Raw genomic sequence first — 55,011 nt, 5'->3', positions numbered from 1 at the left:
TCTTCCTGCGGGAAGACAGATTCGAGTTCTATTAGGCAGATCAACCGACCTTCGATCGCGAGCACGCCACGGGCGAAGCTCCTTTCGAATTCGGACGAGATGACATCCGGCGTCGGCTGGATCTTGTCGTCGGTGATCGTCAGGATGTCGGAGACCGCGTCAACGAGCAGACCGACGACCTGGCTCTTCACCTGGGCGACAATGATGACGTGGCGGACGGTCGGCTCGGCCGGCTTCATGCCGAGGCGTGCCGACAGATCGACGATCGGCAACACCGCACCGCGCAGATTGATGATGCCGAGCATGTAGGACGGTGCATGTGGCATCGCAGTCGCCGGTGTCCACCCGCGAATTTCGCGCACGGACATCACGTTCACGCAGAACTCCTGATCGCCGACGCGGAAAGCGATCAGCTCTCGTCCGTCCGTGGTCAGATTCTTTGCGGCATAGGTCATCACATTCATCCAGCAGCAGCGAGAGACATTTCAGGCTTGAGCGACTGGCCACGCGAAGCAGCCACGATCGTGTCGACGTCGAGGATGAGTGCCACCCGACCGTCGCCGAGAATGGTCGCGGCTGCGATGCCCGGCACATGGGTGTAGTTGGCCTCGAGGCTCTTGATGACGACCTGGCGCTGGCCCTGGATGGCGTCGACCATCAGCGCGCGCTGGCCACCACCTTCCGATTCCACCAGCAGGGCGACCCCTTCGACCGGGTTTGCCTGGCTGGCGCGGAAGTTGAGGATGCGACCGACATCGACCAGCGGGCAGAAGGAGTTGCGGATCGAGATCAGTCGCTGGTTGGAGCCGAACGAATGGATCGCAGCGGCTTCCGGCTGCAGGGTTTCGACGATCGCCGTCAGCGGCACCACCAGCGTCTGGTTGGCGACCGTGACCACCATGCCGTCGAGCACGGCCAGCGTCAGCGGCAGGCTCATGGTGAAGACCGAGCCATGGCCGGGCTTCGACGAGATGTTGATGCGGCCGCCGAGCGCCTGGATCGAACGCTTGACCACGTCCATGCCGACGCCACGGCCGGAAATGTCGGAGATCTTGTCGGCCGTCGAGAAGCCGGCGTGGAAGATCAGGTTGTCGATCTCCTCATCGGATAGATTGGCGTCGGCGGCGATCAGGTCATTGTCGATCGCCTTCTGGCGCACCTTCTCGCGGTTGATGCCGGCGCCGTCGTCGGCAAGCTCGATGACGATGCGGCCAGAACGATGCTTTGCGGTCAGGCGCACGGTGCCTTCGGCGCTCTTGCCGGCGGCAAGTCGCTTCTCGGGCGTTTCAAGGCCGTGGTCGACGGCATTGCGGATCATGTGCGTCAGCGGTTCGGCCAGCTTGTCGATGACCGTCTTGTCGACTTCGGTGTTTTCACCCTCGGTGATGAGACGGACAGACTTGCCGGTCATGTCGGCGATTTCGCGAACGATGCGCGACATGCGCTGGAACACCGGCTTTACCGGCTGCGCGCGGATCGCCATCACCGAGTCCTGGATCTCGCGGGTGAGCTGTTGCAGCTCTTCGAGGCCCATGTTGATCGACGAGGTGCCGTTGGCGTCGTTTTCGACCACGCTCTGCGACAGCATTGCCTGGTTGATCACGAGTTCGCCGACGAGGTTGATCAGGCGGTCGACGCGATCGAGATCGACGCGGATGGTCGGAGTGGCGGCAGATGCTGCTGCCTGTTGCGCGGCTGCGGATTGCGCAGCGGCGCTGGCGGCGGCGCCGGCCGATTTTTCAGCGGGCGCGCGGGCGGCGGACTGGGCCATCTGCAACACATTGCTGGCGGTACCGGCAGCAGCGACGGCCGCGTTGCGGATCTCCTGCTGTGCGGCCAGTTGCTCTTCTTCCTCGATCACGCCGATCGGGCCTACCGGCTCGTCGTCGAGGATCGACAAATCGAACGGTACCGGCTGCATCGGCAGCTCCTCGCCGACAGGCGCGGTCTCGCCCGAGACCAGCGAAACATCGAGGTCGCAATCCCACTCGGCGAATTCGAACACGGTGCGGATCGCGTCTTCACCCTTGTCCGTCTTCAGCGACACCTTCCAGGAGAAGTAGGCCGTTTCCGGGCTCAGGCGATCAAGCGACGGAAGCGTGTCCATGTCGCAATGGATGCTCATCTCGCCAAGGCGCGAGAGGTCGCGCAGAAGCAAAGTGGCGTCGTTGCCCTTGGCGTAGAGATCGGACTTCGGCTTGAAAACGATCTCGTAGGTCGGCATCTCCATCGAGGCCGGCTCGTCCGTCTCGAAATCGTCGAAGGAGAAGGCGACAGGCTGGAAGCCTTCGTCGTTGACGACCGGTGCTACGGCAACCGGCGCTGCCTTGGAAACCGGGGCAACCGGCTCGGCAACGGCCGATGCCTGGGGCACTTCGCCATTGGCGAGCGCCTCGAGCTCCTTGATCAGCTGGCGGCTGCGCGCCTCGTCGACACTGCCGCCGTCGCGGGCAGCGTTCGTCAGGTCGGCCAGCACGTCGGCCGACTTCAGCATCACCTTCAGAACCTCGGGGCCGGGATCGAGCCTGTTGGAACGAACGCAATCAAGTGTCGTCTCGAACACGTGAGCGAAGGAGACGAGGTCGTCGAGCCCGAAAGCACCGGCGCCACCCTTGATCGAGTGCACCGCGCGAAACACGGCATTGACCGTTTCCGGATCGCGGTCGCCATCATTGAGCTTCAGCAGACCCGATTCCAGTTCGGCGAGTTGTTCCTCGCATTCCTGGAAGAAGATCTCTTTGATTTCGTTCATATCCATTGGAGGCTATCCTCGGACTTCAGGCCGTTACGCGCTCGATTGCATCAATCAGTTTGGTCGGGTCGAACGGCTTGACGATCCAGCCGGTGGCACCGGCCTGACGGGCACGGTTCTTCTTTTCAGCATCGCTTTCCGTGGTCAGGACCAGGATCGGCACAGCGCGATAGCGGTCGTTCTTGCGCACGCCTTCGATGAAGCCGAAGCCGTCGAGACGCGGCATGTTGATATCGGTGACGATGACATCGGGATTGGCTTCCTCAAGAACCTCGAGGCCCTCGACACCGTCTTCTGCCTGGATCGTTTCGAAACCGGCATTGTTCAGCGTGACCAGAAGCATGTTCCGGATCGTTCGGGAGTCGTCGACTGTCAGAACTCGCTTTTTCATTCTTCAAATCTCCTTTGCCATCAGGTGGTCGATGTCGACCCCGATGAGCTGTGTCGTTTTCTCGAAAGCGTCCGACACCTTGCTGAAGGTGAAAGACAAATGTTCTTCTTCCCAAGTCTTGGCACCAGCCATCAGGACCTGGACACAAAGCGTTCCCACGCGCTCGACCGCGGAGGCGTCAATCGTCAGATCGCTGCCCTTCAGGCCCAAAAGCTTCTCGTGCAGCGTCGTCGCTTCGTTCAGGTCCAACACCGGAGCGAGGCTGAGCGTTTTCCGGGCGGTCTTCTTGCTGGCCATTCCTGTTTTCCTCGACTGCTAACTCTTGAGTGTCCCTGGGATCAGCGTTGCCAACCGGCGAACTGACGTTGCGGAGCGTCATCGAACAATGGCGCCACGATTTCGTCATCGACCACATCAAGACGAGCCGTGAGGCTGCGTCCCTGGCTGGCAGCCGGTGTTGGTGAAGCCGCGTGGCGGCGTTCGACACGGAACCTGCGGATCGTCTCGCCAAGCTCGACGATGACATTGTGCAGATCGTCGGAGGAGCGAACCGTTTCGCCCGCCATCGCCGCACTTGCCGTGACGGCGCGCGAGATCGCCCCGATGTCGGATGTCACGCCCTTGAGGTCGCCGACCTGTTGCTCGGCCTCGCGGGCGATGCCGGAGACCGCTGCATTGATCGATGTGACCTGCTGGACGATGCTGCTGATCGCATCCTGCGTGCGGCCAACGATCTCGACGCCGGTCTCGACCTGCGACTTAGTGCCGGACACCAGTTGCTTGATTTCACGCGCGGCCTCGCCGGAACGCTGCGCAAGTGCACGCACTTCCTGGGCCACGACGGCAAAGCCACGGCCGCTGTCGCCCGCCCTTGCAGCCTCGATGCCGGCATTCAACGCCAAGAGATTGGTCTGGAATGCGATCTCGTCGATGACGCCAATGATCTGGCCGATCTTTTCGGCCGATGCCTCGATGTCGGCCATGGCGGAAATAGCCTGGCCGGCGATCTCGCCGCTGCGCTCAACGGCAACCCGGGTCTCGTTGGCCTTCGTCTCGGTGGCGCTGATGCGGCTCGAACCGGTGGCCATGCGCTCGGTCATGTCGGAAAGTGCCGCAATATGGCCCGTGAGGGCATCGGCTTCCGCGGCTGCCTTATCGGAGAAACCGGCAGCACCTTCGCGCAGGCGTCCGACAAAAGCCTCGGCCGCCTGGCCGCGCTGATCGGCGGACTGCAGGCTCTGCTGGATCGTGTCGAGCGCCGCATTCAGGCTGGCAACGATCGGCTGATAGGCGTCGGGCGCCGTCTGCGAAAGGCGTACGCCGAGGTCTCCCTCGTTTAAACCCTTGGCGAAATCGCCGAAAAGCGTCGTTACAGCCTGCTCGTCGGCGCTGTGCTGTTCGGCGAGCTGGCGCTGGTGCTGCTGGCGCAGACCGTTGAAGCGGAGCGAGACGCCGATCTCTGTATCGACGAAGACGGTGCGGACGAGGGCCGCGACCAGGTCGCACAATTCCTTGCGACGTCCCCGGCCCATCGGCAGGAAGGACTTCGGCCAGGCCTCTTCGATGAGGCCGACCAGCAAGTGTTCCAACACAACGGCATGGCTTGCCATCTGCCAGCGCGGGTCGAGGCCCATGCGGTTCGATGTGTCGGCCAGCACCTTGACGCGCTCGGCATAGAGGCCGTCGAAACGCGCATCGGTCAGCACGTTCCAATGGGAGGACTGGATGTCCTGCAGGCGATCGAGCTGCCGGTCGTTGTCGAAATGGCGGGCTGCGTCGGGATAGCTCTGCAGGCGCTGGAAGAGATCGCGAAGCGCTGCGTCGATACGGGGGGAAAGCTTCTGCCGGGTGTCACGGATGCGGGAACAGCTCTCGTCGTCGAGCCCGGCAAAACGCAAGCGCTCCAGCAGACTGCCTGCCTGGCCCTTCCTTGCCTGTTCTGACGATGGTTCCTGCCTCAACGCTCAATCCCCGGTTTTTCATGCTTGGAATTCACCTGGGGAGGAACAGGACAGTCCACGGTCCACCGGACGTGCACGCCACATCGATGCGATCAGCCTCCGCCATCTGGCGTCTGCTATCGTCCATCCCGCAAGTAAATTCGGTGAAGAATCGATACCGGACCGGAACCGGTACGGCGGGGCGGCATCATGCCTTGAGGAGACTGTGAATTTTCCCATTCCGACGTGTGGGACAATGTTTATGGTTAATTCCTTGCCTGAAGGTTAACGGTTGATAGCCTGTAACCGGAATCACTAAAATTCGCCGGACGTTTTTGGGCAGTGTTTTTGCAACGCAGCAATGCCGCACTATTAGCGGCGAATTTCAACAGGTTTTCACTCACAAGAGTTTAGAATTGTACTTCTACTTGCGCTCGCGTATCGAAGCGAAAGTGAAGTGGGCGCGTGTCGCGCGAAAGAAACCTTTGCAGCAAGCAAAGCGACATCATGACGATGCGCTGACGGGAAACGAACAATGATTGTTCTTGGAATTGGCGCCGCTCTCACAGCAATCCTGACAATGATGGCCGTATCCATCGTGCTCAATCTCGAGCATAACCGTTCGGCAAACCGCAGCTCGGTTTTCTGAGCGGAAGAACGCGCTTCGTCTTGTCGCGAGCGTCTCTCATAGGACGCCGTTACTCTTCCAATATTTCAGGATAGCTGATCGCCTGTGCCATTTTGCAATGGTCTTTCGTGAGCGATCGCCAATCTTCTGCATAGCGCGCAAAGCTCTGAGGCACCGCGCCGTCAAAAGCTTGCACCCCGGTCCGCACGTGGCTGCCGTCGACAAGGCTTGCGGCGCCAAGGCTGGTGCCGGTAACGTTCTGGCTGTCGGCAAGGACCGGACGTCCGGTTGCCGCCTGCAGCATGCGCAGATAGGCGGCGTTTGCGGCAAACGGTCCCTCGACGACAATATCGCCGCGCGCACCGATGAGATCGAGGCAGGTCGCCGTCATCAGAGCCAGATGGAATGAGACGGCGGCGACTTTGCCGGCTGGCGTCAACGTCTCTTCATCCACGCTCCAGCGGGCCTTGGCTGACGGGAAAGGCCCAGAGCCTTCGGGAAGCGAAGGCAAGAGCATGTGCCCGGCCGCAACGATGGCCTGCTCGTCTTTGAACGAGGTGGGCGTCGGATTGTCGCCGAGCAGCAGCGAGAAAGCGCGACCGCCCATGAAGCGCGCCGAGGGAACCGGGTCGCCAAGGGCGTTGACGTTGATTAGCGTGTCGCGATGTTCATCGAGTGTTACCTTGGCGGCGCCCACCGCCAGCATCACGACCCAAGTGCCGGTCGATACGACCGAGAACGGCGCCTTTCGGGTCAAGAGGTGCGGCAACAGCGATGCGTTGGAATCGTGGATGCCGCAATAGACGGGTATGCCCTCGGGAATGCCCGTGGCGGCGCAAAGTTCGGGCAGCAGCGCACCGACGATCTCGTCTGCCCTGCGAACCGGCGCGAACAGTTGGCCCCAACCCTGGCTGTCCACCAGGGTCGAGAAGGTGCCGGCCCTCGGGTTCCAGAGATCGGTGTGGCAACCGAGCGAGGTCAGTTCGTTGACGCGCACACACGTCAGCCGGAAGGTCCAGTATTGCGCATAGGTCAGGATTGTCGCGACCCGGGCAAAGGCATCGGGAAAGGTCTGCTGCTGCCAGAACAATTGCGCGCCGACGTTCAGCCCCATCGGCAGCCGGGCGGACCCGGTTTCAGTAAAGGGCGGGCGAACGCGCTCATAGGCTTCCGACAGGATATCCGGCCCACCAAATTCGTAGTCGAGCACGGGCAAGGCAAGTCCGCCGGCTTGGTCGAGAACGACTGCCGTCGCCCCGTGGGTGGTGATCGAGATCGCCTGCAAGGGGTACTCGGCGTTGAGCGCCTTCAAGCTATCGAGCACGAAGGCCCAGAGATGGTCGACATCGAAATGCGGATAGGGATCGCTCCGGACGACACCGTTTGCAGTCTTGCGCACGGCAATCTCTTCGAAACGATCGAGATCAACCGCTGCGACCTTGGCATTGGTTTTGCCGATGTCGATGACGCCCACGATCCGCATCGGCTCAGCTCATGTGAAAGACGGTTTTGAGCGGCACCGCGACCGGCTCGTTATCGCCATGGGTTTCCATGATGTCGGCCATATGGGCCCACCACTTCTGCATGACCGGATGGGACGGCAGATCGGCCATGCCATGATCGTCCGTGCGCCAGAGAACGCCGAAGAGCAGATCGTTCTCCTCGTCGAGATGGATGGAGTAATCCGTGACGCCCGCATCTTTCAGCAGCGTCACCAGTTCCGGCCAGATGGCGTCGTGGCGCGCGGTATATTCGGCGGCCATTCCCGGATTGAGCCGCATGCGAAAGGCGTATTTTTCCATGGAAACCTCAGTGGGCGAGACGGCGGCGGGCGCGGCGCCACAGGATGGGCAGGGCGATCACCGAGATCAACAGCAAACCGATGAAGATCGACATGACGATGCCCGGTACGTTCAAAAGGCCGAACCCGAAGGTGACCATGCCCATGATCAGGGCGGCGAGCACCACCCCCGGAATGGTGCCGGAACCGCCGAGAATGCTGACGCCGCCAAGCACCACCATGGTCACGACCTCCAGTTCCCAGCCAAGCGCGATCGACGGACGGGTGGAGCCGAGGCGCGAGGTCAGGCAGATCGAGGCGAGCCCGGCCATCAGGCCTGTCAGCAGGAACAGCGTGAACTTCACCCTGTTGACGCGGATGCCGGAGAACAGCGCTGCGGTCTGATTGTTGCCGATCGCGTACACGGCGCGGCCGAAATTGGTCTTGTGCAGCACCACGCCGTAGATGACGGCGAGCACGACGAACAGCGTGAACTCGAACGAGAACACCCACCAGACATAACCCTGCCCGAACCAGGCAAAGCTGTCGGGATAGCCTGTGAACGCCTGGTCGCCGAGGATGATGAAGGACAGGCCGCGAAACAGGCTCATGGTGCCGATGGTGACGACGATCGACGGCAGGCCGAGGCCGGTGATCAGCAGCCCGTTGACGACACCACAGATCAGCCCGACAGACAGGCCGACAATCACCAACGCCGGCGTGTCGAAACCGAGCTGGACAGCATAGCCCATCGCCGTCGAGGCAAGCGCGATGATCGAGGCGACCGACAGATCGATCTCGCCGGAAATGATCACCAATGCCATGGCGAAGGCGATCATCGCCTTTTCGGTAAAGTTGAAGGTGGCGTCGGACAGGTTCCACGGATCGAGGAAATAGGGCGAAGCCAGCGAATTGCCGAGGAAGATGAGACACGCGACGACGAGCAGCAGGCTTTCCCAGCTCTTCAGCAGGCGCGCGCCGCGCCCTTCCAGGCGATCGGGAATGTTGCGGGGGGAGAGATGCGTTTCGGCCATCAGACAGCCTCCGCCTTTTTGAGGATGACGCGACCCTTGCGCCGTTCGGCCCGCGCGTTGACGGCAACGGCAATGATGATGACCATGCCGGAGATCGCCATCTGGGCGAAGGGCGAGATGTTGATCACCGGCAGGGCGTTCTTGATGACGCCGAGGAACAGCGCGCCGAGCACTGCGCCCGGCACCGAACCGATGCCGCCGGCAATCGAGATGCCGCCGATGACGCAGGCGGCGATGATGTCGAGCTCAAAGCCGGCAGCGATATCGACATAGGCGACCGCATAACGCGACACCCAGAGGTAGCCGGAAAGGCCGGCCAGCGTGCCGGAGAGGCAATATGCGAAGAAGCGGGTGCGTCCGACATCGATACCGGTATAGACCGCGGCATGCGGATTGCCGCCGACGGCAAAGAAGGCACGCCCGAGCGGGGTGCGGGTCATCACCAGGAACATCGCCGCGACCATCACGACCGACAGCCAGGAGAGCACCGGAATGCCGGCAAGATCAGCGCGTGGAAAGCTCTTGAAGGCATCGCTCATCTGATGGGCATTGATCCACTTGCCGTTGGTCAAGAGGAAGATCAGGCCGCGATAGATGGTGAGCGTGCCGAGCGTGACGACGATCGGCGGAATGTCGAGCTTCCAGACCAGCGCGCCGTTGACCATCCCGAGGACCGCGCCAAGCGCCATCGCCGACAGGATGATGACCGGGATCGGCAGGCCGGGAAAGGCCGCGTTCAGCATCGCCGCGACCATACCGGAAAGGGCCAGGTTTGCCGCCATCGAAAGGTCGATGCAGCGCGTCAGAATGACGGCCATCTGGCCGAGCGCCAGGATGATCAGGATCGAGGTGTCGTTATAGACACGCGCCAGATTGGCGGGCGCGACGAAAGGTGGGAAGCGCCAGGCGATCAGGGCGATCAACACCAGGATCGCGCCGACGAGGAGCAGTTCACGGTTTTTCAGAAGCTTGGACATCATGCGGTCTCCGTGATGCCGGCGGCCGCGCGCACCAGCTTTTCCGCCGACAGCTCGCTGCGCTCGAAGCGGCCGGCGATGCGACCCTCGCGCATGACGATGACGCGATCCGACATGCCCATGATCTCGGGAATTTCCGATGAGACCATGATGACGCTGAGGCCTTGGGCCGCAAGTTCGCTCATGAAGGCGTGCACGGCGGCCTTCGAGCCGATGTCGATGCCCTTGGTCGGCTCGTCCAAGATGATCACCTTCGGCTTCGTTGCCAGCCATTTGGCGATGACCACCTTCTGCTGGTTGCCTCCCGAAAGCGTGCCGACATCCTGGTCAAGCGACGCTGCGCGCAGATCGAGCCTCGAGGTATATTCCCGTGCAAGCGCGAACTCGTTGGCAAGCTTCAGGAAGCCGGAGCGTGAGGTGCGAGACAAGGACGGCAGCGTCACATTCTGGAAGATAGGAAGGCCGATGATCGCGCCCTGTCGGCCGCGCTCCTCCGGCACATAGACGATGCCGCTCCTGATCGCCTCCGACGGGCTGCGGATCACCAGGATCTCGCCGTCGAGCCTGATGGCGCCCGCCGACGGGCGGGTGATGCCGATCAGCGACTGCATGAATTCGGAACGGCCGGCACCGACCAGCCCGTAGAAACCGAGGATCTCGCCGCGCCGCAGTTCAAAGTTGATGTCCTCGAATTCGGTCGGGTGGCGGTAGCCGGAGACCGTCAGCACCGGTTCGCCGATAGCGACATCCTCCTTCGGATAGACCGAGCCGACGGCGCGGCCGACCATCATGCGCACGAGGTCGTCCTGGGCGACGTCGGCGATCAGCCCCTCGCCCACCATCGTTCCGTCGCGAAACACGGTGTAGCGATCGGCGATGCGGAAGATCTCGTCGAACTTGTGGCTGATGAACAGGATCGCCTTGCCGTCCGCCTTCAGCCGTTCGACCAGCGCATAGAGCTCGTGAATTTCCTTGTGCGACAGCGCCGCCGTCGGCTCGTCCATGATCACGACGCGGGCGTCGACCGAGAGCGCCCGGGCGATGGCCACCAGATGTTTCTTGGCGATGCCGAGATCGCGCAGGCGGATGGTCGGATCGAAATCGGCACCGGCGCGATGCAGCAGCGCGCGCGCATCCGCATTCAGCTTCTTCCAGTCGATCAGGCCGAAACGGTTGCGCGGGGCGTGGCCGAGGAAGATGTTTTCGGCAACAGACAACTCGTCGAACAGCACCGTTTCCTGGTGAATGGCGGTGACGCCGGCGCGTGCGGCCGAAAGCGCTGTCGGGAACGTCGTTTCCGTATCGGCGACACGGATGCTGCCGCCATCAGGCTGGTAGATCCCTGTCAGGATCTTGACGAGGGTCGACTTGCCAGCGCCGTTCTCGCCGACGAGCGCCGTGACCGAGCCCGGGTAAAGCGACAGCGAAACATCGGACAATGCCTTGACGCCGGGAAAGGACTTGGAAATCCCCTCGAGCGCGATGGCGGGTTTCATCCGCGATGTGGTCGTATCCTGCAGCAAGTTCAGTTCCGCCTGATTTGTGTGCCTCACACCGAGCGCACCGCAGTCTGAAAATGGCCCCTCACCCCAACCCTCTCCCCGCTCGCGGGGAGAGGGTGTCCGTTGGGAACCAGCCACTCACTGGTGGCAGGGGGACGGGCGAGTATGCCGCTTGTCCCTTCTCCCCGTAAGCGGGGAGAAGGTGCCGGCAGGCGGATGAGGGGCGGATGCGATCAAACGCCCCTCGCCGATCAGAAGATCTTGGCGAACTCTTCGACGTTCGAGGCGTCGTAGACGAACGGGTCGGCCATGGCGCCTTCATTGTTGTCGTCGAGCTTGACGGCGCCCATTCGGCCCATTTTCAGTTCCGCACCCGGCTTGGCTTCCGCACCGTTGATGAGATCATTGGCGATCATCGTTGCGGAGTAGCCGAGATCGATCGGGTTCCAGATCGCGAAGGACTTGGATGCGCCCGACTTCACGTGGCCGGCCATTTCCGAGGGAAGGCCAAGGCCGGTGACGTTGATCTGGCCAACCTTGCCAGCGTCGGTGACAGCTTGCGCCGCGGCGACGATACCGACAGAGGTCGGCGCGATAATCGCCTTCAGGTTCGGATAGGACTGAATGAGCCCTTGCGTTTCACGATAGGACTTGTCGGCCAGATCATCACCGTAGACGGTCGCAACGACATTGATGCCCTTGTAGTTGCCCTGAACCTTCTTCATTTCCTCGATCCAGACGTTCTGGTTGGTCGAGGTCGCGGTTGCCGAGAGCACGGCGACATCGCCACCTTCCGGCAGATTGTCGGCGGCGAGCTTGATGATCATGTTGCCGATCAGCGGGCTCGAAGACGGGTTAAGGTGCATCAGGCGGCCGTCCTTGGCAACGCCCGAATCCCAGGAGATGACCTTGATGCCGCGGTCCATCGCCTTCTTCAGCGCCGGAACCAGCGCGTCGGTGTCGTTGGCGGAAACGGCGATGGCATCGACCTTCTGGGCGATCAGCGAGTTGATCACTTCGATCTGGCCTTCGGCGGTCGTCGTCGTCGGGCCGGTGTAAATCACCTCGACATTGCCCAGTTCCTTGGCGGCTTCCTGCGCGCCCTTGTTGGCGGCCTCGAAGAAGCCGATGCCGAGCGCCTTGACGACGAGCGCGATCTTCTTGTTTTCCGCATGCGCGGCATTGGCCATCAACGCCAGCGAAACGGCGGCCGTGACCATCAATGATTTCAGGATCTTCATTTCGACTCCTCCCATGGACCGGAACGCGATCGGGATGACCGCATCGTCCGGTACTGACCTTCTCCAATTCAAAACCGGCCCGGCCTTTTGCAACCGATACCGATCTTCCCCTCCCCTCGGCCGTCTCAAGCGGTCGAGGACGCAGTCTCCGCATCCGTGCCGGCCCTGGCACTGGCGATCACCAGGCGCACGCCGGCATTTTCGAGCATCGCGGCATGCCTGTCCTCGATGCCCGAATCCGTGATCACAGTGGCGATCCGCTTCAACCCGCACAGGATGAGGCTGGAGCGCTTGTGGAATTTCGAGGAGTCGACCAGCACGACGAGTTCGTCGGCCTGATCGATCAATTTCTGTTCGGCCTGGATCAGCAGCGGATCCGCCTCCATCAGGCCGAGCGGACCGAGCCCCTGGGCGCCCATGAACATTCGGCGCGCATAGAAATTGCGCGTCACGTCATTGTCGAAGGGGCTCAAGATGATGTTCTGCTCGCGGTAGATCGTGCCGCCCGACAGCATCACCGTGTTCTTCGAATGCTTGAGCAGATGCTCGGCGATCGGAAACGAGTTGGTGAAGACCTGCATCCGGCGATTGGTCAGAAAGTGCACCATCTGAAAGGTGGTCGTGCCGCCATTGATGATGATCGGCTCGCCGTCTTCACAGAGCGCCACAGCTTCCTTGGCGATCGCCTGCTTCTCCCGCGCATGCAGGCTCTCATTGACCTTGAAGGGGCGGCCAGCCAGCCCGACGAATTGCGGCGGATTGATCGCTTCGGCCCCGCCGCGCACGCGTCGCAGTCGCTTCTGGACATGGAGTGCTGCGATATCGCGCCGGATCGTCGCCTCGGAACTGTCGGTCAAGTCGACCAGTTCCGGCACCGTGACGACGGGCTTTTCCTGAACCGCCGACAGAATGATCCGATGTCTTTCTTTCTCGTGCATCCGCTCCTCCGATAATGTGCATGCTTCCATCACGACCAAACATTGTCAATCACAATCAATCATATTTTTTCATTGTGCAGTGCGATATGCGCGAATTTGATCGTTTTTGATTGACAACGACTTTCGACCCATGTGATCTGATGCCAACCACATCTCCACGCGGCCGCCAAGCTGCGAGGCAACGGACCGGGAGGAATTCGAGATGCTCGACAAGCAGCAGGGCGCGGGACTTGCAAACCTTTGGGATGATGCGACGGCTGCGGGCATGAGCGAGCCAGAGCGTCTGCTCTATCGCTCGAACCTGCTCGGCTCCGACAAGCGCATCACCAATTACGGCGGCGGCAACACCTCGGCCAAGGTGATGGAAAAGGATCCGCTGAGCGGAGAAATGGTCGAGGTTCTCTGGGTCAAGGGCTCCGGCGGCGACGTCGGCACGATCAAGCTGGACGGCTTCGCCACGCTCTACATGGACAAGCTCAATGCACTGAAGGGCATCTATCGCGGCGTCGCGTTCGAAGACGAGATGGTAAGCTATCTCCCCCACTGCACCTTCGATCTCAACCCGCGTGCGGCCTCGATCGACACGCCACTGCACGCCTATGTGCCGAAAAAACATGTCGACCACATGCATCCCGATGCCATCATCGCGATTGCGGCGAGCAAGGACAGTCAAAACCTGACCGACAACCTGTTCGGCGGCGAGATCGGCTGGTTGCCCTGGAAGCGGCCCGGTTTCGAGCTCGGTCTGTGGCTTAGCGATTTCTGCGCCAAGAACCCGCAGGCGCGCGGCGTCATCCTTGAAAGCCACGGCCTGTTCACCTGGGGCGACACGGCAAAAGAGGCCTATGAGACGACGATCGAGATCATCAATGTCGCGATCGGTTGGTTCGAGGAATACAATGTCGGCGCAGCCTTTGGCGGCGCCATCAAGCCGACGCTAGAGGCGGCCGAGCGAGCGGCAATCGCCAAACGCCTGATGCCGGTAATCCGCGGCCTTATCAGCACCGACGAGAAGAAAGTCGGCCATTTTGACGATAGCCAGGCCGTGCTCGATTTTGTTGCCGCGCGCGACCTGAAGCCGCTGGCAGCGCTCGGCACCAGTTGCCCGGACCATTTCCTGCGCACCAAGATCCGGCCGTTGGTCGTCGATTTCGATCCGGCAAACCCGGATGTCGACACGACGCTGGCCGGGCTGCCTGATGCGATCAACGCCTATCGCGCCGACTACGCCGCGTATTACGAACGCTGCAAGCACGCAGACAGCCCTGCCATGCGCGATCCGAACGCGGTCGTCTATCTCGTGCCCGGTGTCGGCATGATCACCTTTGCCAAGGACAAGGCGACGGCCCGCATCTCCGGCGAGTTCTACGTCAACGCCATCAATGTCATGCGCGGCGCCTCCGGGGTTTCGACCTATGTCGGCCTGCCGGAGCAGGAAGCCTTCGACATCGAGTACTGGCTGCTCGAGGAGGCCAAGCTCCAGCGCATGCCGAAGCCGAAGAGCCTGGCCGGCCGCATCGCGCTGGTCACCGGCGGCGCCGGCGGCATCGGCAAGGCGACGGCCCATCGGCTGATGCAGGAAGGCGCTTGCGTCGTCATCGCGGACATCGACGAGACGGCGCTGGCTGCTGCCGAAAGCGAGCTTGCGGGCAGCCATGGCAAGGATTTCGTGCGTTCAATCAGCATGAACGTGACCAGCGAAGCGGCCGTCGAAGCCGGCTTCGGCGACACGTTGCTTGCCTTCGGCGGCCTCGACATCCTGGTCTCCAACGCCGGCCTTGCCTCCTCCGCCACCGTCGAGGACACGACGCTGGCGCTCTGGACCAAGAACATGGACATTCTCGCGACGGGCTATTTCCTTGTCTCGCGTGAAGCCTTCCGCGTCTTCCGCAACCAGAAGGCTGGCGGCAACGTCGTCTTCGTCGCCTCGAAGAACGGCCTTGCCGCCTCGCCCGGCGCATCGGCCTATTGCACGGCCAAGGCGGCCGAAATCCATCTCGCTCGCTGCCTGGCGCTCGAAGGCGCGTCTGCCCAGATCCGCGTCAACGTCGTCAACCCGGACGCCGTGTTGCGCGGCTCTAAAATCTGGACCGGCGAGTGGAAAGAACAGCGCGCCGCCGCCTACAAGATGGATGTCGACGATCTCGAAGCGCACTACCGCGAACGCTCGATGCTGAAGCTCAGCGTGTTCCCGGAGGATATCGCCGAGGCGATCTACTTCCTCGCCTCCGACATGTCGGCGAAATCGACCGGCAACATCGTCAACGTCGACGCGGGCAACGCCCAGTCGTTCACCCGCTGAGCCGGAGATTTTGATGAATACCATGATCGGCAAGACCGTCGTCGAAGCGGAAAACCAACGGCGCGAGGCGGCTCTTCGCGAGGATTATGCCAGCCTTGGCGAAAGACTGGCCCGCCGCCGCGTCGACATAGACGCCATCAAGCGCAAGGTCGCAGCCTATGGCGTCGCCGTGCCTTCCTGGGGCGTGGGCACCGGCGGCACGCGTTTCGCCCGCTTTCCCGGCAAGGGCGAGCCGCGCAACATTTTCGACAAGCTCGAAGATTGCGCCGTCATCCAGCAGTTGACCCGGGCAACGCCCAACGTCTCGCTGCACATCCCTTGGGACAAGGTCAGCGACATCTCCGAACTGAAGCAGAAGGGCGCCGCCCTCGGCCTCGGCTTCGACGCGATGAACTCCAACACCTTTTCGGACGCACCCGGACAGGCGCATTCCTACAAGTACGGTTCGCTGTCGCACAGCGACGCGGCGACGCGCGCCCAGGCAGTCGAGCACAATCTCGAATGCATCGACATCGGCCGGCAGCTCGGCTCGAAGGCACTGACCGTCTGGGTCGGCGACGGCTCCAACTTTCCCGGCCAGAGCAACTTCACCAAGTCGTTCGAGCGTTACCTCGATGCGATGAAATCGGTGTACGCCGCACTTCCCGAGGACTGGCGCGTCTTCACCGAACACAAGATGTTCGAGCCGGCCTTCTATTCGACCGTCGTCCAGGACTGGGGCACCAACTATCTGATCGCCCAGGAACTCGGCCCCAAGGCATTCTGCCTTGTCGACCTCGGCCACCACGCACCCAACGTCAATATCGAGATGATCGTCGCCCGGCTGATCCAGTTCAAGAAACTCGGCGGCTTCCACTTCAACGATTCGAAATATGGTGACGACGACCTCGATACCGGCTCGATCGATCCTTACCGCCTGTTTCTCGTCTTCAACGAACTCGTCGATGCGGAGGCGCGTGGCGCGGAAGGGTTTGAGCCGGCTCACATGCTCGACCAGAGCCACAATGTCACCGATCCGATCGAAAGCCTGATGACCAGCGCGATGGAGGTCTGCCGCGCCTATGCGCAGGCGCTCCTCGTCGACCGCGCGGCACTCGACGGTTTCCAGCAGGACAACGACGCGCTGATGGCAACGGAAACGCTGAAGGGTGCGTTTCGCACCGACGTCGAACCAATCCTCGCGATGGCACGCCTCGAAGGCGGTGGGGCGATAGCACCGGTTGCGACCTATCGGGCGAGCGGCTACCGCGCCAGGGTGGCCGGTGAGCGACCGGCCGTCGCCGGCGGTGGCGGCGGCATCGTCTGATACGCTCTCGGCCGTACCTCAAAAGCAACATGCAGAGCAACGACCGTTGCTCTGCATGTTTTCATTATATCCGCGCTTCCATGGATCGGCATCGACCACAGACAAGGGTCATGCGGCGCGTGTGACGGCATTCTTTGAGCGCCCATTTCGACGCGTGGCATTGGATTGCCTGGAACAAATCTCCGTATTCATCCAAAAAATCGCCGCGCGATGAAATTGCCCCCTATCTGATTTGAAATCCTGGTCTATCTTTCCCTCTACAGCACCGCGCGTCCTGCGGCCGCACAAAGGTCGCTGTAGCACTTTGAATGCTGCATGTTTTATCCGCAAACCGGCTAGACGAAACATGCAGGAGGTCCAACGCAAAGGGAACCATTCATGGGTATCGAAAGCATTCTCGTATTCCTGATTGTCGGTGCGATCGCCGGCTGGCTTGCCGGCCTGATCGTCAAGGGATTCGGCTTCGGCCTGATCGGCAACATGGTCGTAGGCATCATCGGCGCCTTCATCGCCGGCTTCCTCTTTCCCGCCATCGGCATCAGCCTCGGAACGGGCGTGCTTTCCGCGATCCTGCACGCGACGATCGGCGCGGTCATCCTCCTGGTGCTGATCCGCATCGTCAAACAGGCGTGACGACATAGCGCCACGCATCCAAGTCGGACGGCTCGCCACCCGGCGGGCCGTGCCGAGACCAACGGAAGGAAGACATCATGAGCGAGCTCCACACCGACAACATCGAGACGGCGCTGAAGGCGTTCATGGCCGATCATCCCGGCAAGCTGACGCGCGAGCAGGCAATCGCGGCGATCCTCGAAAACTGGTTCACCACCCATGGCTACCTGCCGACACAGCAGGAAGGCACGCGCCCCGAAAACCTTGACGCCTCCAACGACGATTGAGACAGCCTCGCCGTCGGCAGCGCTGCCGCGGCCTAAAGGCGTTCGTCCGCTCTTTTGCCATCCCCAGACCATTGCCAGAGCCTGAAGTCCCATCATGAGCCTTACCTCCGTCAAACAGTTCTTCTCCGAGCGCGCGCCGGATATCGACGTCATCGAACTCGAACAGAGCACGGCCACCGTGGCGCTGGCCGCCGAAGGACACGGCGTCGAACCAGCCCAGATCGCCAAGACGCTCGCACTTCGCGTCGGCGACGACGTGATCCTGATCGTGACCCGCGGCGATGCGCGGCTCGACAACAAGAAATACAAGGCCCGCTTCGGCACCAAGGCCCGCATGCTCGGCTTCGACGAGGTCGAGGCGGAAACCGGGCATCCGGTCGGCGGCGTCTGCCCGTTCGGCCTTGCCAAGCCCCACAGCATCTATTGCGACCTGTCGCTCAAGGCCTACGACATTGTCGTTCCCGCCGCCGGCGCCACCAATGCGGCCGTTCATATCAATCCGCAGCGCATCGTCGAATTGACCGGCGCCGAATGGATCGATGTTTCCGAAACGTGATCCACCTTTCGGAAACGTGGTCCGTGCCTTGGTATGGCCACAAAGCTTACCTGAAACCGACGTTGCGCCACGGCGGTGATTTGCCGCGGCCGCCCCTTGCACAATCAGGAAACCGTCCAGCATGAAGACAGTCGCGTACCCGCTCATCTTCGCCGCCACATTTTCCCCGGCGCTGGCGATGGATCAGTCCCTGGTGCGCCAGTTCGAAAAGCTCGATCCGCAGACCCGGCTGGAGCAGCGCTGCGACACCGAGGCGATGGAGCGCATCAACGCCGACAAGTCGACCTTCAAGCCGGACAAGGTGATCGCCTACACCTTCGCCGAACCGGTCATGAAAGAAGACAAGATGAAGGCACCTGGCGCGGTCTTCCGCAGCAAGGGCGAATGGTACAAGCTGAAGTTCAAGTGCCTGACCGACGCCGAGCACCTGGATATCCTGTCCTTCGAATACAAGATCGGCGAACTCGTGCCTCGCGACAGCTGGGACGAGTTTTATCTCTATCCCTGACGGGCCTGGCGCCAGGTACGGCCTGTGGATCGCATCTGGTTAAAAGGCGGAATATTCAACCTTTCAAGCTGCGATCGCAGCCTAAGGGCTTTTGAAGAGACGCAGCGCTGCATGAGGCGCAGACATGAAGGCAGAACCTGCCTTCTCGCAGCAGCATGTCGTTTCGTGCAAAAATGTTCAGCGTTTTCGCGATAGCGGTACCGCGAAGGAACGAAAGCTTGAAGCGCGGGCCCTTATGATCGCGACGCGCTTTACAGAACAGCCATCAGAAACAGCAGCGAACCGAGCGACAGCGCTGCCATGATGCTCATCAGCATTTTCATCATGTGATCTGCCATTTCGTACATCCTTGCCTCTACTCCCTCAGGAATGAACGAATGCGTCTGCTTTTGGGGCGCGGCATGCCTGAAACGACCCAGGCTTGAAACGTCCGACTGGCATGATCCCATCGGATCCGTGCACAATCTGCTATCAATGAACGAGGTTGAGCCGACATGGTTAACAATTGGTTAACGACGGGTGTTTCGCCTCGGCTTGAGCTCGAACATTCGGCGAATGACATCCGTGGCAAAGCAGACCGCACCAACACAGACATCAGACTGCGCAGGACGAGAAAATTTGAGTGTAATTGGACCATTGGGGAAATGGTGCCCGGAGGCGGATTTGAACCACCGACACGCGGATTTTCAATCCGCTGCTCTACCAACTGAGCTATCCGGGCATCCTGCCGTTGCGGGCAGCGGTTCCTCTCGGAACCCTCGGGGCGTTGTTTGTGCCCCGGAAGCGAGCGGGGTTATAACATGATGTTCGGCGGTGTCCAGCACCAAATGAAAGTTTTTTGGCAGTTATTTCAAAGAGTGTGGAAAAAGCCGAAAAACTGAGGATATTCAGGCAGATCGCGGTCAGCGATCGTCGTCGTCGGCTTTCGACTCGTCGTCTGCCACAGGAATGGCGTAGGAGCCCGAGAGCCAGCGGTTGAGGTCGACATTGCGGCAGCGATCCGAGCAGAAGGGATAGTGCTCGCGGTGCGAGGGGCGAGCGCATTCGGGGCAAGGACGCGGTGCGCGCAAGGGTGCGACGTTCGAGCCGCTTTTCTTGTCTTCGTCCGTCACTGCCTTCAGCCTTCCAGCCAACGATTGTGAACGTCGTAGCCTTCACCGACCAAAAGGCCGACGGTCTCATAGAGCGGCAGGCCGACGACATTGCTGTAGGAGCCGACGAGCTTGACGACGAAGCTGCCGGCGATGCCCTGGATGCCGTAGGCCCCTGCCTTGCCACGCCATTGGCCGGAGGCAAGATAGCTCTCGATGTCGAAACCGGAAAGACGCTTGAAGCGGACCTTGGTGTCGACCACCTTCTGGCGCAGCGCTTTGTCGGGCGTGATCAGGCAGACGCCCGTATAGACCCGGTGGCTGCGGCCAGACAGCAAATGCAGGGCGCTCGACGCTTCGCTGACGAGCTCGGGCTTCGGCAGGATGCGCCTGCCGACGCAGACGACCGTGTCGGCCGCCAGGATATAGCTGCCATCCCAACCGGCCTCACCCTTGATCGCGGCCAGCGCCGCCTTCGCCTTCTCGGCCGAAAGACGACGCGCCAGCGAGCGCGGATGCTCGGAACGCTTCGGCGTCTCGTCGAGATCCATCGGCATCAGGCGCGCAGGCTCGATGCCTGCCTGGGCCAAAAGCTCGACGCGACGCGGCGAACCGGACGCCAATATCAGTTTTTGAGCCGTTGTCATCGGAACGCGCCGTCACCCCAGAGATATGATGAAGCCACCTGTCGGCGGTTTACTTGAAGCGGTAGGTGATGCGACCCTTGGTCAGGTCATAGGGCGTCATTTCGACGAGCACCTTGTCGCCGGCCAGAACGCGGATACGGTTCTTGCGCATGCGGCCTGCGGTGTGGGCAATAATTTCATGTTCATTTTCGAGCTTCACGCGGAAGGTCGCATTAGGAAGCAATTCCGTGACCACGCCCGGGAATTCGAGGACTTCTTCTTTCGCCATGTAGGACTGTTCTTTCTGTGTTTGTTCGGCGATACGACACGCATCCCGAAAAATTCGCCGGAAACTACACAATCGACGAGGATTTGTGAACCGCTTTGCGCCGGCTTTTCCGCTTTTGTACTGCCTGATACCAACCTGCGCTGATATTGAACGATTGCGCCGGAGCGATTTAGCTCTTTGCCAAGGAGAAAACCGCAACCGGTGCCAAGCCGTCCGGTCGGGATTGTCGGCGCGTCCGGGCACCAAAAGCGTCGGCCGAGGTTGGTATTAGGCCTTTTCGTCCGCGGGCGCCACTACCAGACGGCGATTAATCAGCGTGGCCAGGTGATCGCGAACGGCGCGATAGGCATCGACGATCTGCTCGCGCGTGCCGGTGGCAACCGTCGGGTCCGGCGTCGGCCAATAGACCACGTCGACGGCCATGGAGCGCGTCAGGTCCAGCGCCAGGTGATGAGCCTCCGGCGCCAGCGTGACGATGAGGTCGAAATAATCGTCCTCGAGCTCGTCGAGCGTGCGCGGCTGATGCCGCCCGATGGACAGCCCGACCTCGTCCAGCACCACGTCGACGAAGGGATCGCGCTCGCCGTGGCGCACGCCGGCCGAGGCAACATACGTACCTGGGGGCAACGCCGCCTTGGCGAGAGCCTCCGCCATCGGCGAGCGGATCGCGTTCATGCCGCACATGAAGAGAACGGAGCGTGGCGTTGTCAGTTGGCGCGTCGCGGTTCCCGTCATTCCGGTCTCCGCCGTCATCCGCGCCAGTAGAGCACGCAGACGAGCGTGAACAGGCGGCGGGCGGTGTCGAAGTCGAGCCGGATCTTGCCTGACAGGCGATCCATCAGCGTCTGCGAACCCTCGTTGTGGATGCCGCGACGCCCCATGTCGATCGCTTCGATCTGGCTCGGCGTCGCCGAGCGGATCGCCTCGTAGTAGCTTTCACAGATCAGGAAATAGTCTTTCACGATGCGGCGAAACGGTGTCAGCGAGAGAATATGGGTGGCTACGTCGGATCCCTTCTCGGTCGAGATCGCAAAGACCAGCTTGGCGTCCATCAAGGAGAGATTGAGTTTGTAGGGGCCGCCCGGATGGCCGACCGGCTCGAACAGGTTTTCTTCGAGAAGATCGAAGATCGCAACCGCGCGCTCATGCTCCACGTCTGGCGTCGAACGGCCGATCGTCTCGTCCAGTACGACATCGCAGAGGCGCTGATTGCGGTCTGCCTTCATCCCGCATCCCCGAGATTGAGGCGGATCGCGACCGAGCGCGCATGGGCCTCAAGCCCTTCGGAGCGCGCCAAAGCGATTGCCGCCGGCCCGAGGATGCGAAGCTGCTCCGCATCGAGGCGCAGGATCGATGTGCGCTTCATATAGTCGAGAACACCGAGGCCGGAGGAGAAGCGCGCCGAGCGGGCCGTCGGCAGCACGTGGTTCGAACCGCCGACATAATCGCCGATAACTTCAGGCGTGTGGCGTCCGACAAAGATGGCGCCGGCATTGCGGATCTTCGCGACCATCGGCTCGGGATCGGCAAGCGCCAGCTCCAGGTGTTCGGCGGCAATGCGGTTTGCAAGCGGTATCGCCCTTTCCAGATCCGGCACCAGGATGATCGCGCCGAAATCGCGCCAGCTCGCAGAAGCCGTCTCGGCACGCGGCAGCGTCTTCAACTGGCGTTCGACCGCCGCCTCGACGGCCTCGCCGAAGGCGGCATCATCGGTGATCAGGATCGACTGGGCGCCGACGTCGTGTTCGGCCTGCGCCAGGAGATCGGCAGCGATCCAATCCGGATCATTGTCGCGGTCGGCGATGACGAGCACTTCCGACGGGCCGGCGATCATGTCGATACCGACGGTGCCGAAGACCTGGCGCTTGGCGGCAGCCACATAGGCATTGCCCGGGCCGACGACCTTTGCGACCGGCGCGATGGTGGCGGTGCCATAGGCAAGGGCTGCCACGGCCTGCGCACCGCCGATGCGGTAGATTTCCTCGACGCCGGCAAGACGCGCTGCCGCCAGCACAGCCGGGTTGATCTTGCCGCCATTGGCCGGCACAACCATGACGATGCGCTCGACACCGGCGACCTTGGCCGGCAGCGCGTTCATCAACACCGAGCTTGGATAGCTCGCCGTGCCACCGGGCACGTAGAGCCCGACGGCATCGACCGCCGTCCAGCGTGAGCCGAGGCCGACGCCCATCGTATCCTCGTAGATATCGTCCTTCGGCCGCTGGCGGGCATGATGCGACTCGATGCGAACGGCCGCAACCTTGAGCGCGCCCAGCACTTCCGGCTCGACCACCTGGATCGCCGCATCGATTTCCTCGGGACTGACGCGCATCGGCGTCGTCGCGAAGTCGATACCGTCGAAGCGGGCGGAATATTCCGCCACCGCCTCATCGCCGCGCAGACGCACATCGTCGATGATGGCCTTCACCGCCGCATTGACGTCCTCGGAAACTTCACGCTTGGTGGTCAGAAACGCCGCGAACTGCTGTTCGAAGTTACCGTCGAGATAGTTCAGCCTGATTGCCAACGCAAAATGTCCTTGTCGTATGCCTGTGTCGCGGAGCTCAAACGCCTTCGGGATGCCGGGGCTTGAAAGCGGTTTCCCATGCCCCGCCGGTATCTGCAAGCTGCACCTCGATGCATTCCACATCAAGGGCAATGGACGCGTCGCCGGCAAGAACGAGTTCGACTGTGCCTTCCGGCCCCTCGCCGGCGACCTTGAATGTTACTGCCAGCAGGTCGAGCACGGCCTCGCCATTGCCACGATCAAAACCGAGCGAACGCACCGCACCCACCCGCTTGAACAGGATGACGGCGCGCCGGCGCTCGAAGGAACGGCGCTTGCCATCGGCCATCTCCCAGACGAACCGGTTGACGCTGAGCGAAAACTGCTTGCGGCGCGCATCGTATTCCAGCCCGGAAACCTTGAACACGGCATCCTGGACGTGGGCGGAGACGACGGCCAGATCCTCTTCATCGAGCGCCAGCAGCTTCAGACCATCCATGCCATCCATTCCTTTCGCTTTCGTCGCACATTTTGCGTGCCACAATTGAAATGGACATAGGACGTCGCGCCTGAAACCGCAACGGCATCAGGCGCGACGGCTCAAATCAGTCGCTGACGCGCTCGACATGGGCGCCGCAACGGGTGAGCTTTTCTTCCAACCGCTCGAAGCCGCGGTCGAGATGGTAGACGCGCGACACCATGGTCTCGCCTTCCGCCGCAAGGCCGGCGATGACAAGCGAGACCGAGGCACGAAGGTCGGTTGCCATCACGGGCGCGCCCTTCAGCCGGCTGACGCCCTCGATCTTGGCGGTCTGGCCCGACAGCGAGATCTTGGCGCCAAGGCGGGCAAGCTCCTGCACGTGCATGAAGCGGTTTTCGAAGATCGTCTCAGTGATATGCGACGTGCCCTTCGCCATGGTCATCAGGCCCATGAACTGCGCCTGCAGGTCGGTCGGGAAGCCCGGGAAGGGATCGGTGACGATATCGACCGGCTTGATGCCCGCACCGTTGCGCACGACGCGGATGCCGCTGTTGGTCTCGGTGATCTCGGCGCCGGCGCGGCGGATCGCTTCCAGCGCGGTGTCGAGCAGCGCCATGTCGGTGTCTTCGAGGATGACGTCGCCGCCGGTCATGGCAACGGCCATGGCGTAGGTGCCAGTCTCGATGCGGTCAGGCAGGACGCGGTGACGGGCGCCCGACAGCGAGCGCACGCCCTCAATGGTGATCGTCGCGGTGCCCTGGCCGGTGATCTTTGCGCCCATGGCGTTCAGGCAGTTGGCAAGGTCGACAACCTCAGGCTCGCGCGCGGCGTTGCCAAGCACGGTGGTGCCGTTGGCAAGTGTCGCTGCCATCATCAGCACGTGGGTGGCGCCGACGGAAACTTTCGGGAAGGTATAACGCGCGCCGATCAGGCCGCCGGCCGGGGCCGTCGCGTTGACGTAGCCGCTGTCGATCTCAATGTTGGCGCTGAGCGCCTGCAGGCCCTCAATGAACAGGTCGACCGGACGCGTGCCGATGGCGCAGCCGCCCGGCAGCGAAACACGGGCCTTGCCTTCACGCGCCAGAAGCGGGCCGATGACCCAGAAGCTCGCGCGCATCTTCGACACGAGCTCGTAAGGCGCCGTGGTGTCGACGATGTTGCGGCAGGTGAAATGGATCGTGCGGGCGTAGCTTTCGCCCTGGCGCTCGCGCCGGCCGTTGACCGAGATATCGACGCCATGGTTTCCGAGGATGCGGATCAGCTGCTCGACGTCGGCCAGATGCGGAACGTTTTCCAGCGTCAGCGTATCGTCGGTCAACAGCGATGCGATCATCAGCGGCAGGGCCGCATTCTTCGCGCCGGAAATCGGGATGACCCCGTGAAGTTCATTCCCGCCTACAATCCTGATGCGATCCATGAGGCCTCTCGAACGGGCTTGGCCCGCCTTTCCAAAAAAGTGAAGTGTATCTGAAGGCGCCTCTTTAGGGGAGACGCCGCGAAATTAGAAGTGCCTTGAACGCATGGCAGCCACGGCCGCCTGCTCCCACGAAAGACCGCCGAACGGCGCACTGCCCGTACTAATCTTCCGATTCGTCCGTTTTTGCGGCAGGCAGGCCGATCGCCTCGTCGGGGGCCCCGGACCGGCGCGCGCGCATCTGCTGCTTGCGGCGCAGGAGATTGTCGCGCAGCGTCTTGGCGAGGCGCGCCTTCCTCAGGTCCTGCTCGGTCGTATCCTTTTGCCGGCGCTTTGCCGGCGCGCTCTCCGGCTCGGTCAACGAAGCTTCGCCCTCAGCGCTTTTCTTGTCGTCTGTTTGCATGGTGGATGCATTAGCGCAAAAGCAGGGGGTTCGGAAGCCGAAACGGATTTTCTCACAGGACAACAGCGAAAACTTCAAAATGCTGCTTGCGCTCCCCGTCCAGCTATGGCAATAGCCGCCTCGCTTGATGCGGCTTGTCAACGAACCGGCCGCGAGATGCTGCTATAGCTCAGGGGTAGAGCACTCCCTTGGTAAGGGAGAGGCCGAGAGTTCAAATCTCTCTAGCAGCACCATTTTCTCCTAGAGAATTCAGACGCTTAAGCCAATAATGCCAGCGGTTTACCGTGCGCGAGATGACGTGAGTGCACGGAACAAAACCTGAATTGCACGGCTGAAACGTGCAAAATCCGTGCAGCATGTTCCGGTTTGTTCTCTCGCTGGCTACATGCGTGGCCTGATCAGGGGCGCAGAAAAGCCCTCCTGCTTTCGCACGAGGGCTCTACAGACTTGCTCAATGCGGCAAACTTAAAGCTGCTGCGGCTGCCACGTACGAGATTGCGATCATCAGGTAGGTGGCTTGAAGTAGGGTCATGTCGCGTTCCTTTGTTGAAGACGACCATTCAGATACTACTTTTCCAAACCACGAAGCGGCAAATCTCTGACCGTTTCGCGGCACACAGCCTAGAGCGTGGCTGGCCCCTCGCCAGCCCCCCGCTGCCGTGGGCATGGTGCCCCATGCCGGAGTGAGGTAAGGGCCTGAAATCAGTTGCTTGCGGGATTGTGAGACACAGCCTCCATAGGTGCATGTTTTATCTTTTTTTCAGTGCTTGTCTCGCGCAAAAAGTTGAATCTACGTAGACGCTCAACTAGAGATCAACTTCAGAGAAAGTTAGCGAGAGCGGAATGGCGAACAAGAAGTATCAAATATTCGTATCCTCCACATTCCGTGATCTGGCCGAAGAGCGGCAGGATGCGATTCGCAACATCCTTGATCTGAAACACATCCCGGCCGGTATGGAGCTCTTCCCAGCGACTGACGTTGACCAAATGGACTATATCAAGCGGGTAATTGATGAATGCGATTACTACCTGCTGATCTTGGGGGGGCGATATGGATCCGTAGATCGGGAAGGGGTCAGTTTCACAGAACGCGAGTATGACTATGCCGTGGGAATGGGGAAGACAGTTTTAGCATTCGTTCATGAAGATCCCGCATCCATTCCGATGGGGAAAAGCGAACCGAATGCGGAAGCTCTAATCGCTTTGAACACGTTTCGCGAAAAGACGATGACGGGCCGGTTGGTCAAGTCTTGGAAGAACCGTTACCATTTAGAGCCCCTCGTTCTAAAGGCGCTGTTGCACGCGTTCAACGATTTTCCTCAGACAGGATGGGTCAGGGGAGACGCAATTGCATCCGATGTCTTGCTGGGGCAAACCAACCGCCTACTTGAAGAAAATGCGGAGCTCAAATCAGAGATTGCTGTACTTAAGGCTGCATCAGCGCCGAAGTTGAAAGACCTGGCCGATCTCAGCGACAAGTTCTTGGTCCGCTATGATTCGAAGCACAAACACGGAACTGGGGTACGCGTCAAATATGTTTATACGGCCCGAGAGATAGAATTGTCCTGGGAGCAGATCTTTTTAGGAGTTGCAAGCAAGCTGGAGACCGCAAGGACCGACGGTGTTGTTCTTCAAGGGCTTGGAATGGTGATCGAGGAAGCCGGTGAATTCTACCCGCCCGCCCGTTTAAATCAGACCGACCTTACGCGAATCAAAATCCAGCTCGGTGCGCTTGGATTGATTAAGGCCTATGTTTCAAGGACCACTGACGGCTCAGTCGCCGAGTTTTTGACTTTGACTGACGTGGGGCGGGCATACTTCATTGAAAAAATGGTGGTAAAAAAAACCGCGTGAGGCGCTCTTGGTGGCATCCGGAGGCGGGCCACCTCAATTAGCCGAAATCAATGACTTGCCGGAAAGCTGGACACTAACCTGTCCAGCTTTTTCATTATGCTTTTTGAAAAAGTGTCCAGCTGCCCTACCCTCCTACGCAGGAGGATTGCCATGCCCAAAATAACCGCACCCAAATGTTCGACCCGCCATCCGGACCGAGATCTTAATTGCCAGGTTGCGATGGAGGGCGACTTCCTTTTGCTCGCCGATCGGGGCGCGGCAGCCGGTTGGTCACGCGAGGAAGTGGCCGAGGCCCTGATCGAACTTGCTCATAACCATTGGTTCGCCCTCGACGCCGAGCGCCGCATGTCCGAGGAATCTGCCGGCGTAATCATCCGGCCGCAAAAGCTTCATTAGGCATCCCCAGAACTGGTCGTTGACTCCTTGCCTCAATGAGAACATTTATAGAACAGACGCATTAGGAAGACATGCAGCATGAGTGACGAAGTCGGCGCCATCAAGAAACCGGAAAGCGGCCCGTTCGTGCATCTCTGTGAGCATCCCGGCTGCAAGAAGTGGGGCGGCTTCGGCTTCGCCCATGGCAGGGCAGCTCCGAACTGGTACTGCTACGAGCACCGTCCGCCGGTCTGGCCACCAGCGCGGAAATCTTAATTCGTCATCCACCGGCGATGCGGCCGTCACTGTAAAAACTCGAGCAGCATGCTGCTGTGAAACATCACAGGAGATCGCCTTGGCGCGCCTTATCTACAAGTCCATTCCCTATCCTGCCCACCTGAAGCTCGTTCGGATCGATGCCGAATGGCAGATCTGCTTCCAGGGGCGAGGCAAGCTTGATGGCCGGCCGATCCTTGCATGGTTGCGCAAGGGCGACGGCGCGTTCTTCTGTGAGGTCGGCGAAGAGAACCAGGTCGAGGATATGCCGGATATCGACCGGCCCAATTTCTACGGCGACAAGTTCATCCACGCGATCGACGAGACAGATGCCATCGGCAAGCGCACCGGCTCGCTTGCCGGCGCCAATTGCGTCAAGGCTGCCACGGCAGCCTTCCATGCCCTGGTGCCCCGCTACTGCAACCGGCGCATCATCCTGCGCGACGGATCGCGCATCATGCTGGTGGCAAAGGGTGGAAAGATCGAGGAGTGATGGAGCGCGACATGAAACATCACCGCAGCATTGATTTGACGGTCGACCAACGCGCTGCCGCCGCGATGGCCGAAGAACTCGGCAAGCTGAAAATCCGCGAACTGGCCGAGTGGCACATTCTCGGAGCGCAATGCAGCAAATGCCGCGCCAGGCGCTGGCTTGACCGATGGAAGCTTGCCGACAAGTATGGCCGCGAAACGCCGCTGGCGACACTACGCCCATTTCTTCGGTGCACAGCATGCGGAAACCGCATCAACAACAACCTGGTACTTGGCAAAATGGATCGAAACGCCTGAGCCTATCATCAAAGGGAGACGGGAAATGTGCGGACGCTTTACCCAGATGATGACGTGGCCGGAGTTGGTCCGGCTCTACCGTCTAAACGACAAGCACGACGGGCGAAATACGCCGCCCCGCTACAACATCGCCCCGACACAGACCGTTCCCTTCGTTCACAACGACAAAGAGGGCAATCAGGTGCTGGAAGACGGCCGCTGGTGGCTGGTGCCCTTCTGGGCAAAGGAAATACCGAAGATCGCGCTGTTCAATGCCCGCTCGGAAGACGCGGAAGAGAAGCCGTCATTTCGCGACGCCTTCAAGGCCAAGCGCTGCCTGATCCCAGCCGACGGCTTCTATGAATGGACGAAGGCCGAAGACGGCGGCAAGGATCCGTGGTTCATTCACCTGCCCGATCGCCAGCCGTTTTCATTCGCCGGCCTTTGGGCGCACAATGACGTACTGGATGTCACCAGCTGCACGATCCTGACAATGGCAGCCGGCGACCCGATGCAGCAACTGCACGATCGCCAGCCGATAATTCTCGATCCAACGGCCTATGATGAATGGCTATCAGCTGAGACCAGCATTGCCGATGCAAAGGCACTGCTTGGCCGCAATCTCGACAGCCAGCTGCAGTTTCATCGCGTCTCTCGCGATATCAACTCTTCGAAATACAACGGAGATCCGGGCATACTGGCCAACGCGGCGTAGTGACCATAGCTGTGAGCGGTACGCCGCGCCGGCCCGAACAGCTTGCATCGGAACCTACCGCAAGCCTGCGCGTTTATGCTTCGTCCCCACATACATGTGTTGCTAAATTCGGCCCCCTCCGCAGGGGCCGCTTCTTTTACCCCTTCCCGGAGAGCGCGAACGCGTCGCGGCACTTTAGCAATTGGAACAATACCCCCTTTCGCGGGTTTCCGTTTCGCAGCGTTTGGCGTCTATGGGAGGCGAATGGCGCGGCTCCAGACGGTCTTGTTCGCCCCGGACCGTCTGGATCTCCCCCGCAATTTCAGACTGCTGACCTGCGACGGACAGCCGGCAGGGTCCTTTACTTTAAGTGAAGCCAAGGCCCTACGCCGGCACCACCATCAGGCGCTTCAGCCATTTCTCGCTAAAGGCACGGACCCAATTACACGGCCCAATTAATAGTCTGGTGGAACCAATTTGACCGAACGCGATTGTGTTCTGATGAGAGCGCGGTCCCGATACGGCAATCCGCTCCCCAACTGAGGCCACGGCCATGCACCACGAAAGCACAAGAGAGCAATTTAGCAAAGTGGTTCGCGGGTGGAACGGACAGTACGACCTGGATGAATTCATCCGGGCACACGGTCTTCAACCAATCGCCGCACGCGAACTATTTGTGAAATTTGGACCCTTCAAAACCGACCTCGATCGCAAGGTCGCCGAGCTGAGAACGGCGGGACAATCCAGTATCGAGCATTGATCGCAGCTCGTGGAGCCGTCGCCTCCACAATCGCGTGATCGCGCGTAAAGGTAATGCACTGCGGTGCAAAGGGTGCATAATGGCCTATCTGTGGGCATCCACACGGGCCCCATTGACTGGAAGATCATACGCGCTTTCGCCCCAAGGAGGAGATCGCGCCATGTTGTCATCCGGCGGCGCAAATGGGATCCACCCTGAACAATTGAAGATGATACAGTCCGTCTTCGACGAAATAGTCGGCATTCGTGGCATTGACGGCAAGAGTTCCGAAGCTGACTCACTAGGCGCCAGGCTGATCGACCTTTTCCAAAGCGGCATCCATGACCGCGCGGCGTTGCGGCAGATGGCGGACTATATTTGAGGATTGCAACTGGAACGAAGTGTACACACACGCGTCAGGTTGCCATCCCCCGATAAACTGTTGCTCCACTCGGCCCCTTCGCAGGGGCTGTTTTTTTCACACCTTCCCGATGATGACGAACACGATGCGGCGGATGGCCTCTGCGAAGCTTACGCCGAGCGCCATAGCAGCGATGCCCGTAACGCCGAGCGCGCCAATGCCCATCAGCTTCCACCGTTTCACATCGTCGGTGACCGGCTTCATTTCCGCTACATCCGCACCGATCGACGTTACAGATGCTTCGACGTCGCCGACCCGGTCGACTAACTGATCCATACGACTGTGGACGCCGGCGCGGCTGGCCGCCGCCTTATCCTCTGCTCGCGTCGCGCCGTCCTCCAATCGCTTGATAGAGTCCTGGAGGCCACGCATGCCCGCAACCAGCTCGCCGAGCTGACGATGTACTGCCGCATCAATTTCAGTAGGTGCCATCTAGCGCCCTTCCCCGTGCCTCACGCATTCCGCATTGGTCCAGACGCCGCCGGCGCAAAGGCCGACGACAGTCCGGTCTATCTTCCGTTGATCTGCCGGCGTCGCCCCGCGCGCGCCGACCAGATCAGTGCCAACGACCCGCCGCAAGCCCTCGACATTTGCTGGCGCCGAAGTCCCACAATCCGTCAGGACAACTGTCATAGTCAGAGCGAGCATCGCCCGCGGAATGTGCCGCCGCATTGTTCTGCCTTTCGATTGCGTTGGTGACGGAGCGGGCGCCGTCCGCTCGCAGCGCGAGGACGGTCCAGGTGACAGCGGCGAGCACAAGCACGCCGCCGAGGATCTTCGGCCAGGGGATCATGCCGGATCGACCCGATTGCGGATGAAGAGAAACGCGCCGATCGCAAAGGCAGCGACGAGTATCCCAGCCAGCGCCCACTGCAGCGGGCCATTGCCGGTAAAAGCAAAAGCGATCGTCGAGAGAATGCCGGCAGCCCAGCTGACATTTTCCTTGGTCACGACTTCCGGTACCTTCGGCGCGGCCGGCTGCGTATTGGTTGAGACGAAGTCGTTTTTGGCCCAAAGGCCCACCTCTGCCGATCGACGGTTGACGAGACCCTTCACCCGCCTGCCGCCAGCATTGACCCACTTCATCAGCTCGGCCGGCACGGCGTCATAATCGCCGGCATTCAGCTTTTTCAGCAATGTCGACTTGCCGAGCCTGCCGGTGTTAAAATCGAACGAGACCAGAACCGCGAACTGGTTATCGGTGAGCGGCACCTTGACCAGTCGCGACACCCGTTCCTCGAATGTCGCGAGATCGGCGCACAGGATCTCCTCCGCGCGCACCTCAGTGATCACCATGTTCGGCTTCACCACTGGCGCACCGGCCGCGCTAGTGTGGCCATAGCCAATGGTCCAGACGTCAGCCACGTCCTGATAAGCCTTCGTCTTCAGGCCTTCCCACTGTTTGACGAGCGCAAGGCCCGCCGCGTTGATGCGTCGGTTCATGTTCATGTTGCTACTTTCATTTTGGTGGGGGACAATCTCCTCAGTCGACAGACTGGGGAGTGGGCGATGGACTTCGAGAAAGTCGGGCGAGCACGGATGATGATGCGCCTGCCGGCACATCGGAAGAAGATTTCCGACGCCAACTTCGAGGCAATCAATGAGTTGATGGAAGCCTACGGCATTGCAGTGATGAGCCGCGACGAACTGCGCGAGCAACGGACGCCCGACGCGGAACTGCTCAGGGAATATGAAGTACTCTGTCAGCAACTGGAGGACGACATTGTCAGGATGCTGGCTAGCGTAAGCCCGCGAACGGTTCGCTGACCACCAGTAGATTCTCAGTAGTGAAAAGGTGCGCCCGGTTCGCAATGTTCACTTAACGAGTGAGCGGCATGCTCTCGATAGTTGCCGCCGCCCCCCTGCCCCCCCGCCGGCAACTTAGAACCACAATCCAGCTCTCCGGATTGTGGTTCTTTCCGTGACGGAGCTACTGATGGGCTATGATTGGGATGGCGCGCGCTGGCGCCGGATGAAGGTCGCGAGATTTGGAACCGCAGTGGCGCTGGCGGGTCTACTGGTCGCGGTCGCGACGCAGGTTGTGACGAAGGCGCTTTAGACGCTCGTTACCGGCCAGATGAACGCCGGCAACTCGGCAATGAACTCGGTAACGCTCGGCTGCTGGCGCTCGCCGGCCATCACCTTTTTCAGCTCGGAAGTAGAATAGGTCCACACCGCCGATCGCCAGGCAAAGAGCGCCTCGCCCTCGGCCGCAAACTGCTGGTTCGGATCGTCGCGATAGGTGATGGCCGTCTGGATGCCGTCATACTGACGCTCGCGCGCCTTGGTGTCGAGATGCGCCTGGATTGCACGCGTGTAGTCATCTTGCGTGACCGGCGCCGGCGGCGGGTCATAGGGCACGAGGGTGCCATGTTCCCAGCGGCGAAGACCGTGGTTGGCGAGGAATTCGCCCCACTGCGCCTCGGTGATCGCAACCACGCCCGCAGGCAACATGCATTCGGGGTTCAGCTCCTCGCCGACGATCGGCGGGATGCCGCCTTCATCATCCGGCTCGCCATAAACCGGGCGCGTCGGAGAGCCGTGGATATCGTCGACATAGAAGGCAGTCGGAAAGCCGGCCACATCGAACAAGGCATAGTGCTGCGTCATCTTAATACCCCAAAGCCAACCAGAATATCGGCACTCCGGTGAAACCGACGAGGCCACCATTTGCGGCAAACCTCTTCTGGATGTTGAAACTGGAATTCGTCACAGTGCCGACCATCACCGTGTGAAGCGTTGTGGCCGGCTCTACGCCGCTCAGGGCGACCGTTGCCGTGACGCTCAGAGGACCAGCCGGGAATGCGATGGGAAACGGCACAGAGGAGTTATCCGCGCCGGTTCCACCATTGTAGCCCCACTGAATAATGATGCCGTTCGGGAGGCGGATGTAGCCATTGCCGGCGAGATTGAGGGTCACCCCGAAATTGGTCCAAACGGTTCCAAGGTCAGAGTTGTCCACCTGCGCCTTGATCTGACTTCCTGACCACCCGAAGTAGATCTTGTTGTTCCCTTGGCCGTTGCCACCGCCCTGTTGGACGGGTGTGAAGCCGAGGGCCGCTTGCGCTAAAAGCACCCCACGCACTGCGGCTGCGTCCGTCTCGTCGAGGAACGTCTTCGCGAAGTCGGAGACGGTGAACATCTCCATGACAGTGCCGCTCAACCCGCGCGGAACCTTGCCTGCAGCTAACTGTCCCGAAGCGGCTGCAAGAGCAGCAACAGCCGGGTTGCGCAACTCGCTGATGATCGTCGCCAGTGCCTGCGCATTGGTGACGGTCTGCTGGCCGTAAGCCGTGTCACGCATGATCGCATAGGCATAAGTTCCGGTCGCACCCCGCCATTTCACGGCAGCGGTGATTTTTATGTCGCTGTCGACGGACAGGATTGGAAGTGCATTGCCATCCGCATCGGCGTAGACCGTGCCGCCGGCGATCAGCGCCACCTGCCAGTTCGTGCCGTTGCCGTTGATCACGGCGCTGCCGTTCGTCAGGGTGATTGACCCTGTCGTATAGGGAGTTGTCATTGTGAGTTCCTGTTCCGAGGAAAAAGGTCAGCGCTTGAGTTGGAGAACGACCAGCTTCCGATCGCTCCAGGAGGCCTGCTGCCCCCCGGGAACACCAAGGTTCGATACCCAGATTTCAAAGGTAGTGGACGTATCGGTAGGAGGCGGTTGATAGACGGCAGATATGTTCGTGTAGTCCTCGTTCTGCGCGGCCGGGATGCCGATCGCGCTCGAACTGTTCATTGGGGTTCCACCGAAACCCTCGGAACCGATCGTTGCCCCTGTCGCCGTTACTCTGAGACGATGCTTCAGGATCGAACGTATGCCCGCCTTGATCGAAGAGAACACGAGCAGCGGCGGAGAACTCGGGCCATGAGGAGCCGTCACCTGCAGAGCAACGCCATCGGCCTGATTGCCGTCTGTCGCACTGTTGATCCAGTACTGAGAGATTGCACCCGGCTGAATGTTCGAGGATCCGACCATCAGGTTCTCGATCTGAGCCTGCTGGATGATCGCGTTGACCAGTTTCAGCACGCCCCCCTGAAACACCATCGGCGCAGACGTGTTCGTGCCGTCGGTCACGACAAACTGGTCGACGTTGATCGCCATTCGGCTCTTCTGCACGCCACCTGCGGTGTAAAGCTCGATGTAAAAGCCCGAGGCCTTATAGGCTGCCGCCGTGCCACCGCGCAGCATCACCGAGAACCGGGCATCGACGCCGGATGGTGCCGCGACCGCTTCAAACTTCACCAGGCCCTGGGCAAACCGGCCATTAAAGTCAGCGCTGACGCCGGTCACGCTGCTCGCCAACGCACTGTCGCCATTCACCCTTGCGGTCTCCTCGGTGATGAGACGGGCAAGGTTGTTGCTGACATTTGCAGAAACAACGGTGATCAACTGTGCCAGTGCTTCGTCGTCCGTCGCCCTGACCCGAGCTTCCTGGACGATCTGCGCGAGCGCGTTGCCCATTTCCGCGCGGAGTTGCCGACGCTGCACCTCGCCGACCGCACCTTCGAGCGAAAATGCCGTCAGTAGCTGCTCGATCGTTGGACGGAAGAAATCGTCCATCTCTCGCTGCAGCTCTTTGAAGCGATTGGCGACGCTCTGCCCGACCTGCGGCATTTCGACGAGAACGTCGGTAATCTTGATGTCAAGGGTCGTCACCGGCAGCCAGCCCGACCACAGCGTGTCGCGAGGGTTGCGCGGAATGTAGCGCCCACGGACGCCATAGGAGACATTCGGCAGCAAGCCCTGCGAGATCAGAAGAATACCGACATCCGGCTGATCCGTGCGCCCGCTGTAGATTGTCTCCAGCGACGAAGCCAGACGCACTTCGAACTCGACGCCCGCGACGTCGACGAGGCGGCCAGCGGTATTGTCCCATGTGAGTTGAATGGCAGGACGGCGCGGCACGCCGGCATCGTCTTTGACAGCAGCCGGCACGGCCCACCAATCGACAATCGGCTGCGCCGGCGGGCGGACCACGCCCACAGCACCGTCGACCGGCGGCTGAAACTCCGAACCGCTGTCCCAGTCGTAATCGGAAGGGTCGACCTCGGTGATGTCGATCATCACGTCGAGGTTGGCCCGATCGACAACGCCATCGATCCGCATCAGCTTGTTGACATAGCCGTTGCGCTCGGACGTCCAGGCGATGATTTCGCCTGGCACCGCATAGGCCCAGAACTTCGGCGGCAGGACGATCGTGTGCCGGCGGAAGCGACGCGCCTCCTCGAGCGACGACTTCATCAGCCGCTGCACCTGCTCCGGATACGGCACGAAATCGAGTGGCACGCTTGCCAGCAATCGGCGATTGCCGTCGAGTGCTTCGAGATCCGAGCGATAGAGCGGAGGTGCTGTCTTCGTCACCCAGCCTTCAGCCGGAGCGGGATACGTTGCGGTGATGCCGTTGATCGTGTCGGCGATGCCAGCGAATGGCGTAAACTCTTGTTCTTCGGTCGACAGGACGTCGTTGTCCGTAAAGCTCACGGTCGGGGCGTCGGGCGCGCCGACATGGATGTAGTAAATGCCGCCGATCTCCGAGATGCGCCCTTGGCAGGCCGACAGCAGCCCCTCGATCGCGCTTGCGAGCGGAGCATCCACCGAGATCTCTCCGGCCGACCGATAGGTCGGCTCAAGTCCGCTCGCGCCCATGATGGGAGCACGGCACTTGTTGATCTGAGTAATCCAGTTGGCAGCCGGCAGCCTTGCTGCAGAAAGACCCTGCAGGCCATAGAACCACTTGCCGTTATAAGTGAGGCCGCGAAGCAGATTGTAGATCTGCACGACGGGAAAATGGTCACCATCGCCGCCCCAGGTCGCCGGATTGTCCCAACGCTGCGGCCCGTCTCCGCCCATGGAGCTGTCGCGCGAGATATCGTAGAGGCGCACACCGTCGACGACGAACTTTGCCGCCGGGAACCCGTTGAACAGGTTGTCGATGCAGCGCGCATGAACGACGGCATAAGCCACGCCGCGACCGACGCGGGTCGCATCCCAGCGCCGAGCGGGCGTGCTCGGTTCTGCCAGCAGCCCTGCGTCCGCCGCCGTCTGCGTTCCGTCATGGAACTTGATGTAGAGGTTCGGGCCACGGCGCACGTACTCAGGCACTGCGTAACCATAGCCACCGTCGCCGGCGGACGGCGCATAGGTCACCTTCTCGCCGTCAATGAACACCTCGACGAGGCGATGCCCGGCTAGGTCTCCGACTGGAATGACCTGCGTTACCCACGAATTCGGCGTATCGCCGGACTGACCCCAGGTGTTCGCCCAGTTGAGCGATCCGGCCGTCGCATAGCGGCCGAGGATGAAGGAGCGCGACAGGTCGCCGCCGCCCTGCATCTCGCCATTGAGGGCGAACCGCTGCTCCTGTGGTTTTCCAGCGAGCGACTGCGCCATCAGGTTCATGCCGACGCCGACAGCAGTCTTGAGCGCAAAGGATCCGAGGGCACTCAAGCCGCCGATCCACGCACTGACAGCGGTATAGGCCGTCACGGCCGCTGTGAATAATGGCACGTCAGATTTCCTTGCTGAAAACGGTCTCGCACGGCTGGTAGCCGCTGCGGCGATAAAGGCGGGCCATTGCCGCCGGTCTCAGGGATTGCTGGGCCGAGAGCTTGATGCGACTGCAGCCAGCCGACTTCGCCCATCCTTCGAACGCGGAAAGCAACTCCACCCAGGCAGGACCACGCGCATCGGGCTCAACCCAGACCAACAGTTCTTCAGCGAACCGGAAGCCCGCAAAACTGTCGCCGTGATGCGCGATCAACAACCCGGAGATCGGGTCGTCTAAAACGAAGCAGGCGGTGCGTTCACCGACAATCGAAGCCATCGCGAACTGCTGCATGTGCGGTGCATCGAAAGTGAAATCGAAATCACCGGCAGCATGAAACCGATGCAACAGGATGAGGATCCGCGGCACGTCCGAGAGTGCAGCATGTCGAACACAGGATGCCATCAGAAGATCCCGAGGAACTTCTTGCGCTTCTGCGTCGGAACCGAACCGGCCACTGAGCCCCAGAACAGCTTCCAATTCGTTGTCGTCGCTGCATCGAAGTAGAAGTTGTCGTCGGCATTGCGCAGGACCTGCGTTTCGTGGCTGCGCGTCTCGCTATTTGCGCGAAACATCTCCTGCGTATGGCTGGCGCACGTTAACGTCACCCCACCCTCTTCGTTCTCCGAGGGTGTCTTGATGTCGATCTTGTCGACGAAACCAACAAAACGGCACTCGGCCGGGGCCACCATCAGCCGCGTATCCGGATTGAACAGTCCGCGGTAAATCTCGACGCGCGCCTGGCGACATTCATATTGCCGCACGAGCTGCTGCACGTGATCGACGATCTGCGATAACTGGATAGTCACAGCCAGTACCGAAAGGTTCGACACAAGAGGGATGTCGTCGACTTTGATCAGCGCGCCGGCGCCGTACCAGTTGCGCGTTTCTGCAAGGCCGGTGTCTGGATTGAGCACGGCGGCCGAGACGTTGCCAACGTCCGACCACATACCGTCAGGCACCGGCGCATTCGTCATTCGGTCGCGAGCAACAATCCAGAGGAAGTCGCGCGCAACAAGCATGCGCGCCTCCAGTGCCGCCTGGTTGGCGGGTGAAATGTTTCTGGGCATGAATGAAAATCCTAACGGGCCTCGATGCCCGAGAAACCGATAGTGCCGCGTCCGGACGTGATGTCAGCATCGGACGTGACGCTGCCGGGCACGACCGTCATATGGCAATGCGGTCGAACAAGACTGATCGCCGTACCCGTGACCGTTCCCGGCCACAAATGAGGGCGGATCTCGAAGAGCGGAACAAGCCCCGCGCCGTCCGCCGTCGCCGCCTCAACCACGCGGTGGAGATTGCGATCGCCGAGCTGCAGCATATCGCCCTCCATCAGTTTGAAGCCGGGAGAGAGCGCCGAAACGCGGATCGACTTGTTGTTGCCGCCGATCGTATGGAGATTGGCATTCGCGCCGGTAAACGCGCCGGCCGGCCAAGATCCATTCGGATATGCGATCGGGTAGCAACGCGACAGCGAATAGCCGAGGAACAGTTGCAGACCGTTTTCCATCGTGTCGAGGATGGCACGCCAACGATCCAGCTCGTTTGCTGAAAGCCGCTTCGACTGCCATGTGCCAGTCATCAGCGGGCTACCGAAGTCCTTGACCAACGTCCGACCGCCAGCCGTGCGCGACTGCTCCTGACGGTGGAGCAATTCGAACTTCGTCGACCACCCAGGGAAGCCGGCAAGCAGGTCGCGGGGATATGTGATCGTCATCTGCCGAGCCTCACATTACCGGTTGAAGACATCTTTGCCCGGCCCGCCGCCCTTGGCCGTTCGCATGGTCGCGACGACGCGCGACGGAAGGTCGGACTTGAGTTTGGCGATCTGCTGCTCGACGCGCGCAAGACCTTCTCGATCGGCGCCGCGCGCATCGATCTTGATTTCGATCGGTGCTGTGAAAGACGCGCCGCCTCGAGATACATTCGCAAGGCTTGGCATCAGCGGCGCAGAGAGCCCGCCAACCGCGCCACCGTCGCGAAATGCAGGCATGCCGCTGTTGATGGCCTCAAGCAATGCACGATGCTTTTTCGTGGCAGCGGCATTGACCATGAACTCGCCGTTGCTGCCCCATATCAAGACCTGGTCGTCACGCGGCCCACCGGGCCCGCGCACCCTGCCGCCGCCCTTGTAAGCTTTGATCGGACCGCCATCGCGCCGACCGAGTAGCGAGCCAAGGCCACTGAAGATGCTACCGAAGAGCCCGCCTTTCTCACCGTTCGTTGACGGCTGGAATAAGTTGTCGAAGGCGCTTCCAAGAAACAGATCTGCGAGCCGCTCCGCCACGCCGCGCAGGGCTTCGCCGAGGCCTTCCGCACTAGTGATGGCACTAAGTGCGCCACTCCGGAACGTGTCATAGAACTCGTCGGCCGCCTCGTCATTGCGACGCTGCTGCGTTTCGAGATCCCTCAGGATGTCGGATTGCTCGGCATACGCCGCCGAGGCTTCACGGATCTTGGCAGTCTGGTCAGCCGAAAGCTTGATGTTTTCGAGATCCGTTTGCCCCTTCCGGCGCGCCTCCTCTCGCAGATCCGCAAGGGCTGTCTGCTCCAGGTCGAGTGCCATGCGCCGGCGCTCCTGGTCCTGAAACGACATACTGACAAAGCGCTGCTCTTCGACCAGCGCCGCCGTACGATCCTTCACCGCCTGAATGTCGGCATCGAACCGGCTTTCCGAGGTCTGCTTTACGCCCTTCGTGCGGCCCTTTCCGCCCGACTTGCTGCGCGCCTGGTCGGCCGCAACGTTGGTCTCCGCAAGCGCCTTGATCTGGGCATCAGGAAGAAAGCCGCCCTTGTCCTTGAGATCCTTCCGGATCGTGGCGATCTCCTTTTCGACGGCGAGCTGATCTTTGCTCAGCTTGTTCTGCCGCGACGCCTCGTCGGCGTAGGCCTTGCCGAGGCGAAGCATTTCCTCGCCCTTGGCCCGAGACTGGCCGTACTGAGTGTATGCCGCGACAGCTCCGGCGTTGGCGCTGGCGCTCAACTTGCCCTGCAATAGATCGGCTGCAGCAGACGCATTCCGCAGGGCATCGAGCAGAGGTGTCAGTTTGTCGGCCGCGACCTGAAAATTGTAGTCCGCCGTTGCCATTGCAGCGATTGCCTTCGCCGCCTTGTCGGCAGAGATCTTTCCGTTCTCCAGCCCCTCGCGCAGCTCAGACAGCTGTCGCTTCTGCTCGTCGGTTGCAAAGCTCATGGAATAGTCATCGGTGAAGACGGCAATCATCTCCAGGGCAGCATTCTTGGTCTGTTCGATCTCGCCTCGCGCAGTCTCAAGTCCACGAACGATTGAGTTTTGAGCACGCTCATCAATCTTGGCGCCTGCCGTGGAGATACTGCCTGCAGCATCGTCAGCAGCGGCCTTAACCTCTGCCAGCGCCTCAGCGTATGTTCGAGCACTGCTCGACGCCTCTTCGGATTGCGAGCTGAACAAGGCAAGAGCAGCGACAGCGGTACCACCCACGACAATACCGATCGGGCCAGCCGCCGCAGAAATCCCGCCGATCGCAGCTGCAACGCCGCCGACAGATGCCGCAGCCCTCAGAGCTGCGACAAACTTTAATGTAACGTCTGTGGCTAGCCCGAGTTTGGCGATCATCATGGCGATGGATCTACCGACGAGCGCGCCAGCGATTACACCCGCAACCTGAAGCACGGTATCGGCCGTTTTATCGAAATTGTCCGCGAGGGCGTTCAAGCCCGCGACCAGGCGCTGCGAGGCGCCGAGGCTTTCGTCGCTCTCGCCGATGTACTTTGTGAACGCGTTGTTGACCTTCGTAACGCCCTGCTCGATCGTTTGCGTCGCGTTGCCGGCCATCGACTGGATTAGAGGCAGCCCCTTGAGAAACGCCTGAAAGAACTGGCGACCAGAAACTGCGCCGTCGTTCACCAGCTCCTTAAGTCGGCTGACCGAACCGCCAGCCTCGTCGAGACCGGCCGCAACGGCCATCAGGATAGGGCGAGCGCCATCATTGATGGAGTTGAATTCCTCGGCTTGAACACGCGCGGAACCGAGCAACTGCCCGAGCTGCGTAAGTGCCCCCGAGGCAGCGCCGGCGCTCGTACCCGCGACACGCAAGGAAGTCGCGACGCCATCGGAGAAAGCGATCAACTCTTTCTGGGAGGCACCGAGCACGTCCGACGCCTGCGAGGCCCTACCGAACAGATCAGCAAGAGACCCGACCGGCGTGGCATTCGCCTGCGCCGACTGATAGAGGCGGTCGAGAACCTCGACTTGCTGCTGTCCAACGATGCCGGCAACGGAAAGACTGTTTTTGGCAGTGGTCCAGGCGTCGGCATACCCGATCACCTCGTTGACCGAGATGGCAGCAGCGACGGCGGTTAACGGAGCAATCAAGGCGCTCGCTGAACGGCGCCCGATCGCATCCAGCTTTCGGCTCATATTCTCATAGCGTTTTTCGATTGCGCGCGCCTGAGAATTGGTGACGCCGACCGCCTTCTGCATCTCGCGCTGATAGCCCTTAATGTCGGCAGAGAGCTGCACCACGAGCTTTTCAAGGTCAGTTGCCAAAACGAAATTTCCTTGAGAGATTGCGCGCCGGAGGACACGCAATGAGTGTTTCGAGATATCGATTGACGAACGTCGGCAAGCTCGGTGCGGCACTTTTCGTGCTGCCGACGCCGATTGCAGCGTGGAAGTACAATGCCGCGCTAAGAGGGTTTATCGATCGCGGCGAATATGAACGGGCGCTGGAAAGCGTTTCAGGTACGCTCGCAACACCCGAGATTTCTCCGGTGTTCTTCACCGCACTGGCGACGGCCTCGCTTGTCGGGCTCGTCATGATCCTTGTCGGCCGTGAAATCGTGACCGAAGGCTAACCAGCCTCCAGCCAGTCCCAAAGCTCATCAGCTTCCTTCGCTGTCAAACCCGTGTCTTCTGGCGAGTTTGCTGCGATGAAACCATCGAGCGCGGCCATGAATTGCCACATCGACATTGCCCGGATCTGCTGAGGCGTGAAGCCCATTGCAGCCCCGTTGCCGTAGATCGCGCCAAACCTCAGCTTTCCGTTGGGGAGATCGTCGAGCCGCTCTCCTCCGCTGGACTTGGCGCGTCCTCCTCCCCCACTTTCTCCTCCGGAGCGCCGACACAGGCGGCGGAAAGGATGATCTGGGCAAACAGAAGGTTTTCGGTAGGGGGCCGAGCTTCGACGTACTTGCGAACCTTCAGCAGCGCGTCCGTCATCTTCATACCGCCGCCGACAAGGCCAAGGCGGATCGTGTGACTGATGTCGCCAATGCGCCAGGTATCATCCTGCAGGCGAGTGAGGATGACATATGGCCCCGCGTCGCAAGCCTCCTGCAGCTGCTCCAGTTCGCCCCACCCGAGGCGGAAGGTGTAATCACCATCCGCCCACGGGAACGTAATCTGAGCGTCGCGGCTCATACCGGCGTCACCACGCGCGTCATCTTGCCATCGCTCTGCATGCTGACGTTTGCGGTGGCGCGACGGCCATTGGGCGCCGTCGTCTCAAGGGTCTCGACATGCATCTTGCCGGTCCAGGTGATCGTCTTGGCAGGAAACTCCCAAATCACCTTCGCCGGCACGGACTCGACGTCTTCCCAGGCATCAAGCCAGGTCTCGACGCTTTCCGCAGCAAGGACCCCTTCGCCGGAGACGCTCATGGAAAGGGAAGTGGCGTCGCGGCCGAGCCAGTCGACCGCGTCGGGATCGAGGCAGTTCGGGATCTGTACTTCTTCAAGCCCCTTGTTGAGCGTGATGGATTTCTGAGTGAAGCCGCACGGGGCTGTGTAGACGATCGGCACGGCGGAGTTGCCAAGCAGCACCTTGACCTTGCCGCCCTTAATTGTCGTTGCTTCATCTGCCATAGCTGTCTCCTTTGATGGCAAGCGGAATTGCCCGCCCATCGGGCAGGTTGGCGAAATGCCGAATTTGCGAGGATCAGGCCTTGTCGACGCCAGCCCGGAAGATCATTGCGGCCTGAGACGTCAGGCCGTCAGGGTCGCGGAATACGCGGCGACCATCATATTCGAAGTACACCATCGCGTTTCCCGGCAATGGAAACTCCACATCGTGAAGCGCGTCCTCGACGGCGCGCGCCACTTTCTTGACTTCCGGGAAACCCGGCTCGCGGGACCAGGCGTCGATCTGAAGCACAAATTCCGTGGCCCGGACGCAATAAGCGGCCTCCGGAAGCTCCTGGTCGGGACCAAGCGAGACATACGGGAATGTGGCCGTCACCTTGTTCGTGCCCGGATCTCGCGGCACGTGATCATAGACGCGACTACCAATGAGGGCAGTCAGCGTCGGGTCATTTTTCAGGAGCGCGACGATGGCGACCTGAAGCTCAAACGATGCGTCGCTCATGATGCCGCCACCTTCTTCGCAGCCTGCCGCAAAGCCTTGCGAACCTGACGGACGGCATCTTTGCGACTGGCGCGCCAGCTCACGTAGAAATAGGGCTGCGCCGGCAGATCCTGCGTGCCGAACTCCTGCCAGCGGGCATAGTAGGCCTCGACGCTGCCGGCATAGATGGTAATCGTGAGGTCATCGCCCATCTTCGATTTCACGGTGGCGACGATGCCAGCACCCTTCGGCGCCTTGCCCCACGTCCAGCCAATGCTATCCCGCAGCGCACCGTCTTCGACGGGCACCAGGCGCTTCATCATCTCAACGACCTCGTCGGCCACCTTGCCCATTTCGGCCCGGATGAACTCCTTTGCGACTGTCGGCAGGCGCTTCAATTTCTTGTCTAGCTTGGCGAGATTGAGGATCTTCGTCATCCGTCGGCAACCCCGCTCTCGCAAAGAACATCGATCCATTGCCGATCATCGGATCGGGTGATTTCGCGGATGTTGTAGGACACGCCCGCCCACTTGCCGTTGACGAAATCACCAGTCCGAACATCCCTAAGGCGCCAATCTGTCGAGATTGACCGCGTCTGCGACGAGGCGCGGACAAAAACGACCTGAGTGTGTTTGCCCTCAAGGCGACCAGCCATGACGGCCTCGCCGCCGCGAAGATTGATAACGCCGGCACGCACCGAGAACTGCTCGACCCATTTGCCGACCGTATTGCCGGCCGCATCGTCGATCTGCTCGCGCTTGTCGAAGGCATAGCGGTGATAGAGATCACCCGCTGACCGCTTCACCATCGGTCACCTCCTTTCGCCTCGCCGAGACGCTGACCGCCTTGCCTGCCGCTATCGCCTGCTCGGCGCATTCGCGCTTTACGGTCTCTTCCATGCCAGCGAGATAACCCACGGTCGACTGAGGCGTCGGCCTGTAGTCGAAGTCAGCGGTAAAACGAACGCGCGGCATATGAGCCTCCATCGCAACCGGTTTCAGATAGCAGCTCGCCGAAATGGGGCGATCAACAACGAAGCGCCGAAAGGAATTTCGGCCGACTGTCCTTCGACTGCGACCTCTCGGTGGTTGTACCAATGGGCAACCATCAGCGAGATCGCAGTCCGAATGGCCTGAGGAACGTCAGCAGCGGCAGGTCCATATCCCGCGATAAACTCCACGGTGACCGGAGCCGAGCGATCAGTGAAGACTGCGGGACTGGTGAAGCCGTCGCGAAATTCGATGACGGCGCCCCGCTCATCCTCGACTCGCTCAAAGAGTGAGGCGTCGACGGTCTGCTCCACATTGTCGACATCGAAGTATTTGACGGTGGCTTCAGACACGTCGGGAAAGGGCAGTCGCATGGAGCGGCAAGCAGGCCACCCCGTAAAGCTCAAGCGCCAGCCCTGATTGATCAGGCACCGCCCCAACACACCGGACCACCCGTCAAGGTGCGTAACCGCAGCATCAATGAACGCGGCGATAACGACATCGTCCTCGTTGGTGTCCGCCCGGCAATGCTGCCTGGCTTCCTCAAGAGAGACCGGCTTTACGACAGGCGCCGCGGTGCGAATGGGGCGGCGCATGATCAGGCCTGTTCGTCAGCGTTTTCGCTGTCGCCGCCGGTCGCCTTGACCTCGACCGCAGCACCGATTTTGACGAGCCGATCGGCATCGGCCTTATCGAGGGTTACAACGTCGCCAGGGCCATTTTTGCCATGGTACGCTGTCAACTTCACTTTCTTCTGCTCGGACTTCTTGCCGGCTTCACTTTTCGGGTCGGTCATTGTCATCGCTCCTCGATGGGGATCTTACGAAGGAAAGCGGGCCGGCTATGCGACCCGACTGATTTGCGCGGCGATTAGGATGCCGCGTTGACGAACACCTTCACCGCGCCGCCGACGTCGAGCAGGTTACCGCCCGAACGCATCCAGGCGAGGAAGCCGACCTGTCCCTTCTTGGCGTAAGCAGAGTCTGCAAACCGGAACATCTGGATCGCCATGACATCGCGGATCGTGTAGTGCTTGAAGTCGCCGTAGCCGATAGAGCGGGCGCTTGCCGCCATTTTCGCAACGTTCTGGTTGACCTTGATCGGATCACCGAGAAGTCGGTCAGGCGCTCCGCCAGGCACACCCGTTTCGTAGCCAGGGACAAAGATCGGCCGCTGCTGGCTGTCCTTGATCTTGCGCACGATCCGCACGCTGTCGTCGTTCATCATCCAGCGGCAGTTGCCGCCCTCGCGATAAGCCGGATCGACCGAATGCTGGAGATCGACGAGGCTGTCATAGGTGGCGGTGAGCACCTGAGAGCTTCCGTTTGCCGCAGCGACTCCGACGGTTGCGGCAGTCATGACACCGTTTGGCTGGTTCGTGTTGTTGCCGATGGTGAAGTGCTTGTTGGTGACGCGGCCAAGGCGAGTGATGAAACGACCGCGAACGAAGGCTTCGATATCGACGCTGCTGTCCATGAGCAGTTCGAACGGGACGGTGACCACCTTCGACGAGTACTTGTAGACGGGCAGACCGGTGGTGCCGAAGCCGACGTCCTGGTCGGTGGCGGACTGGTTTTCCGGCACGATTTCGCCTTCTTCAGTGGTGCCGTCCGAGGTCGGGAACGACATCGGGTTGCCGCTCGCCGTCTGGATCACATTGGCAACCTCACGCATGCCGCCGAATGCCCTCAACGCATCCAGTACCGTCGTCGCAACATCGGTGGCTACGGTGTAGCCACCTTCCGCCGGCGTGGTCGTCGACATCGTGTTGCGAACGATCGTCCATTCCTCGGCGGAAAGTGCGCTGTCGCCGCCGCGCAGCCACTTGGCATAGACCCGCGCGCCCTCGGACTTCTGGTCCTTGCCAGCCTTTTCGGCCGCGTCGATAACGCTGTTCTTCAAGGCATCATCGGCAACGCGTTCGTTTACCGCAGTGATGCGCTTGATCTGATCATCGATCGCGTCGATGTCGGCGAGGCCAGCGTCATAGACCGGCTGATCCTTCTCGGCGCTCCAGTCCTTCTTCTCGACCAGGTCCTTCAGCGCCTTGGCTTTGGCCGCACGCTGTTCTCGCAATGCCTGAATAGACATCTCGTTATTCCTTTCAACGATGTGGAAATGACCGCTTAACGGCCGGTTTTCTGCTACGCGCGGCGCGCTTAGGCAGCTCGTTCCAGCATGCGAGCGGCATGCTGCCGAACGCGCTGGGCAATGATGTTTTCTGTGTCAGGGGCCGGCTGCGGCTGCGGCTGCGGCTCGGGAGCCGGATCAGGGAGTTTCGGGGCCGCCGCGAAAGCGCTCATGTCCCATTTCGCGGACGCCTTCGGCTTATCACTGGCGATCTCGTTCGCCAGGCCGATTTCGACCGCTTCAGCGGCGGTAAACCATGTTTCCTTTGCCATAAGGTCGAGGAAATTCGAGACATCGCCGCCGCTCTTTGTCGCGTAGGTTTCTGCGATCGATCCGTCGACTTTCACCAGCAAGTCAGCTGTCGAAACAAGATCGTCCGAATTGCCGACCGCTATCGTCCACGCCTTGTGGATCATCATAAACGACCCCGACGCCATGATGACTTGCGACGCCGACGCCGCGATGACTGAGGCAGCAGACGCGGCGTAACCGTCAACGTGGACTGTGATCGCACCGGCGTGCTCGCGCATCGCCTGGCACATGGCAACCGCGGCAAACACGTCGCCGCCGGGAGAGTTGATCCGGATCGTGACGTCACCGCTGATGGCCGACAGCTTTTCGACGAAAGCGACCGGGGAGACACCGCCGAACCATTCGGCCTCAAACTCGTCAGCGACGATGATGTCGTAGATGTAGATCGTGTTGCCTTCTGCTCGGAAGGAACCGCGCTTGGCGTTCGACGCCAGGAGCGCGCGGAGCTTGTTCTTCATGCCTGAGCTTCCTTCTGCTTTTCAGGTTTGACTGAAGCCGGCATGACCGGCGCGAGACTGTCGCTTCCCTTGTCTTTGTCCTTCTTCAGGCGAAGGACTGATCGGACTTCGTTGACCGACATCATTTTGTCTTCACCGGCACGCCCCAGAGCGACGCGAAGCGATTCGTAGAGAGACCTGGTATCGGCACGTTCCAGGTCGGTGGTGTCGAATTCGGCCACGCGAGAAGCGGTGCGAAACAGCTTTCGATTAAGCTCGTTCTGGAATTTGTTGAGGTGCTGCCGCAGTGTGAAACGGACAAAACCGACAGCCATTGCCTCAACACCCGAGCCCCATGACGTCGTCTTCTCGTTATGGCCGATCATGAACGGCGGAACGCCATAGATGCGGGCCACTTCCTCGATTTGGAACTGACGCTGAGCGATCAACTCCATATCTTTCATCGGCAGGGTGATCGTCTTGATATCGAGACCACCGTGCAGAAGCATCGGCCGATGCGAATTCGCCGTCCCCTGATGCTTTGCATCGATTTCCCCTCGAAGGTCGGTTACAGCCTCCTTGCTGAGAGTGTCCTTCGACACGAGCGCATAATCAGGCCGGGCCGAATTGGCGAAGAAGTTGGCCGCAAAATCCTGCATTGCGATTGAGGAAGCACCGGTCATGCGCAAAGCATGGCGCAGTGGTGATAGTCCCCGAACCCCGTCGAAGCCGAAGCCCGGAATGTGCAGCATGTCATCCTGGTCAATGACCAGCATGCCATCGCCTTTCTTGCCGCCGATTACTTCTGGCTCGACGGCGTAGACCAAACGCGAACCATCGGGCCAGATAGCCACCGTCACCCGTTGCGGATGAACCGGCGTCAAGGTTACCGCCACGCCACCGGCCTTGCGACCGATCACTGCGAAGGCGTCCCCATGCAGCAACAGCGACTGGCAGAGAAATTCCCATCCGCTCGCGGCCGTCCAACGAGGGCTCATCTGCTCGTTGAAGACCCAATGCAGATCGTCATTGTGTATGCGGTCGCGCTCCCCGTCCTCGACGTTGACCCGGTAGATGTTGACCGGCAACGCAGCGATGGCACCGGCGATCAGATTCACCGAGGCATAGATCGCCGAGACCGTTAGAGCCGTGCGCTCGGTTGGTGCCGGCAGCTTGCCCATGACCTCGACAAAATCTGTCCAGCTCGACGAATTGCGGGTGATCGCGGGCAACGGTACTTCCGCAGTCTGCGCCAGCACCGGCTCAACGCGATCCGCCGGCAATTGGTTGGCATCGCGACCGACGACCCAATCAGCGACACGGTCTCGCCATCTGCTCATAGGAACTCCAGGGACGGTTTGCTGATCGCCTTGGCGACAGGGTTTTGGAACATCAACATCGCCGCGTTGTACGTCGCCATCAGCGGGTCGATCTTCGCCGCGCCTGAGGCTTCCTTTGTGACGATGTAGTTAGAGCCTTTCAGCTCGGTTTTCGCGTTGCCAACAGTCCATGCCATCAGCGGCTGGCCGCAATGCTGCATGGTGCGATCCTTCAGCTTGCGCGGGAGGGTCGTGACTGCGGACTGGAGCTTCCAGCCCTGCCCGACTGCCGTGGTCAACTCGCCGGACATCCCCCGCTCTGCCAAGGCATCGAGCAGGCTGGCGACGCCATAAGCGTCTAGGCCGATGCCGGCTTTTTCCGGCAACAGCCCTGCCAGGTGGAGTCGCTCGCAGATATCAACGATCGCAGTAACATCGTCGTCGACCTCTTTGCAGACCCAAAGGTCTCCGTCTTTCTCGAAGTCGAGGAGACGCGGCGCAATCTCCTTGCGGCGCTCGAAGACGTCATTGTGTGCCCAGGCACGCGCCCAATGGAGCCATGTGCGGGTCTTGGCATGCCGCCCGATCACAGCAATCGCCATCAAGTCGTCGAGGCCCCCGCCGTCGATCCCGACGACACAGACATCGCACTCCTCAATGATGGTATCGAGCGTCAACCCCTTTCGGGTAGCTGCGCTCCAGTACAAGGCGCCAGCCCATCGATCAGCATGGAGGCCTAGACCGACCTCGACATTGAAATGCTGTGACGCAATGAGCGCCAACTTTTCCGGTCCCTCGCGCTCGGCTGTCGCGATCTCGCCAGCTAGGTAGTCGGCACTCACGGAACGATTGAGGTTCGGATTGACGAGGCCCCACGTTTCCTTCCGTTTCCACCCGCCTTCGACAGCATCCTCTGGCGGCAGCTCGTAGAGTACGGCGAGCATCGGGAAGTCGAATTTGCCGTCGCGCACATCGCGCGCTTTCTGCAGCTCCGCCTTGAACACGCCCGCCGGCGGTGTCTTCGATTGCGTCGTGATCTGAAGCAGGAACCCGTCCGGGCGTGCTGCCAGCGAACCGCGAATTTCAACAAAGATCTCAGCCGCCTTGGCGATCGACGCGAACACGTGCGTTTCGTCGATCAGAATGTATGTCGCCTTCGACCCCGTGATGACGTCGGCGGCTGCCGCTTTCACGATGATCATGGCCAGCGTGTTGAAGTGCGTGATCTTCTTCAAATGATCCTGCACGTGGAAGAGCTTCGCCAGCTCCTCATCGAGGCGAATGATGCCGGCCGCCTGCTTGAACGAGATGTCCGCGATCGCTTTCGTCGGCGCAATCAGCAGCAGTTCCGCTTCCGGCCGCTCGTTGAGGATCGCGGCGGTCACGATGATCGCGGCGGCGATCGAGGACTTTCCGTTCTTCTTCGGAACGAGGAGGAAAAATTCGCGCAGCGCGCGCCGCTTTGTCTCCGGGTCGTAGCTGCCAAAGACGACACGGACGAAGTCAAAGACCCAATCGTCGCAAGCCTCGCCATAGGTCGGGGTGCCGATGATATCCGGCACCCGCAAACGCTTGAAAATCCGTAGTGCCTTCTCAGCAACATCGTCGTAGAGCGGCAGATCCGGCACGAGCGGCAGACGCTTCCGGATCCGATCTTTCCAATCCGGAACGGCTGTCGACCAGGCGGAAGCCGGCATCCATGCCGTATCCATCACTGCACCCTATGAACGCCGGGCAGTAGATCGTCGCCCCAAGAGCTGCCTTCACCGGCCGTCTTGGCAGCTTCGATCCGCGCCTCTTTCTTTCCGACTTCTGGCTCTTTCACCGGCTTGCGATCGTCACCGCGCAGGCGAGCATCAATCAGCATCTGGTCCGAGCGCTCGATCATCTTGCCCAGCTCTTTGAGCGCGGCGACGTTGCCGGCGTTCGACTGCTCCATCGCGATCTCGAAACGCCGCGCATCGAGCCTATCGCGCATCGCCGAGCGCTCCTGCAGCTCGGCTCTAAAATACCTCTTCAAGGTGGCCGGCGAGATGCCAACACCGTTGGCCATCCGCTCTATCGACCAGCCAAGTGCCAGCAACAGCTTGATTTTGTTGCGGTCTTTATCGGTCGGCTGATATGGAGGCCGGCCACGCTTGCCTTTCCAGACCGGCACCAGCTGGCCGAACAGGTCAAAATCCTGATCCATCGGAAAAAAATCTCTGAATGAGGGGGACGCGGGTCTAGGCGGCAGAGGCCTCTAGACTTTCGGCCCACCCCTACCGGTGGGCCTGCGCACGCTCCTGTTTCTGTTTGAGCCTGTCGTGGCAGGGCTTGCAGAGGCATTGAAGGTTGCTGTCATCCCAGAACAGCGCCTCATCGCCGCCGTGCCTGATGGTATGGTCAGCTACCAGCCGTGATGTGTCTGGCTCGATGCGACCGCATCCGGCCATCTGGCAGGTAAACCGATCACGGATCAGCACCTGCATGCGCAGCTTCTGCCAGCGCGCCGTCTTGTACCACTTGCGCCAGGACACGTTGCGATCACGCTCGGCGAGGCGAGCGGCTTCTCCTTCGGGTCGGGCGAGGCGTGAACCGAGCGTGGTTAGCTTTGGCTTGAGTGTCGTCAAACGAGCCATAGCACCGCCCTAAAAGCGAAACCCGCCGGGCTTGCGTCCAGCGGGTCGAACTTGATCTTTTTTACTGTGGGCAAGCTATGTCAACTTTTTGCCGCGCGCAACAAGCTCATTATATTCGGAATAACCATTACACATCAAATGCTTGCGCCAATCCGGCAGTCAATTTCCATGGTTGCCGGATTGGCTGAAACATAGATAGTTCGTGCTCACTGAGCCGTCCCGTCATCGATAGCTGCCCGTGCAAACCTTCGAGCGCCGATTGCCAGAGCTGCCAGTCGAGCCGCGAGAGCACGTCGCTACGGATGGAACGGTCAAGGCGCCACTTGCGATAGGCGCCCTTCACCGGCCGCTGGTGACGAAGGTCAAGGCCATTGTCCTCATACTCATAGATCTTGCCAGTGCGATCCTTTGCCCGCCGAGTGACGAACCATGCGGGCTTGCCCATATGCGCGACCATGACCACCGACGGCGCTTCTGCCTGCCAGCAAGGGCCGCGCTTCAGGATGGCCGAGGATATGACCAGGCTGGCCACATGCCGGCCACTCAAGCGATCGCAGCGGCTGCGTTGCTCCTCGGCGATGCGGTCCACCTCCGCAGCGATCAGGCCATGCTCGTCTTCCCACTCGGCGACAGGGTTCCAGCCTGCAGCAATCTCGAAGCCGTCGGCAGCAAGACCACGCACCGCCTCGCCGACCACAACAGCATCCTCGTGCGGCTCACCCTCATAGACGAAGCTCGGTATCGCGCCGTAGACGTTCGGGCTGCGGTCGATCATCGTGCCGAGTGCAGCCATCTCCGCCATGCCGCTCCAAGCCATGCTGTAGCCGGTTCCAGTATCGGCAGCAGCGCCGACCTTTCCCAGCTCCTGCGTAAAAGCCCAGGTCAGGAGAGCTTCGATGGTTGTTTTCTTCATCTTCATATCCTTCTGACCAGTTATGACCAGTTTATGAATAGTTGAATGTATAGTTTTATATAGTTATTTCAGTTACTTAGATCAGTTTGACTAGTTTAGACCACGCTACCCACTAGCATCCCTCCGAACCTCCCCAATCCCCTATATGATAGACGTGCGAAAACTCGTCACAACTCATCATGCCCATTGTTTTCATTCACTTTTTGCCGTTTTCGAACTCATCATCAACTCTTCACGAACTGGTCAGAACTGACCCTGAAAGGAGGGGTTGCGGGGAGCGCGCGCCTACGGGAGATCGTCCGGCCACGGCTCGTCGGGATGGAAGCGGCCGGGTGGAGGCGCCCCGCCCGACGTCGGCGACGGCACGTTGACGAGGCGAACGCCGTAGTAGACGACGCCGGTCGACGTTCGCTCTTTGCGGAATTTCTTCTGCATCGCTCGGCCGAAAGCCGTGACGTTCATGGGCTTACCGCCCTGGTCGATCGTATCGTCGCAATAGGCCTGATAGAGAACCTTGCCCTGAAGCGGCTGTGCGTTCGCATCCTTCTCGATGCATCGGCCGACAAAGCCGGCGGTGCGGTCCATGTCGTCGCGATATTCCTGCGTGGCTCGCTCCACCGCCTCAGGGATCACCAGACCCTCTTTCAGGAAGATATGCACGCCCTCGATCAGCCAGTTGAGAATGCCGGGATACTCCGCCTCGAATGACGACACTATTTCTTCGAACTCTCGCCGGTCTTCCTTGGCGATCTTGTTCGGCCAATGGATGACTGCCATGCGCCGCCATATGCCGTCATCAGTTCCGGTGATGCGCGGATAACCGTTGCCACTCATGATCGCGATGAAGATCGGCAGGAAGTCGGTGTAGCCGGAGAAGAGATCGCGCGCCGTGATCGTCTCGCCGCCCGTCAGCTCCTTCACGAGGTTCTCTCGCAGATCCTCGCCTTCCGGCAGCTCCTTGACGCGAAGCATCCGGCGGCCATGCAGGCGCGCAAGATCCGGGCTGGCGCTGCCCGATGATCCACCTTCCCCGATCAAGCTCGTCGAGGGCAGCGTGACTGCCACATCCGCCAGCAGCCGGCAGAGCGTTTCCATGTAGACCGACTTGCCGTTGGCGCCGTCGCCATAGTGGAAGAACAGATATTGCACCGTGATGCCGAGCAACCCGAGACCCGAACTCACCTGCACCAGGCGGCGCACGTCCTTGTCCGGCAGCTTGCTGTCGATGAAGGCCATCCACTTCGGGCACTTCGCGTCCGGCCGATAGCGAACCGGGACGATATGCGTGATCATGTCCTTGCGACGGTGGCCCGGAATGACTTCGAGCGATGAATCTATGCAAGCGTCGATGTATTCGGTCGCGTCAGGCGTTTCCGCCACGCTCTTGTGGCGTGGGTTCTTTCGGCGCTCGGTCTTCCTGTGAAAGACCAGCGTGGCATTCTGCACCGCCACCATCATCCGATCGGCATTGAAGTCGTTCGGCGTGCGCATGATATGTGGCGCGGCGCAGGATAGCGCCGCTTGCATCTTGGCGACATTCTTCGAGGTGACGGCATGGTCGAGCCGGCGCTTGACGCGCTTGCTGTGCGCCTCCTCCGCCTTCTCGGCCGCGATCACCAGCCGCTTCTCGGCCGGGCCGCGATCCTCCTCCGGTTTCTTCCGAGCATCGGCGGCTTTTTCGATCAGCATCTGCTCGAACGGATTGGGCTTGATGAACTCGACTTCCCGCGCGATCCGGTCGCCGAGGCGCTGCGCGATCGCCAGTGCCTTCGGCCCGCCATTGGACACATCCCAGTGTGTTCCGGTCCAAACTGCGAATGCAGGCTGCTTTGCCTTCTCCTGCGCCAGCACGATGATGTCAGTGCCGAAGTGGGTGATCAGCCGCTTGCCGTTATCCGTGTCAGAGTGATCGAACTCGGCGCAGTATTCGACCGCGGCGTCGTCGGGCTCTAGATCGGCCAGGATGTGAGCCGATGGCTCGTCCGAAGGACCGAGAGGGGTTTCGGGGTTTTCAACTGCCCGCTGCGCGGCGGCTTCTTCCATCTTCTGGGCGACAACCTCTGGCAGGTCCGGCCGCTTTTTACGTTCCGCCACGTCAATACCTCGTCATCAATGCTGAAAAGTCCATGCCGGCCGGCGGCCACCAGGTCTGAATTTCAAGTCCCTTGCGGGATAGGCGCTTTTCCGCTCGCGCCATCGCGGCCGCCGTGAACACGATCTCGCTGTCGCCGTCGGCGAGCAGCACCAGCTCGGTCACATGCGCCGGCACCTGCATCGCATCGCCGGGCGCCTGGTCGACCTTTGGCTCCGGCCCCGCCACTCGCACCTTAATGGTGCGACCACGCACGTCCTGCTTCGTCAGCTCGGGATGGGCGAAGGACGATTTCGGATCGGCCGGGCCGGCGAGATTGCCGAGGTCTCCGGCCGCGAAATAGAAGGTGTCGGCGCGAAACTTCTCGGCCCCGGCGATCGAAAGACCATTCTCGATACCTTCGCCGCCCATCCATCGAGCCGACGACATCAAGCCGAAGAGCGGGATAACCGAACCCTTTTTCGTCCCCCGCATCTTCTTTGTCGGCAGGGCATTGCCTTCGCTATCGGCGCCGAGATCCGGCCGGAACTTCGGCCCGTTGTCCATGTCGATCCATGTCTGATGGCAACCGGTCACATAGCTGTCGAGATCAACGAAAGCCGCGACCATAGCCGGCCCGACATGATGC

At 60.8% G+C, this 55,011-nt stretch carries 65 protein-coding genes, 2 tRNA genes and 1 pseudogene (2 of these 68 running past the window's edge); 17 read left to right on the top strand and 51 right to left on the bottom strand.

Annotated elements, in window-relative coordinates:
- From AC1Q80_RS03060 to AC1Q80_RS03005, 12 genes are all read right to left on the bottom strand, one after another.
- Positions 1-455: the 5' portion of a chemotaxis protein CheW gene (locus AC1Q80_RS03060; protein WP_077504418.1), read on the bottom strand. 16 nt of this gene lie to the left of the window's left edge; 455 of the gene's 471 nt are visible here — the first part of the coding sequence; the start codon lies at positions 453-455; its stop codon lies beyond the left edge, outside the window.
- Positions 456-460: 5 nt separating this feature from the next.
- Positions 461-2,758, bottom strand: coding sequence for a chemotaxis protein CheA (locus AC1Q80_RS03055; protein WP_173418979.1), 2,298 nt, complete (start codon positions 2,756-2,758; stop codon positions 461-463).
- 19 nt (positions 2,759-2,777) lie between these two features.
- The gene (locus AC1Q80_RS03050) at positions 2,778-3,143 is read right to left on the bottom strand and encodes a response regulator (protein WP_065784641.1); all 366 of its coding nucleotides are present in this window, start codon (positions 3,141-3,143) and stop codon (positions 2,778-2,780) included.
- A gap of 3 nt (positions 3,144-3,146) precedes the next feature.
- Positions 3,147-3,440, bottom strand: a complete 294-nt coding sequence (locus tag AC1Q80_RS03045) for an STAS domain-containing protein (RefSeq protein ID WP_077504355.1) — start codon at positions 3,438-3,440, stop codon at positions 3,147-3,149.
- A gap of 41 nt (positions 3,441-3,481) precedes the next feature.
- Positions 3,482-5,104 (bottom strand): globin-coupled sensor protein, encoded by a 1,623-nt coding sequence (locus AC1Q80_RS03040; protein ID WP_209787544.1) that lies wholly within the window; start codon positions 5,102-5,104, stop codon positions 3,482-3,484.
- A gap of 677 nt (positions 5,105-5,781) precedes the next feature.
- On the bottom strand, positions 5,782-7,194 hold the full coding sequence (locus tag AC1Q80_RS03035) for an FGGY-family carbohydrate kinase (RefSeq protein ID WP_492359619.1): 1,413 nt from the start codon (positions 7,192-7,194) through the stop codon (positions 5,782-5,784).
- Between the two features lie 4 nt (positions 7,195-7,198).
- Entirely contained in the window at positions 7,199-7,513 is a 315-nt protein-coding gene (rhaM, locus tag AC1Q80_RS03030; protein ID WP_173418976.1) for an L-rhamnose mutarotase, read from the bottom strand.
- Positions 7,514-7,520: 7 nt separating this feature from the next.
- Positions 7,521-8,525 (bottom strand): ABC transporter permease, encoded by a 1,005-nt coding sequence (locus AC1Q80_RS03025; RefSeq protein WP_492359618.1) that lies wholly within the window; start codon positions 8,523-8,525, stop codon positions 7,521-7,523.
- Entirely contained in the window at positions 8,525-9,505 is a 981-nt protein-coding gene (locus AC1Q80_RS03020; protein WP_492359617.1) for an ABC transporter permease, read from the bottom strand. Before AC1Q80_RS03020 ends, AC1Q80_RS03025 begins: the two co-directional genes overlap by 1 nt.
- Complete coding sequence (locus tag AC1Q80_RS03015; protein ID WP_492359616.1) at positions 9,502-10,998, bottom strand: sugar ABC transporter ATP-binding protein; 1,497 nt, start codon at positions 10,996-10,998, stop codon at positions 9,502-9,504. The genes AC1Q80_RS03020 and AC1Q80_RS03015 overlap by 4 nt, the downstream gene beginning before the upstream one ends.
- 257 nt (positions 10,999-11,255) lie before the next feature.
- On the bottom strand, positions 11,256-12,245 hold the full coding sequence (rhaS, locus tag AC1Q80_RS03010) for a rhamnose ABC transporter substrate-binding protein (protein WP_077504362.1): 990 nt from the start codon (positions 12,243-12,245) through the stop codon (positions 11,256-11,258).
- Between the two features lie 125 nt (positions 12,246-12,370).
- Positions 12,371-13,183 (bottom strand): DeoR/GlpR family DNA-binding transcription regulator, encoded by an 813-nt coding sequence (locus AC1Q80_RS03005; protein WP_176351499.1) that lies wholly within the window; start codon positions 13,181-13,183, stop codon positions 12,371-12,373.
- Between the two features lie 202 nt (positions 13,184-13,385).
- Between AC1Q80_RS03005 and AC1Q80_RS03000 the strand changes: the two genes are divergently transcribed.
- The 6 genes from AC1Q80_RS03000 (at position 13,386) to AC1Q80_RS02975 (ending at position 18,754) form a co-directional block, all read left to right on the top strand.
- On the top strand, positions 13,386-15,485 hold the full coding sequence (locus AC1Q80_RS03000) for a bifunctional rhamnulose-1-phosphate aldolase/short-chain dehydrogenase (RefSeq protein ID WP_492359615.1): 2,100 nt from the start codon (positions 13,386-13,388) through the stop codon (positions 15,483-15,485).
- Between the two features lie 13 nt (positions 15,486-15,498).
- A complete protein-coding gene (rhaI, locus tag AC1Q80_RS02995) occupies positions 15,499-16,791 on the top strand; it encodes an L-rhamnose catabolism isomerase (RefSeq protein WP_492359614.1) in 1,293 nt (430 codons plus the stop codon).
- A 378-nt stretch (positions 16,792-17,169) separates the two neighbouring features.
- Entirely contained in the window at positions 17,170-17,424 is a 255-nt protein-coding gene (locus tag AC1Q80_RS02990) for a GlsB/YeaQ/YmgE family stress response membrane protein (RefSeq protein WP_053250496.1), read from the top strand.
- A gap of 77 nt (positions 17,425-17,501) precedes the next feature.
- Positions 17,502-17,690 (top strand): hypothetical protein, encoded by a 189-nt coding sequence (locus AC1Q80_RS02985; protein ID WP_077504366.1) that lies wholly within the window; start codon positions 17,502-17,504, stop codon positions 17,688-17,690.
- A gap of 94 nt (positions 17,691-17,784) precedes the next feature.
- Positions 17,785-18,246, top strand: coding sequence for a YbaK/EbsC family protein (locus tag AC1Q80_RS02980; RefSeq protein ID WP_173418969.1), 462 nt, complete (start codon positions 17,785-17,787; stop codon positions 18,244-18,246).
- Between the two features lie 121 nt (positions 18,247-18,367).
- Positions 18,368-18,754, top strand: coding sequence for a DUF930 domain-containing protein (locus AC1Q80_RS02975; RefSeq protein WP_173418968.1), 387 nt, complete (start codon positions 18,368-18,370; stop codon positions 18,752-18,754).
- 645 nt (positions 18,755-19,399) lie between these two features.
- Here AC1Q80_RS02975 and AC1Q80_RS02970 read toward each other — a convergent pair.
- The 10 genes from AC1Q80_RS02970 to AC1Q80_RS02925 all read right to left on the bottom strand — a co-directional run bounded on the left by AC1Q80_RS02970 (position 19,400) and on the right by AC1Q80_RS02925 (position 25,564).
- Positions 19,400-19,475 (bottom strand) — tRNA-Phe (locus AC1Q80_RS02970).
- Between the two features lie 181 nt (positions 19,476-19,656).
- Entirely contained in the window at positions 19,657-19,866 is a 210-nt protein-coding gene (gene yacG / locus AC1Q80_RS02965) for a DNA gyrase inhibitor YacG (protein WP_209787574.1), read from the bottom strand.
- 5 nt (positions 19,867-19,871) lie between these two features.
- Entirely contained in the window at positions 19,872-20,492 is a 621-nt protein-coding gene (locus AC1Q80_RS02960) for a Maf-like protein (protein ID WP_492359613.1), read from the bottom strand.
- A gap of 49 nt (positions 20,493-20,541) precedes the next feature.
- Entirely contained in the window at positions 20,542-20,760 is a 219-nt protein-coding gene (gene infA / locus AC1Q80_RS02955) for a translation initiation factor IF-1 (protein WP_004435948.1), read from the bottom strand.
- A 267-nt stretch (positions 20,761-21,027) separates the two neighbouring features.
- The gene (locus AC1Q80_RS02950; protein ID WP_492359612.1) at positions 21,028-21,495 is read right to left on the bottom strand and encodes an arsenate-mycothiol transferase ArsC; all 468 of its coding nucleotides are present in this window, start codon (positions 21,493-21,495) and stop codon (positions 21,028-21,030) included.
- 14 nt (positions 21,496-21,509) lie between these two features.
- On the bottom strand, positions 21,510-21,986 hold the full coding sequence (locus AC1Q80_RS02945) for a UPF0262 family protein (protein WP_115418517.1): 477 nt from the start codon (positions 21,984-21,986) through the stop codon (positions 21,510-21,512).
- The gene (hisD, locus tag AC1Q80_RS02940; RefSeq protein ID WP_492359611.1) at positions 21,983-23,287 is read right to left on the bottom strand and encodes a histidinol dehydrogenase; all 1,305 of its coding nucleotides are present in this window, start codon (positions 23,285-23,287) and stop codon (positions 21,983-21,985) included. The genes AC1Q80_RS02945 and hisD overlap by 4 nt, the downstream gene beginning before the upstream one ends.
- A 37-nt stretch (positions 23,288-23,324) precedes the next feature.
- Positions 23,325-23,765, bottom strand: coding sequence for a DUF2948 family protein (locus AC1Q80_RS02935; protein WP_492359610.1), 441 nt, complete (start codon positions 23,763-23,765; stop codon positions 23,325-23,327).
- Between the two features lie 106 nt (positions 23,766-23,871).
- Positions 23,872-25,164 carry a UDP-N-acetylglucosamine 1-carboxyvinyltransferase gene (gene murA / locus AC1Q80_RS02930; RefSeq protein ID WP_173418963.1) on the bottom strand — a complete coding sequence of 431 codons (1,293 nt, stop codon included), beginning with the start codon at positions 25,162-25,164 and terminating at the stop codon, positions 23,872-23,874.
- Between the two features lie 160 nt (positions 25,165-25,324).
- Positions 25,325-25,564, bottom strand: coding sequence for a hypothetical protein (locus tag AC1Q80_RS02925; RefSeq protein WP_492359853.1), 240 nt, complete (start codon positions 25,562-25,564; stop codon positions 25,325-25,327).
- Between the two features lie 158 nt (positions 25,565-25,722).
- Here AC1Q80_RS02925 and AC1Q80_RS02920 point away from each other — a divergent pair.
- From AC1Q80_RS02920 to AC1Q80_RS02885, 8 genes are all read left to right on the top strand, one after another.
- Positions 25,723-25,797, top strand: a tRNA-Thr gene (locus AC1Q80_RS02920).
- Positions 25,798-26,407: 610 nt separating this feature from the next.
- Positions 26,408-27,418 carry a DUF4062 domain-containing protein gene (locus AC1Q80_RS02915; protein ID WP_492359609.1) on the top strand — a complete coding sequence of 337 codons (1,011 nt, stop codon included), beginning with the start codon at positions 26,408-26,410 and terminating at the stop codon, positions 27,416-27,418.
- A 150-nt stretch (positions 27,419-27,568) separates the two neighbouring features.
- Positions 27,569-27,814, top strand: coding sequence for a hypothetical protein (locus tag AC1Q80_RS02910; protein ID WP_492359608.1), 246 nt, complete (start codon positions 27,569-27,571; stop codon positions 27,812-27,814).
- 78 nt (positions 27,815-27,892) lie between these two features.
- Complete coding sequence (locus tag AC1Q80_RS02905; protein ID WP_492359607.1) at positions 27,893-28,069, top strand: hypothetical protein; 177 nt, start codon at positions 27,893-27,895, stop codon at positions 28,067-28,069.
- Positions 28,070-28,148: 79 nt separating this feature from the next.
- Positions 28,149-28,562 (top strand): hypothetical protein, encoded by a 414-nt coding sequence (locus AC1Q80_RS02900; RefSeq protein WP_492359606.1) that lies wholly within the window; start codon positions 28,149-28,151, stop codon positions 28,560-28,562.
- 11 nt (positions 28,563-28,573) lie between these two features.
- Entirely contained in the window at positions 28,574-28,858 is a 285-nt protein-coding gene (locus AC1Q80_RS02895) for a hypothetical protein (RefSeq protein ID WP_492359605.1), read from the top strand.
- Positions 28,859-28,883: 25 nt separating this feature from the next.
- Positions 28,884-29,552 (top strand): SOS response-associated peptidase, encoded by a 669-nt coding sequence (locus tag AC1Q80_RS02890; protein ID WP_492359604.1) that lies wholly within the window; start codon positions 28,884-28,886, stop codon positions 29,550-29,552.
- An 899-nt stretch (positions 29,553-30,451) separates the two neighbouring features.
- The gene (locus AC1Q80_RS02885; RefSeq protein WP_492359603.1) at positions 30,452-30,652 is read left to right on the top strand and encodes a hypothetical protein; all 201 of its coding nucleotides are present in this window, start codon (positions 30,452-30,454) and stop codon (positions 30,650-30,652) included.
- 96 nt (positions 30,653-30,748) lie between these two features.
- Here AC1Q80_RS02885 and AC1Q80_RS02880 read toward each other — a convergent pair whose 3' ends face one another.
- The 4 genes from AC1Q80_RS02880 to AC1Q80_RS02865 are packed head-to-tail and all read right to left on the bottom strand — an operon-like array spanning position 30,749 to position 32,134.
- Complete coding sequence (locus AC1Q80_RS02880; protein ID WP_492359602.1) at positions 30,749-31,123, bottom strand: DUF1515 family protein; 375 nt, start codon at positions 31,121-31,123, stop codon at positions 30,749-30,751.
- A complete protein-coding gene (locus AC1Q80_RS02875; RefSeq protein WP_492359601.1) occupies positions 31,124-31,363 on the bottom strand; it encodes a hypothetical protein in 240 nt (79 codons plus the stop codon).
- Positions 31,248-31,484 carry a hypothetical protein gene (locus tag AC1Q80_RS02870; protein WP_492359871.1) on the bottom strand — a complete coding sequence of 79 codons (237 nt, stop codon included), beginning with the start codon at positions 31,482-31,484 and terminating at the stop codon, positions 31,248-31,250. Before AC1Q80_RS02870 ends, AC1Q80_RS02875 begins: the two co-directional genes overlap by 116 nt.
- Entirely contained in the window at positions 31,481-32,134 is a 654-nt protein-coding gene (locus tag AC1Q80_RS02865) for a lysozyme (RefSeq protein WP_492359852.1), read from the bottom strand. The genes AC1Q80_RS02870 and AC1Q80_RS02865 overlap by 4 nt, the downstream gene beginning before the upstream one ends.
- A gap of 66 nt (positions 32,135-32,200) precedes the next feature.
- Here AC1Q80_RS02865 and AC1Q80_RS02860 point away from each other — a divergent pair, with 66 nt between their 5' ends.
- The gene (locus AC1Q80_RS02860) at positions 32,201-32,458 is read left to right on the top strand and encodes a hypothetical protein (protein WP_492359600.1); all 258 of its coding nucleotides are present in this window, start codon (positions 32,201-32,203) and stop codon (positions 32,456-32,458) included.
- Positions 32,459-32,627: 169 nt separating this feature from the next.
- The gene (locus AC1Q80_RS02855) at positions 32,628-32,750 is read left to right on the top strand and encodes a hypothetical protein (RefSeq protein ID WP_492359599.1); all 123 of its coding nucleotides are present in this window, start codon (positions 32,628-32,630) and stop codon (positions 32,748-32,750) included.
- Here the strand turns inward: AC1Q80_RS02855 and AC1Q80_RS02850 are convergent.
- The 7 genes and pseudogenes from AC1Q80_RS02850 to AC1Q80_RS02820 all read right to left on the bottom strand — a co-directional run.
- Positions 32,747-33,019 (bottom strand): annotated as a pseudogene (locus tag AC1Q80_RS02850) (hypothetical protein); the annotation flags it as partial. The gene AC1Q80_RS02855 and the pseudogene AC1Q80_RS02850 sit on opposite strands and share 4 nt — an antisense overlap.
- 283 nt (positions 33,020-33,302) lie before the next feature.
- A complete protein-coding gene (locus tag AC1Q80_RS02845) occupies positions 33,303-34,214 on the bottom strand; it encodes a gp53-like domain-containing protein (RefSeq protein ID WP_492359598.1) in 912 nt (303 codons plus the stop codon).
- 27 nt (positions 34,215-34,241) lie between these two features.
- The gene (locus AC1Q80_RS02840) at positions 34,242-37,208 is read right to left on the bottom strand and encodes a phage tail tip fiber protein (RefSeq protein ID WP_492359597.1); all 2,967 of its coding nucleotides are present in this window, start codon (positions 37,206-37,208) and stop codon (positions 34,242-34,244) included.
- 1 nt (position 37,209) lies between these two features.
- On the bottom strand, positions 37,210-37,650 hold the full coding sequence (locus AC1Q80_RS02835; RefSeq protein WP_492359596.1) for a GNAT family N-acetyltransferase: 441 nt from the start codon (positions 37,648-37,650) through the stop codon (positions 37,210-37,212).
- Positions 37,650-38,267: a hypothetical protein gene (locus AC1Q80_RS02830; protein ID WP_492359595.1), complete on the bottom strand. Its 618-nt coding sequence runs from the start codon at positions 38,265-38,267 to the stop codon at positions 37,650-37,652. Before AC1Q80_RS02830 ends, AC1Q80_RS02835 begins: the two co-directional genes overlap by 1 nt.
- A gap of 59 nt (positions 38,268-38,326) precedes the next feature.
- Complete coding sequence (locus tag AC1Q80_RS02825; RefSeq protein ID WP_492359594.1) at positions 38,327-38,965, bottom strand: hypothetical protein; 639 nt, start codon at positions 38,963-38,965, stop codon at positions 38,327-38,329.
- 15 nt (positions 38,966-38,980) lie between these two features.
- On the bottom strand, positions 38,981-41,776 hold the full coding sequence (locus AC1Q80_RS02820; RefSeq protein ID WP_492359593.1) for a tape measure protein: 2,796 nt from the start codon (positions 41,774-41,776) through the stop codon (positions 38,981-38,983).
- 41 nt (positions 41,777-41,817) lie between these two features.
- Between AC1Q80_RS02820 and AC1Q80_RS02815 the strand changes: the two genes are divergently transcribed.
- Positions 41,818-42,084, top strand: a complete 267-nt coding sequence (locus AC1Q80_RS02815) for a hypothetical protein (RefSeq protein ID WP_492359592.1) — start codon at positions 41,818-41,820, stop codon at positions 42,082-42,084.
- On the opposite strand, the gene AC1Q80_RS02810 is transcribed toward AC1Q80_RS02815, so the two are convergent.
- The 18 genes from AC1Q80_RS02810 to AC1Q80_RS02725 form a co-directional block, all read right to left on the bottom strand.
- Entirely contained in the window at positions 42,081-42,230 is a 150-nt protein-coding gene (locus tag AC1Q80_RS02810) for a hypothetical protein (protein ID WP_156400704.1), read from the bottom strand. The two genes, AC1Q80_RS02815 and AC1Q80_RS02810, sit on opposite strands and share 4 nt — an antisense overlap.
- A 32-nt stretch (positions 42,231-42,262) precedes the next feature.
- Entirely contained in the window at positions 42,263-42,649 is a 387-nt protein-coding gene (locus AC1Q80_RS02805) for a gene transfer agent family protein (RefSeq protein ID WP_492359591.1), read from the bottom strand.
- Positions 42,646-43,092, bottom strand: coding sequence for a phage tail tube protein (locus AC1Q80_RS02800; RefSeq protein ID WP_492359590.1), 447 nt, complete (start codon positions 43,090-43,092; stop codon positions 42,646-42,648). Before AC1Q80_RS02800 ends, AC1Q80_RS02805 begins: the two co-directional genes overlap by 4 nt.
- Positions 43,093-43,165: 73 nt before the next feature.
- The gene (locus AC1Q80_RS02795; protein ID WP_492359589.1) at positions 43,166-43,591 is read right to left on the bottom strand and encodes a DUF3168 domain-containing protein; all 426 of its coding nucleotides are present in this window, start codon (positions 43,589-43,591) and stop codon (positions 43,166-43,168) included.
- On the bottom strand, positions 43,588-44,007 hold the full coding sequence (locus AC1Q80_RS02790; RefSeq protein WP_492359588.1) for an HK97-gp10 family putative phage morphogenesis protein: 420 nt from the start codon (positions 44,005-44,007) through the stop codon (positions 43,588-43,590). The genes AC1Q80_RS02795 and AC1Q80_RS02790 overlap by 4 nt, the downstream gene beginning before the upstream one ends.
- The gene (locus AC1Q80_RS02785) at positions 44,004-44,378 is read right to left on the bottom strand and encodes a phage head closure protein (RefSeq protein ID WP_492359587.1); all 375 of its coding nucleotides are present in this window, start codon (positions 44,376-44,378) and stop codon (positions 44,004-44,006) included. The genes AC1Q80_RS02790 and AC1Q80_RS02785 overlap by 4 nt, the downstream gene beginning before the upstream one ends.
- Positions 44,356-44,544, bottom strand: a complete 189-nt coding sequence (locus tag AC1Q80_RS02780) for a hypothetical protein (protein WP_492359586.1) — start codon at positions 44,542-44,544, stop codon at positions 44,356-44,358. The genes AC1Q80_RS02785 and AC1Q80_RS02780 overlap by 23 nt, the downstream gene beginning before the upstream one ends.
- 23 nt (positions 44,545-44,567) lie before the next feature.
- On the bottom strand, positions 44,568-45,155 hold the full coding sequence (locus AC1Q80_RS02775) for a head-tail connector protein (protein ID WP_492359585.1): 588 nt from the start codon (positions 45,153-45,155) through the stop codon (positions 44,568-44,570).
- Positions 45,156-45,157: 2 nt separating this feature from the next.
- Positions 45,158-45,355 (bottom strand): hypothetical protein, encoded by a 198-nt coding sequence (locus AC1Q80_RS02770; protein ID WP_492359584.1) that lies wholly within the window; start codon positions 45,353-45,355, stop codon positions 45,158-45,160.
- 74 nt (positions 45,356-45,429) lie between these two features.
- The gene (locus tag AC1Q80_RS02765; protein ID WP_492359583.1) at positions 45,430-46,650 is read right to left on the bottom strand and encodes a phage major capsid protein; all 1,221 of its coding nucleotides are present in this window, start codon (positions 46,648-46,650) and stop codon (positions 45,430-45,432) included.
- A 68-nt stretch (positions 46,651-46,718) separates the two neighbouring features.
- Positions 46,719-47,459, bottom strand: coding sequence for a head maturation protease, ClpP-related (locus tag AC1Q80_RS02760; protein WP_492359582.1), 741 nt, complete (start codon positions 47,457-47,459; stop codon positions 46,719-46,721).
- The gene (locus AC1Q80_RS02755; RefSeq protein ID WP_492359581.1) at positions 47,456-48,670 is read right to left on the bottom strand and encodes a phage portal protein; all 1,215 of its coding nucleotides are present in this window, start codon (positions 48,668-48,670) and stop codon (positions 47,456-47,458) included. The genes AC1Q80_RS02760 and AC1Q80_RS02755 overlap by 4 nt, the downstream gene beginning before the upstream one ends.
- A 104-nt stretch (positions 48,671-48,774) precedes the next feature.
- Positions 48,775-50,469, bottom strand: coding sequence for a terminase large subunit (locus AC1Q80_RS02750; RefSeq protein WP_492359580.1), 1,695 nt, complete (start codon positions 50,467-50,469; stop codon positions 48,775-48,777).
- Positions 50,469-50,948, bottom strand: coding sequence for an AraC family transcriptional regulator (locus AC1Q80_RS02745; protein ID WP_492359579.1), 480 nt, complete (start codon positions 50,946-50,948; stop codon positions 50,469-50,471). The genes AC1Q80_RS02750 and AC1Q80_RS02745 overlap by 1 nt, the downstream gene beginning before the upstream one ends.
- 70 nt (positions 50,949-51,018) lie before the next feature.
- Positions 51,019-51,378 (bottom strand): HNH endonuclease, encoded by a 360-nt coding sequence (locus AC1Q80_RS02740; protein WP_492359578.1) that lies wholly within the window; start codon positions 51,376-51,378, stop codon positions 51,019-51,021.
- A 127-nt stretch (positions 51,379-51,505) separates the two neighbouring features.
- Entirely contained in the window at positions 51,506-52,291 is a 786-nt protein-coding gene (locus AC1Q80_RS02735) for a hypothetical protein (RefSeq protein WP_492359577.1), read from the bottom strand.
- 285 nt (positions 52,292-52,576) lie between these two features.
- Positions 52,577-54,385: a DNA primase family protein gene (locus AC1Q80_RS02730; protein WP_492359576.1), complete on the bottom strand. Its 1,809-nt coding sequence runs from the start codon at positions 54,383-54,385 to the stop codon at positions 52,577-52,579.
- Position 54,386: 1 nt separating this feature from the next.
- Positions 54,387-55,011, bottom strand: partial view of a DUF7146 domain-containing protein gene (locus AC1Q80_RS02725; RefSeq protein ID WP_492359575.1) — the 3' portion only. 605 nt of this gene lie beyond the right edge of the window; 625 of the gene's 1,230 nt are visible here — the last part of the coding sequence; its start codon lies beyond the right edge, outside the window; it ends in the stop codon at positions 54,387-54,389.

Source organism: Ensifer sp. GW823-FHT05D09 (assembly GCF_058795755.1).
Note: the sequence above shows the minus strand (reverse complement) of the source record. Positions and strands in the feature narration are given on the sequence as shown.

Coding starts and splice junctions, on each gene's coding strand:
- AC1Q80_RS02985 (WP_077504366.1), top strand. CDS start 17,502: ATGAGCGAGCTCCACACCGACAACATCGAGACGGCGCTGAAGGCGTTC.
- rhaM (WP_173418976.1), bottom strand. CDS start 7,513: ATGGAAAAATACGCCTTTCGCATGCGGCTCAATCCGGGAATGGCCGCC.
- AC1Q80_RS02785 (WP_492359587.1), bottom strand. CDS start 44,378: ATGGTGAAGCGGTCAGCGGGTGATCTCTATCACCGCTATGCCTTCGAC.
- AC1Q80_RS03055 (WP_173418979.1), bottom strand. CDS start 2,758: ATGGATATGAACGAAATCAAAGAGATCTTCTTCCAGGAATGCGAGGAA.
- AC1Q80_RS03045 (WP_077504355.1), bottom strand. CDS start 3,440: ATGGCCAGCAAGAAGACCGCCCGGAAAACGCTCAGCCTCGCTCCGGTG.
- AC1Q80_RS02795 (WP_492359589.1), bottom strand. CDS start 43,591: ATGAGCGACGCATCGTTTGAGCTTCAGGTCGCCATCGTCGCGCTCCTG.
- AC1Q80_RS02860 (WP_492359600.1), top strand. CDS start 32,201: ATGGACTTCGAGAAAGTCGGGCGAGCACGGATGATGATGCGCCTGCCG.
- AC1Q80_RS02765 (WP_492359583.1), bottom strand. CDS start 46,650: ATGTCTATTCAGGCATTGCGAGAACAGCGTGCGGCCAAAGCCAAGGCG.
- AC1Q80_RS03015 (WP_492359616.1), bottom strand. CDS start 10,998: ATGAAACCCGCCATCGCGCTCGAGGGGATTTCCAAGTCCTTTCCCGGC.
- rhaI (WP_492359614.1), top strand. CDS start 15,499: ATGAATACCATGATCGGCAAGACCGTCGTCGAAGCGGAAAACCAACGG.
- AC1Q80_RS03000 (WP_492359615.1), top strand. CDS start 13,386: ATGCTCGACAAGCAGCAGGGCGCGGGACTTGCAAACCTTTGGGATGAT.
- AC1Q80_RS02745 (WP_492359579.1), bottom strand. CDS start 50,948: ATGGATCAGGATTTTGACCTGTTCGGCCAGCTGGTGCCGGTCTGGAAA.
- AC1Q80_RS02990 (WP_053250496.1), top strand. CDS start 17,170: ATGGGTATCGAAAGCATTCTCGTATTCCTGATTGTCGGTGCGATCGCC.
- AC1Q80_RS02830 (WP_492359595.1), bottom strand. CDS start 38,267: ATGCTTGTTGCGCGCGACTTCCTCTGGATTGTTGCTCGCGACCGAATG.
- AC1Q80_RS02845 (WP_492359598.1), bottom strand. CDS start 34,214: ATGACAACTCCCTATACGACAGGGTCAATCACCCTGACGAACGGCAGC.
- AC1Q80_RS02865 (WP_492359852.1), bottom strand. CDS start 32,134: ATGAACCGACGCATCAACGCGGCGGGCCTTGCGCTCGTCAAACAGTGG.
- AC1Q80_RS02945 (WP_115418517.1), bottom strand. CDS start 21,986: ATGAAGGCAGACCGCAATCAGCGCCTCTGCGATGTCGTACTGGACGAG.
- AC1Q80_RS02770 (WP_492359584.1), bottom strand. CDS start 45,355: ATGACCGACCCGAAAAGTGAAGCCGGCAAGAAGTCCGAGCAGAAGAAA.
- AC1Q80_RS02790 (WP_492359588.1), bottom strand. CDS start 44,007: ATGACGAAGATCCTCAATCTCGCCAAGCTAGACAAGAAATTGAAGCGC.
- AC1Q80_RS02975 (WP_173418968.1), top strand. CDS start 18,368: ATGAAGACAGTCGCGTACCCGCTCATCTTCGCCGCCACATTTTCCCCG.
- AC1Q80_RS02935 (WP_492359610.1), bottom strand. CDS start 23,765: ATGGATGGTCTGAAGCTGCTGGCGCTCGATGAAGAGGATCTGGCCGTC.
- AC1Q80_RS02910 (WP_492359608.1), top strand. CDS start 27,569: ATGCCCAAAATAACCGCACCCAAATGTTCGACCCGCCATCCGGACCGA.
- AC1Q80_RS02885 (WP_492359603.1), top strand. CDS start 30,452: ATGTTGTCATCCGGCGGCGCAAATGGGATCCACCCTGAACAATTGAAG.
- AC1Q80_RS02895 (WP_492359605.1), top strand. CDS start 28,574: ATGAAACATCACCGCAGCATTGATTTGACGGTCGACCAACGCGCTGCC.
- AC1Q80_RS02980 (WP_173418969.1), top strand. CDS start 17,785: ATGAGCCTTACCTCCGTCAAACAGTTCTTCTCCGAGCGCGCGCCGGAT.
- AC1Q80_RS02880 (WP_492359602.1), bottom strand. CDS start 31,123: ATGGCACCTACTGAAATTGATGCGGCAGTACATCGTCAGCTCGGCGAG.
- AC1Q80_RS02810 (WP_156400704.1), bottom strand. CDS start 42,230: ATGGGCTTCACGCCTCAGCAGATCCGGGCAATGTCGATGTGGCAATTC.
- AC1Q80_RS02905 (WP_492359607.1), top strand. CDS start 27,893: ATGAGTGACGAAGTCGGCGCCATCAAGAAACCGGAAAGCGGCCCGTTC.
- AC1Q80_RS02950 (WP_492359612.1), bottom strand. CDS start 21,495: ATGACGGGAACCGCGACGCGCCAACTGACAACGCCACGCTCCGTTCTC.
- AC1Q80_RS03020 (WP_492359617.1), bottom strand. CDS start 9,505: ATGATGTCCAAGCTTCTGAAAAACCGTGAACTGCTCCTCGTCGGCGCG.
- AC1Q80_RS02915 (WP_492359609.1), top strand. CDS start 26,408: ATGGCGAACAAGAAGTATCAAATATTCGTATCCTCCACATTCCGTGAT.
- AC1Q80_RS03025 (WP_492359618.1), bottom strand. CDS start 8,525: ATGGCCGAAACGCATCTCTCCCCCCGCAACATTCCCGATCGCCTGGAA.
- AC1Q80_RS03005 (WP_176351499.1), bottom strand. CDS start 13,183: ATGCACGAGAAAGAAAGACATCGGATCATTCTGTCGGCGGTTCAGGAA.
- AC1Q80_RS02835 (WP_492359596.1), bottom strand. CDS start 37,650: ATGGCATCCTGTGTTCGACATGCTGCACTCTCGGACGTGCCGCGGATC.
- AC1Q80_RS03050 (WP_065784641.1), bottom strand. CDS start 3,143: ATGAAAAAGCGAGTTCTGACAGTCGACGACTCCCGAACGATCCGGAAC.
- AC1Q80_RS02780 (WP_492359586.1), bottom strand. CDS start 44,544: ATGCCGCGCGTTCGTTTTACCGCTGACTTCGACTACAGGCCGACGCCT.
- AC1Q80_RS02825 (WP_492359594.1), bottom strand. CDS start 38,965: ATGACGATCACATATCCCCGCGACCTGCTTGCCGGCTTCCCTGGGTGG.
- AC1Q80_RS02925 (WP_492359853.1), bottom strand. CDS start 25,564: ATGCAAACAGACGACAAGAAAAGCGCTGAGGGCGAAGCTTCGTTGACC.
- AC1Q80_RS03035 (WP_492359619.1), bottom strand. CDS start 7,194: ATGCGGATCGTGGGCGTCATCGACATCGGCAAAACCAATGCCAAGGTC.
- AC1Q80_RS02870 (WP_492359871.1), bottom strand. CDS start 31,484: ATGATCCCCTGGCCGAAGATCCTCGGCGGCGTGCTTGTGCTCGCCGCT.
- AC1Q80_RS02760 (WP_492359582.1), bottom strand. CDS start 47,459: ATGAAGAACAAGCTCCGCGCGCTCCTGGCGTCGAACGCCAAGCGCGGT.
- AC1Q80_RS02960 (WP_492359613.1), bottom strand. CDS start 20,492: ATGACAACGGCTCAAAAACTGATATTGGCGTCCGGTTCGCCGCGTCGC.
- AC1Q80_RS02890 (WP_492359604.1), top strand. CDS start 28,884: ATGTGCGGACGCTTTACCCAGATGATGACGTGGCCGGAGTTGGTCCGG.
- AC1Q80_RS02815 (WP_492359592.1), top strand. CDS start 41,818: ATGAGTGTTTCGAGATATCGATTGACGAACGTCGGCAAGCTCGGTGCG.
- AC1Q80_RS02805 (WP_492359591.1), bottom strand. CDS start 42,649: ATGAGCCGCGACGCTCAGATTACGTTCCCGTGGGCGGATGGTGATTAC.
- AC1Q80_RS02855 (WP_492359599.1), top strand. CDS start 32,628: ATGGGCTATGATTGGGATGGCGCGCGCTGGCGCCGGATGAAGGTCGCG.
- AC1Q80_RS02740 (WP_492359578.1), bottom strand. CDS start 51,378: ATGGCTCGTTTGACGACACTCAAGCCAAAGCTAACCACGCTCGGTTCA.
- AC1Q80_RS02750 (WP_492359580.1), bottom strand. CDS start 50,469: ATGGATACGGCATGGATGCCGGCTTCCGCCTGGTCGACAGCCGTTCCG.
- infA (WP_004435948.1), bottom strand. CDS start 20,760: ATGGCGAAAGAAGAAGTCCTCGAATTCCCGGGCGTGGTCACGGAATTG.
- AC1Q80_RS02875 (WP_492359601.1), bottom strand. CDS start 31,363: ATGCGGCGGCACATTCCGCGGGCGATGCTCGCTCTGACTATGACAGTT.
- AC1Q80_RS02775 (WP_492359585.1), bottom strand. CDS start 45,155: ATGCGCCGCCCCATTCGCACCGCGGCGCCTGTCGTAAAGCCGGTCTCT.
- AC1Q80_RS02800 (WP_492359590.1), bottom strand. CDS start 43,092: ATGGCAGATGAAGCAACGACAATTAAGGGCGGCAAGGTCAAGGTGCTG.
- rhaS (WP_077504362.1), bottom strand. CDS start 12,245: ATGAAGATCCTGAAATCATTGATGGTCACGGCCGCCGTTTCGCTGGCG.
- murA (WP_173418963.1), bottom strand. CDS start 25,164: ATGGATCGCATCAGGATTGTAGGCGGGAATGAACTTCACGGGGTCATC.
- AC1Q80_RS02735 (WP_492359577.1), bottom strand. CDS start 52,291: ATGAAGAAAACAACCATCGAAGCTCTCCTGACCTGGGCTTTTACGCAG.